Below are 45,122 nucleotides of genomic sequence, written 5' to 3'. Positions count from 1 at the left end.
TCGCGGGTGAATAGTTACGATGATTGTGGCTAGAAAAATGGTGATGATGAGTCAGTGTGTCATTAGCTATTTTCATTATATTGTTTGATTATCAAATTATTTGATTTAAATTTAGTTTGATCATCAAACAATGTCAATCTTAGATTGCAGCAATAACAGCTTCCTTGTTATCGTCAGGATTCAAATCGTGAGGATGCACGACATAGCGACATAATGATTCCAAAGCAGATGCCTTGAGTGATCATGGCGGTCCCACCATAGCTAAAGAAAGGCAAGGGGCTACCCATCACCGGTAATATCCCGCTCACCATGCCCGTGTTAATAAAAGCATATAGAAAGAAGCTTAATGCCAACGAGCCCGTCACCAGGCGGCTATATGCATGGTGGCAATGACAGGAAAGCCAGAGCGTACGCAGCGTGATGAATAAATAGAGCGATAGCAGCAGTACACTACCAATGAACCCCCACTCTTCTGCGTAGGCGGAAAAGATGAAGTCGGTATGACTTTCAGGAATAAAACCCAGCGAGCTTTGCGTTGCATTGGTCCAACCCTTACCCGTGATACCACCTGAGCCAATCGCAATATGTGACTGAATAATCTGATACCCAGAGCCCAATGGATCACTTTCGGGGTTAAGAAACTGTAGGATGCGCTTCTTTTGATAGCTCTCGATAACAAACCACCAAAGTACGGGGATCATTGTCGCGACCAAACCAATAAAACCACCGATGATCTTCCAGCTCATTCCCGCGAAATAGAGTACGAATAGCATGTAAATCACACCAAATATCGCCCCATCCAAGTCTGGTTGAACAAAGATAAGCCCTGCGGGGATGGCGGTCAGTATCATGGCATACACAATCTTCATCCCTGTTGGTCTCTCGCCATCTTGCTGGATAAACCATGCCACCATCATAGGAATGGCTAATTTCACCAGTTCAGAAGGTTGAAAACGGAACCCAGCAATGCTCAACCAACGTTGGGAACCGTTAGTACTATCACCGGCAAACACGACTGCTACCAGAAGTGTTACCGTCAAGAAATACAGATATGGTGAGAAACGGCGGTAATGTTTGGCAGGAATCGACGACATAATCGCAAGACAAGACAGTGAAATAACACATCGAATCAGGTGGTTGGTGATAACGGCTTCGTTATAGCCACTGGCGCTCCATATCGTTAAGGTACTGAGTAACATCAAAGACAGAATCGCTAACACAATAGACAGGTCTATTTGTGGAATAAGGTACTTTTTCAAAATATAGCTCGGTAAAGTGACGCACAATATCGCCACTTGGATTGATAAAATGGTGAAAGGAACAACGAAGAAACCGCTCTCAATTAGTGTTTTTTAGCGGTTTGCCTAAATCCGCGAATAGCTTTACGCAGTCGCCATGTCATAAAGGTAAAAATCGCCGCAAACAGCGTTACAAAGGGAGCAGCCATTAAGACCATAGTGGTCACTCTGCTAATGGGCTCAGGTAACGAAGGTAAGAGAAATCCTACACCCGCCAACAAGCCAATCCACAGCGTGGCACTAAGCCATGAGAAATAGTGAAAGCGAGGGGCATCATGAACACGAATCCCCATGACCATTGGGACTAAAGAACGCACACCCGGAACAAAGCGAGCACAGAACAAAGCGACAAGCCCATGGCGACAAAGTAAATTGTCCACCAAACGCATATTGCTCTCAGGAACTTTCGCTAACCAACCACGAACAATAGGAAGCTTGTTAAGCCACTTACCTTGTAGATAGGCGAGCCAACTACCACCAGCCGCAGCAACGATGAGTAGTGGAAACGCGATAAATGGACTAAGAACACCGACTGCCGACAACGTCCCAACTAAAACGACGACACTGTCGCAAGGTAAGGGGGCAGCTGGAAGAAAGCTACTTTCTAACCCGATAAAAAATGTCACCAACACATAAATTAAAATGGCGCTCTCTGGTGCAAGTAGCGCATTAAAGTCCTGATTCCAAATAGCAATCAAGACATCCTGAGTAGCTTCAAACATAACGACTCCAAAAACCAACAGTTAACTAAGGAAATAACAGCAGGAATGAGGCGTACTTAACGAGAATGGATAAACCGATATTGAAGGTTACTGTCCTGCCATCCGGCTAGGCGTCGACTGTCTGAAAACAAGTAACTTCGTGGCGTGTAACGAGCTCCCCAGCAAGTAGTTATCAGGCATGCAAACGCGGCAACGACAAGCAGCCACGGCAGGACTTCTTTTGAGGCTGGCTGTGCTTTGGGAATAGGTACTCGAAACGTTGAACTGCGCAGTAACTGGTTATCATTAGCAAGGTCAGGAGTACGATCAGGAGTAATGACCGTCGCTTGATATTGAGGCAAATCCACTTCCATAGCATTCACGATCCCGCCCAACAGCAGTATCGATAACAAGGTCGCAATCAGTGGAAAAAGCTCAATGAGTCGCTTCAAAGAAAAAGCCCAGTAGTGGAATCTGCTTATATGTACTGCTATCCATGCTAAAAAGCAATCTTTGTTATCACTAGACGACAATACACCCAGTTAACTCTCTATTTTCGATAGCTTATTTTTCATCAGATCCAATTGCGTGAAATCTTCGTAGCTGATATTTATCCACTCATTGAAATATGGCATTTCCTGCATATTGCTCTATAACTACGAGTAATGGTTTTGCACATACTCAATGGCTGGGCAGTCACACTGTCTCGATCTGGTTTCTAAGGAATCAATATGAAAAAAATCCCTCTTGCTATCATTACCTCACTCATTCTTTCAACCTCTGCTTTCGCTGCTCAAAGCACGATTAATCAAGAAGCTATGGAAACGACAACGGGTGGGTTTCAAGGACCGTCAGCGGAAGACTCTTTAAACACGGTTCAGGAAATCATGGATGCGGGCTGGTTAACCGACGGTAACAAGGTCACCATCGTGGGCTATTTGGTAAAATCAATGGGTCATGAAGTGTATATGTTTAAAGATGATACTGGTGAAATGCCGGTAGAAATCGACGCCGACCAATGGGCAGGACAAACTATCACGCCAAAAGACAAAGTAAAAATCTATGGCGAGATTGAAAAAGGTGACAGTGATGTTGCTGTAGAGGCGGAATCAATTCGAATTATCAAGTAGTCCCGTCTAATACAATGAATCTTTACGTACTCAGCGCCGATTTACATCGGCGCTATTTATTTTCCTTTTAAATAAAACACTTGCTCGACAGCGCACTCCTTATCATCTCCCCTTCTTATCTCAGTACATCTCTGTTCTAATCCACTTATCTCAACGATAAAAGAGAACCGAACCATGTTTGAATACAGTCAAAAACTCATTTCTGCACTCGATACACTTTTTAAAGCCAATCAATCTCAGATTACTCAATCTTCTCAGCTTTTCGCTGATGCTATTGTCGGCGATAACATGATTCACATCCTTGGCACCGGACATTCGCATATGGTGGGGTTGGAAGGCTTTATCCGAGCAGGAGGGCTTGGTAATGTGAATGCCATCTTAGATTCAACCGTACTGACTTCAGATGGTGCCTTGCGAGGTTCAAAGCTCGAAAAGCTAGAAGGTCTTGCGCAGATCTTATGGGAAGAGCAGAACATTTCGAGTGGTGACGTCATTATGGTGGTATCAAACTCGGGAAGAAATGCGCTACCGGTCGAATTTGCTCAGTTAGCTAAGCAAAAAGGTCACCCTGTGATCGCTATTACTTCCGTCACCCAATCGTCTCAATACCCGAGCCGCCATAGCTCTGGATTAAAGCTGATGGACATCGCTGATATCGTGTTAGATAACCAAGTTCCAAGTGGCGATGGTCTATGCGAAATCAACCAACGCGTTACCGGCGCCTTTTCAAGCATCTCCGGTATGGCGCTGGTCAATACTATTACCACCGAGGCGCAAAAGCTTGCACTCGAGAAGGGAGTAGAGCCGCTGATATTCTCAAGTCAGAATGTCGACGGATTTAACAATGATGATGTCTATGCGCACTTTAAAGGTCGCCTCAAGTCCATGTAATACGGCGTCACATAGCCTATTTTGTCGAGAAGAAACCAACTCACTAATACATTCAAGCTACTGATGAAAAACAATAAATTACAAGACTTGACGATATAGTTATGTAAAATGACCGCACCTATATAAAAAGTTAGCACCAAGACTAACTCGCCTTAGGTATATCAGAATAACAATATAAAAAGGTATCAGTATGAATCGAGTTATTCATGTGCCCGCTCACTTTTGTGAAGTCGGCAAGCATGAAGCTGTCGACTATAGTGACACGCCTGTTTGGACCAAAACGGGTTACTCTAAGTCTGTCATTGACAGCGTTCGCCTCACAGAAGATCTTCAAAAAGCCGTAGAGACTCTTAACCACGACGGCTATGAAGTGATTTCGATTACACCCATTACCAGTGGTGACTATGATTTTAAAGCGCTCCTGGAGCCGGGAGGACGTGGTGATAGCGGATATGGCGGCTACGGTTATGGCTATGGCTTTAGCTATACCCAAGGGCTTATCGTCACCGCCAAACGTATTTCAAGTAATCAAGCACCGACACCCAAACCATACTAGTCATCTCTACTAGGTGAAAGCAGCCTCTGGTTATCGTAGGCTGTTTTGCTCACTCGCCACCAAGCACGTCGCATTGAGAGTTTTCACTTCAACTCTGTACTAGCAAATACCCACTCAGTGAGAAAGTAGATTTTTAAAGCACGCTAGTTATCAGATACTTAGCCTCGTATATTCCATGCTATGAGTAACACTTGGTGAAGAAAGCGCTTCTTATCTCAGTACTGCTGTTATTTGGCTGTGCTAACCACACGAATCCTCCTGGATCTTCCACATCATCGAACACCCAAAAGCAAGTCATCAATCAACTTTTAAACTACGTGGCAGGTCAAGCCAAAGAAAAGTGGGGAGAGGACGAGTTTGTTCAGGCAGGTAAGCATCGCTACGTGAAATACCTAGACGGCTACCGAACACGAGCGCATATCGATTTTGACCGCGGGAAAATTTACGTATCCACGCTGTCTCAAAGTCACCCAAAACAACATCTGCAAAAAGCCATTGTACAAACGCTACTGATGCCGGCCGATCCAGAACATGCTGAGCTGTTTTCCGACAAAGAAGTAGTTCTAAAGGGAAAGCCTTTTCTACTTGGTCAAGTACTCGACCATGATGGTAAGCCGATTGAATGGCAGTGGCGAGCCAATCGTTACGCCAAACATTTGATCGCTACCCAACTGCGCACCAAGCCAATCAAAAATGGCAACGCTTACTATGTCGAGATCTCGATGACGGACGATCACTTGCAGCAGCGTGAGTATCAATACGCGGAGCTGATCCAAAGCGCGGCAAAACGTTATGGCTTATCTGAAGACCTCATTTACTCGATCATAAAAACCGAAAGTAGCTTTAACCCATACGCGGTGAGTCATGCAGGTGCTTACGGTCTCATGCAGGTTATTCCTAAAACCGCAGGGGCGGATGTGTTCAATTTGGTCAAAAACAAACCCGGCATACCCTCCAAAGAGTACCTTTTTGATCCTGCTAATAATATAGATACGGGTGCTGCCTATTTTTACATCCTAAAGAATCGTTACTTACGCGATGTAAAGCACCCTACCTCTCTGCATTTCAGCATGATTTCGGCCTATAACGGTGGAACTGGTGGGGTACTAGCGACATTTGATAAAGATAGGAAACGAGCGATGAACAAATTAAACCAGATGGAACCAAAGCAAGTTTATACCGCTCTCACCACACAACATCCGAAAGATGAAGCGCGGCGCTATTTGCAAAAAGTTTTGTATTTTCAGAAGGACTTTAATGAGAATGTGTTAACCAAATAACGCACTTTCTTACAACATTACCCAGCCTGCTCAACAAACGATCAAAAGATTAACAAATCTATATTATTCATATAGTTAAAAATGAAAAATTAAAGAAAAAGGACACTGATACTTACAATATTTGTGTCCGAATTTTCTAGCAGTCCGCGACCAGACTGATATGATCATCGCAAACCAATGAACCTCCAATTTTCGACATCCTATTTGTTGGTTAATAAGGCCTATCAGACTCAGCATCTAATAGGCCTTTTAGTTTTTGAGAGCTAGAATCGTAAGGGTTAATGAGTCACCCAAAGCGCCTGTTTCGCTAGCTCTCTAACGATAATCCGATTAACCGCCAATGAGTGCAGGAATACCTGGTAGTTGACCAACGACCGCCAGCGAGCCTACACAAACTACAAATGCCAATCCCGGAATCAGATACTTATCTTTAGCGGATAGTTCTTTTGCTCTCTCTCTATCACCGATAAAGCCCATGTTATCTAGCAGCATGGTAGTGGCCCATCCAAATACAGGATTAACAAACGCACAAGAGAAATGCTCTATGTTTTCGACCATATCTGGCAATTGCGCTTCATGAATCAGATTATTGAATATTCAGATCTGCGTAAGATCAACGACCAGATAGTATTACAAGACCTCACACCTATAGAACAACAGCACTTACAAAGCGTTCTTAACCGCATCGCTATCTTCCATCAAAAAGTACAACAAGATTTCCTATAACTCCCCTTGGTTAGTCTAGTTTTTTCGCTTCATCTGAATAACCTACTAGACTAACCCTTATGAATAGAAATCAGCTTATTATTCCTATACTACTTACGCTGAGTGTCATCTCCGCTGGGAGCTACTGGGTTTATACGTTTGTAAATCATGCTCAGCAAGAGAAGATGGTTCATGCTCAAGAAATCGCCTTTGATAAAGCTCGAGCTATAGAGCTTGAGTTAGCGCAAGCTTTATCTGTAACTAGAGTGCTTGCCTTATTGATATCTCAAGACCAAGGTAACGTCGAGGATTTCGAGTTCTACGCCCAAGGATTGATAGCTCAACATCCACTCGTTGATAATATTCAGCTTGCCCCGGACGGCATTGTCCAACATATCTACCCACTTAAGGGGCATGAAGCCGCCATTGGTCATAACTTACTACGGGATCCTGCAAGAAAAGTGGACGCACTACGTGCAATCTCAACCCGAAAATTAACCTTATCTGGTCCATTTCAACTCAAACAAGGTGGGGTAGCCGTAATTGGCAGGTTACCTATCTTTTCACCCCAACAAAAAGCATTCTGGGGCTTTGCATCAGCCTTAATCTACTTTGATACTATTTTGCTCAATGCGGGCCTGCCTTCAGCTGCTGATTCATACTATTCGTTCGATTTGTCCGCTATTGATACCACAACAAGTCAAGTGAAAAGTATTGCTGGGATTAAACTCCCATCTTCTGACCCACAAGATGTGACCACAACCTCCACCATTACCCTCCCAAACCAACAATGGCAATTAACCATTACATTACCAACATCAAGATGGGAAAAGTTTTTCCCGATGGTGAGCTATCTTGTGATTATTTCTATCGGGATATGCTCCGGGTGGATAACCTGGAAATATTTACAACTTCCAGTTCAATTACAACAAGCGGTAAAGAAAAAAACCAAACAGTTGGAAAATCTGTCATTTACCGACAGCGTGACTGGCATTGGTAATCGTCGCTTCTTTATGAAGAAGTTAGTCGCGGCACAAGCTCACACGCAATCGACCTTAACTAAAGCGGTACTATTTATCGATCTCAATGACTTTAAGATCGTTAACGACAGATATGGACATCTATTTGGCGATAAGGTCCTTAAGCTGGTTTCTCAAAGACTCAAAGCCAATACCGCCCACTCTGATATTACCGCTCGAGTGGGTGGAGACGAATTTGGTCAGCTACTGTTTGATATAAAAAGTCGTCAACACCTACAAGACTATATTGAAGGTGTCATTACCTCGCTGAAAGAGCCTATGAACATCTCTGGTATCCAAGTGACTATCTCAGCATCGGTTGGCGTCGCGCTTACCCCTGAACATGGTCGTCGCGCTACTGAGTTACTTAAGGCGGCGGATATCGCTATGTACCATGCCAAACAGGAAAAATCTGGGTATCAGTGCTGCTTTTATGACCCCAACATGGCGCTAAAATTCCGCCAAATCCCCGACTTCAAGCGCGATTTTACTGAGGCACTTTTGCACGAACAATTACGCCTCTATTACCAGCCCATATACTGCTTACGCAGCCAACATATTGTGCACTATGAAGCTCTAGTTCGATGGCAGCACCCACAAAAAGGCTTGCTTCCACCCAGTGAATTTTTAGAACTCGCTGAACAGGTTAATTTGCTTGTTCAGCTCGAACAATGGGTGCTAAACAAAGCATGCGCTGATATTGCAGAACACCGTGATCTGCATGCTCAGGAAGTGTGTGTCGCTATCAACATGAGCCCGGGTTTTGTGACAGACTCTGATTTATTACAGCAAATTGATGATTTACTAGCGCTCTATGAACTTCCGACAAAAGCGATCAAACTAGAACTCACTGAGACCAGCGTACTGACAAATCATGACATAGCAATGAAGACCCTCTCTGCATTAGGAGCAAAAGGTATTGAAGTGGCTTTGGATGATTTTGGAACCGGCTATAGCTCATTTTCATTGCTACATGAACTTCCTATTCATACTTTAAAGCTCGATAAGAGCTTTATCGACAAACTACTCATCGATAGTAAAGATTATTGCGTGGTTGCCAGTATTATCGAACTCGCACATAAGCTAAACCTTAATGTCATCGCCGAAGGTATTGAGACAAAAGAACAACAAGACAAGCTGAATTCGTTAGGATGCGATTACGGACAAGGGTATTATTTTTCTCTTCCTTTTCCTGCATTTAATACTGAATTACACCCCTCAAACTGCGAGCAACATGATTTGTGCGACAAACCTTGCATTCCGTCCCCTTCTCCTAAACAGCTAACCACGCCCATTCCTATATACACTGCCTTCAACAAAGCACAACGTAAGTAAACACTAGACGATAGGAAGACCTGTTAACGGGTTACCGCGAGCCCTTACAATGAAAAAACTTCTGAACTCCGCTGATCAATATGCTAGGATGGCCGACTTTTTATGACGCAGCTCACATTTTGCTCAGCAAAAATCGCGTCCAAATCCACATTGCTCGCTTAACCGCAGCATATAGTGAATAGTGATTATTTAATGCTAAATTCTAATACTGTTGAATCTACTTCAGCAGCTTCAAACTCAGCGTACAATGCTATCCATCCACCTGAACGACTGAGACAGCTCGCAGCCAAACTGGAAATGAACAATCCTGTGTTTTGGATTAGCGGCTCTTTTCTAACTCTATTTGTTCTACTTGCCCTCACCCATCCTGTTACTCTTTCCTCTGTTGTCGATTCTGGTTTTCAGCTGGCAACTCGCTATTTTGGCGCATTTTGGCAAATTTTGTTGTTAGCCAACTTCGTTATTGGTCTCGCACTCTGTTTTGGTCGTACCGGTGATGTTCGCTTAGGAGATCTCAATACTCCTGATGTAACGAATTTCAAATGGCTATCGATAGTATTGTGTACACTGCTCGCAGGTGGCGGCGTGTTCTGGGCTGCTGCTGAGCCAATCGCACACTTTGTTTCACCTCCACCTTTATTTGGCTCTCAAGATGCCAAAACCAATGCCATCAACGCACTTTCTCAGTCTTTTGTTCATTGGGGTTTCTTAGCTTGGGCTGTTTTAGGTTGTTTATCTTCTATTGTGTTAATGCATCTGCATTACGACAAAGGCTTACCTCTAAAACCAAGAACCTTGCTATATCCGCTACTTGGGGAAAAAGCTATTAAAGGCGGAATCGGCAACACGGTAGATGCACTGAGTATTATCGCTGTTGCCGCTGGCACAATTGGCCCTATTGGTTTTCTGGGGCTGCAAATCAGCTATGCCATGCAAGAGCTATTTGGTACTACGGACACCTTCATAACCCAAGCTATAGTAGTGGTCGTTGCGATGGTATTTTATACCCTCTCGGCATTAAGCGGAGTCAATCGCGGTATCCAGTTGGTGAGTCGCTATAACATTATTCTTACCGTGGCTCTTATCGTGTTTATTCTATTTGCAGGTCCCACTGGCTTTATTATCGATAGCTATGTTCAAGGTTTAGGTCAAATGATTGACCAATTTGTTCCAATGGCGCTATATCGAGGAAACCCTGAGTGGTTAGGTTGGTGGACCGTGTTCTTCTGGGGTTGGTTTATTGGCTATGCTCCGATGATGGCGATTTTTATTGCCCGCATTTCCCGTGGCCGCACTATCCGCCAACTAGTACTTGCCATTAGTATCGCCGCACCACTAGTAACTTGCTTTTGGTTCACCATCGTCGGTGGTTCTGGACTTGCCTTCGAATTGGAAAATCCTGGTGTGATTCAGGCAGGCTTTGAGGGATTCAATATGCCAGGGGCACTTTTAGCGATTACACAACAGTTGCCATTCCCGACGCTGATCTCCATTTTATTTTTGATTCTCACCACGACTTTTATTGTCACCACGGGTGACTCGATGACTTACACCATCACCATGGTGATTAGTGGAGACAAAGAACCGAACGCGACGATTCGAGCTTTCTGGGGAATCATTATGGGTGCCGTTGCCATTGTTCTGATTTCGCTGGGCAGTGGTGGGATCTCTGCATTACAGTCATTTATTGTTATCACCGCAGTGCCTGCCTCCTTCATTATTGCGCCGAGTCTTTGGTATGCACCAAAAATTGCAAATCAGATGGCAAAGCAGCAACGACTTTGACGCTATAACAAAGTCACCAGCGAGTTAAAACTATTTTACGGCAAGCACTTTACGCTTGCCGTTTTCATTCCACTTATCTGTGTTCTACGTTCCCTATTCATTACAAATATCCGCCTCCACTTTTGATACATTTCATCATCAGATACATCAGAGTTATGTCAACTTGTTTCACCTTATGACATCACGCTCAGCAGCTTTCCATTACTATCTGTTAATTAAAGAAAAATTTATCTTCTGTCATTATTAACCAGCACTTAAACGTCTTTTAAACCAAACACATTTATCTGTTCCCTCCACCGCTTTAGGCTGCGCCCCCTCCGTTACCAAAGGTTTGTTTAGGTTCCTGTCTAACCCCCTAGAACCTGAACATCTTTGGTAACAACCAACTTATTATTACTGCTTAAGGCTTGTTATGAACACCAAAACTAAAATTGCATTTTTTCTCGCTTCTGCGCTGACACTCAGTGGCTGTGTCGGCAGTAACGCTGTGACCGAAAAGCTGATGGGCTTCAACGTTAAAGTCGTGGATAACCGTTACGCACGTGCAGGCGTTAACTTCCTGCTATCTCCTGTCTATGGTTTTACGCTAGTGGCTGACTTGTTCGTTGTGAACTCAATCGAATTCTGGTCTGGTACCAACCCAATTAACGGTAAGCCTCATGTGTTTGATACAAAAACAGAGACCTATTTAGAAGTGAATGACAAGGTTGATTCTAGCCTGCACGATGCACCGATTGATCCACTGACAATGAGCACGCCTAACTCAGGCACCATTCGTTACCTCGATGAAAACACGATTGAAATGGAAGTGACCTTGGCGGATGGTCAGCAATCGAAAGTGATAGGTGTAAAAGAAGGCGACAAGATCAGTTACTACATTGATGACCAACTAGTGTCTCAAACAACACTTGATGCGCTAGAGCATGAGTTCTCAGAATCGTAGGAAATAATCTCTATCTTTCCTATAGTTAACTAAGTAACCACGGAAGGTTACCTACTTTAACTCATGACAAACTATATGACTCAATACAGTGACAAGATTGACTTAAACCTTTTTCGAACTTTTGCTACCGTGTACAAACATGACTCGATTAGTCGTGCAGCAGAAGAGCTCAACGTCACTCCAGCATCAGTAAGCCAATCAATTAAAAAGCTTTCTATTGAGCTCAACACCTCGTTATTTATGCGTCGAGGCCGCGGTATAACTCCAACCCTACAAGCGCACCATTTAATAGAACGCATTGCTCCTCTGCTCCATGAATTCGATGTAATTACCAATGATTGCCTTTATGGTGTTCACCAATCAACACCACGAAAAGTGGTGGTACAAGCACCTGAGCCCATCATATTTGAGCACATAAAAAGTACCGAGCTTGCCAATCACACTGAAACTCGTTTTCGTCTCGAATGGTTGGATATCCTTTATAGTAATAGCGATAGCTACGAGACTTTAAAATTCAAACATGCCGATGCCATCATAGATATTTTCCAGCTCGCTGAACCGAACATTTGCAACGACCTGTTATTTGAAGATGAAATTGTGGTGATCGCTTCGAAAAACCATCCACGAGTAGGCTCCACTATCTCACCAGAGCAGTTTGCCGAGGAGTCGCACATCATATTGAATTACCAATTTGGAGAGTCTTCACTGTTTGAAATACTATATAATTCACCGCCACCCAAAAGACGTATCTTAAGCACGCAAACCTCTTTAACCTCCATGCTGTCGCTTACTTCAGAAAGTGAAGCACTGTGCCTCTGTACCAGACGATTCGCTGAGCAGCATGCCAATCGGTTACCCATCAAGATCTTGCCATTTCCGGGTCCGGTTGAACCCGTCAAATTCTGGCTTATCTACCCAGCCCAAAGCCGAGATACACACGCGATAAAATGGCTTCACTCCACACTGGTTGATTGGATACAACAGCAATGAGTCCGAGCCATCAAACCATGAATTAACGCTGACTGAATTGTGCTTGTAAAAAGGGTAACAACAATAGACCGATGACAGCCGAACAGACCGATATCACCACAAAGAACCCAGTCCAATGGAACTGCTCTAATACCATCGCAAGTGGGTAGCCAGCAAGAGCTGCGCCCATATAGGCAAACAGTCCAACAAATCCTGTAGCCGCACCTGCTGAGTCTTTATGTGAACACTCAGCCGCCGCCATACCAATGAGCATCTGCGGTCCAAATACAAAGAAACCAATGGTAAAGAAACCAGCAGACTGAAACACAAAGTTGGTTAATGGCATTAACCAGAGCGCGGCAACAGACAGAAAAATCCCCATCGCGAAAATCAGGTTCATTGGCCCACGGTTGCCGCCAAATAGCTTATCTGAGCCCCAGCCAGCTACTAAAGACCCCACAAAGCCGCCGACTTCAAACAAAGATACTGATGCATTGGCGTTGATTAAACTGTAATGATGCTGCTCAGTCAGATACAAGTTACCCCAGTCATTAATCGCCGTGCGCACGATGTAAACCAATATGTAGCTAAAAGCGAGCAACCAGATGTATTTATTGTTGAGAACATACGACCAAAGAATCTGCTTCGGCTTCAGCCCTACTCCGTCGTTTTCTTGAGCCAGTTCTAACTTATCATTGCGCCATTGGCCTACGGTAGGCAATCCCATTGACGTTGGTTTATCACGCAGTCGCCAACAGAGAAATAAACCTATCAGCACGCTTATTACGCCCGGAATAATAAACCCCTCACGCCAACTATAATGAAAGGTTAGAAAGCCCACTAGCAAGGGAATCATCGCACCACCGACATTATGTGCCGTATTCCAAAGCGACCAGAAAAATCCTCTTTCGGTTCTGGAGTACCAGGTGGTCAAAAGCTTGGAACAGGACGGCCAGCCCCAACCTTGGAACCAAGCATTAAGAATCCATAAACTCGCGAGAACAAACAGCGAACTCGACAAACCAAAGACAATGTTTACCACTCCACTGGCAATAAGCCCGATACCCATAAAGTAACGAGGGTTGGAACGGTCTGAAATAATACCTGAGACAAATTTTGATAGCCCATACATCAAATAGAACATGGTGCCCATCATGCCGATGTCTCCCTTGTCTAAACCAAGGTCGGCAATAAGTGCAGGCGCGGTGTAATTGAAGGTTTTTCGGGTGAGATAAAAACCGGCATAGCCGAGATACATTCCCAGCATGATGTGAAAACGCCAGTACCGATAGCGAGTATCGACACTCGCGCTCTCTTGATGTTTCATCTGTTGTTCTGCTACTTTGACTGTCATGAACTACCCCGCTACACCAATGGAAGTCGTGCATCAATTTCGGTGCCACGTTGTGTTTCATCTCCGTCAACAACGCTGCGAATCTCAAACTGGCCACCTAACGCTTGAACACGCTCTTTCATGCCTTTAAGGCCAAACCCTTTTTGGCTATCTTGAAGCGGAAAGCCAATACCATCATCAGCAATCTTTAGCGTGATTGTCGCATCAATGACGAGCTCTATTCGCACCTGTTTGGCTTGAGCGTATTTGAGAATGTTATTCAGCGCTTCTTGGCATAAACGGAACAAAGTCACCTCCATCATATCCGAGAGCACTCGCTGGCTAACATTGTCGACTGTAAATTCAACTTCAATACCAAGCTGTTCAAACTCCATCTCACGCACCATTTGCTGAATGGCGGAGATCACGTCTAAATCATCCAAGGTTTTTGGTCTTAATCGAGTAAGCAGCCCTTTTGTGGTGTCATAGACATTCAGAGACAAGGATTCAATGGTATCAGCGCAACCAATGCTCAAATCAGGATTGTTGACGCGCTTAATAATGCTCGCTTGGGTTCGAATAGCAGTGATATTCTGACCAATTTCATCATGCAGTTCGCGAGCAATGTCCTTACGCACCGACTCTTCCGCTTGCACCAACTGTTTCGCTAAGTGCTTGTTGCGAGTAAGTTCAGAGCGAAGCTGATGGTTTAAATCGCGCTGTCTCTGCACCGCCATTCCCAGCAATATTCCCGTTAATGATTGAGCACTTATTGATAACAGTAGGTCCGTGACTTCCAGCTGTGACACCCCACTACGCGCCGCTATTAATGCACAACTATTAAGAAGCGTACCTAGCAGAGCACCCTGCCATCCATAACGAAACGCAAGCAAGATGATGGGTATTGCCAAACAAAACGGAGCAAAGCGCCTAAGCTCGTCAGGCAGCCCGACTTGCAGAGAAATGCTCACCGCAAACAGTGCAATGAACAGCAAAATAGGCTTATAGTGAAATTCGATTGGTTGATGGATGAGGTTAGATGTCAAAGGTCGCCACGTACTTTGAAATAGGTAATTCCAAATGAGGTAACAGCTCGGCACCAGCATAAGCCCCGCCGTAATACTCACCAAACCGACGAAACTCAGAGAGTCACTATGACTGCCGACAGCAAGCATATTAATCAGTGCGCAGGCAACAATCGCTGCGGCTTGAATAAGTAATCGTCGCCACTGAGCACCTTGATAATAACGCTCAGCAACCAAGGCAACAGGAATACTTAGCGCACTAGCAACCAAAATGGCCGACCACTGAGGCTGCGCAAGCAAAATAGCCAGAGAGATGGTTAAGCACCACTCAGCGGCATAAACGGCACCCCAGTATTTTTTAGCGGCATGCAGAGTAATCCCAAGCCTAAGGGCGAACGGGAAAAACAGAATTGCCAACTCAGCGTCGTTAACGAAGTAATAGGAAATCACCCATAAACAAAACCAACTGCACAGGGTTATCAGCCATGCACTGGCGCTGGCAACGAGGTAAGTTCGCATTACAACGTCGCTTCTGCCCTAAACAACTTGGCAAGTTCCACATTGTTTTTGACAGCAAGTTTATCCAGTGCATTAGCACGATGGACATGAACGGTTTTGTGACTTAATCCAAGTTCGGCCGCTACCGCCTTCACATCGAGTCCCGTTGCCAAGAGCTCTGAAACTTCATATTCACGTTTAGTGAGTCGAGATAAGGCTTGTTGGAACGGTCTTGGAGAAGCCAGTTTCATGGCAATATCCGGGGTAAGATAGCAACCACCGTTGGCACTGGTTCGCACCGCTTGAATCAGTTCATCAGGACTGCAACGTTTGGTCAAATAACCAAGTGCACCTAATTCCAATGCCTTTTCCACCATAGCAGGAGAGTCATGTACACTGAGCATCACACAGGCAATGCCCTTGGGCATCGACTCTAGTAACGCGAGACCACTTTCGTCCGGCATCGAGATATCCAGAATACATACCTGCACACCACTGCCCGGCAGCCCTCTTTTAGCTTCTTCAACCGAGCTAAACTCACCGACTACATTAATGTCTTCCTCTAGATTGAGTAATTGAGCAAACCCAGAACGTACGATGATGTGGTCATCCACTAAAACAACATTGATCATGATGAAGTACCGGCTAGAGAGAGGCGAAAAATGGGGTAACTTAACGCCGACGCATCGATTAAGCAAATAGCGTTTGGTTCTAAAAAAAGCGCTATCTATGATTCCAATGGCTCAGGCAAACCAAATGCGAAATCGTAGACAGCGCTTTTCAGGGGTATATTAAGCCGTAACTTGTTGTAACTGCTTCTTAGCTTTACGAATTTTCTTCTCTTCTGCGATAGCTACGAAGACAAGTAGACCGATACAAATCGCTGCAGATGTATCCAGCGCTGCAAAGGTACCTTTCCATCCTGTTAGGCCAAAGATAGGCGTACCATCGGCAATCATACCTAAACCTAACTTCGCGAAGCTGTCACCAATGAGGTAAGCAAACGTACCTTTCACGCCGTCGGCAACGCTGATGGCTTTCTTAGGAACGAAACCTACTGCCGCTACACCAATAAGTAGTTGAGGACCAAAGACTAGGAAACCTAAGACAAATAGCGATGCAAGATACATAAATTCACTTGTCGCATGTTGATAGAATTCCAAGCTTACGATGATTAGCGCTAATGACACACACGCAACCAGAGCGCGACGACCATTCGCCAAATCAGACAGATAACCCCAAAGTAAGGTACCCACTAACGCACCGACTTCGAATAAAGTGAAGCCAGAGATTGCCGTTTCTTTGGATAGACCAAGTTCTTGGTAGGCATAAACTGTTGACCATTGGTCGATACCGATACGCACGATATACAAGAAGATATTGGCAAAACACAGTAGCCAAATCACTTTGTTTTTAAGTACATACTCAACAAAGATTTCACGCTTGGTCATTTGGTTTTCTTCAGCCGCTTCGTCTTCTTCACTCACTGCTTCATCAAATAACTCTTCTACTTTACCTAGACCGTAAGCTTCTGGAGAGTCACTACCGTAACGAAGACCAAAGAAACCAACCACCAAAGCAATCAGAGATGGGAACACAAACATACCAATAACGTGGCCATCAAACAGGTAGTTAGCACCGAATAGCGCAACACCCGCCGCACCTGCACCACCTACGTTGTGCGACATGTTCCAAAGGCCAAGGTATGAACCACGCTTGTTACGTGGCGTCCACTTGGTAATGGTTGAATAACTAGAAGGTCCACCGGTACTTTGGAAGAAACCACTTAGTGCATAAAATGCAATCATTAGGAATAGACTAACGCTGCCGCCACCCATACTGAAACTGAAGCCAAGCATCGCAAGACCTGAAAGGATCAGCATAAACGGAAGGAACTGTTTGGTGTTCTTGCCATCGGCATAGTAGGACACCACGGTTTTACCAATACCGTAAGTGATGGAGAAACCAAGACCAATCAAACCAAGTTCAGTCATGGAAAGCCCATAGTTCGAAATCATATCGTTTTGCGCGATATTGAAGTTCTTACGAATCAGGTACATGGTCATGTAACCGATAAAGACTACTAAATAGGACTGTAAGAAGGGTTTAAACCACATTTTGCGTCTTTGCTCGACGGGAAGATCCAACGTCGGCTTACGCACTTGCTCTAGAAATTTCAACATGATGAATCCTTAGACTCTCAACATAAGGGGCAGCACTACCCAAAGAGCGACCCATCGCCGGTCTTGGTGTGGTGCAAAAAGTAAATTCGTTTGAGGATCAGCGCTAATAGCGCTGAAAATCTATGAGCAAGAGTGTAAGAATTGGCCGGGATAATGGCTTGAGAGGCGGTCTTAAGAGTACTAGGAAAAATTCCTAGTACTCGCTAGTTATCAAAGAATACGTGAATCACATCACAGATGTAGGGTTATACTAAGGCGTGTTTAATACAAGTAAGTGCTCTTTGCAACGTAGTCTCTGGACAACCAAGGTTAAGGCGGACAAAGCCCGAACCTTCTTTACCAAAGGCTGTGCCCATACTTGGCACCACGCCAGAGTTGATAAAGCGCTGCTCCAGATCGTTGTCAGTAAGGCCAAGTGCTCGGCAATCCAACCATGCTAGATAGCCCGCTTGAGGAGGTAAAAACTTCACCCCTGTACCTGAAAGCTCCAATTCTACAAAGCGTTGAAGTCGCTCGATATTTCGTTCTAGATACTGCTTTAATTGCTCCAACCATTCGGCACAATGCTGATAGGCAACGGTCGCGGCGACCAAAGACAAGCTATTAAACACATCCATGCCATGAGCATCTAATCGTCTAACAAAGCGTGCTCTCAGTTCTTCATTAGGAATAATGAAATTAGAGATACGCAGTGACGAAAGGCCAAAGGTCTTGCTCGCTGCCGTTGCCACTATCAAACGTTGATTTAGGCTTTGCGGCAGTTTCAGCGCCGAATAGTGTTGTTGGCCGGAAAGCGTAAGATCGCACCAAATTTCATCACTTAACAACCACACTTGATAGCGCTCGCAAAGCTCTGCAAGCTTTAGCACATCTTGCTGTGACCACACACGTCCCGTTGGGTTGTGAGGATTACAAAAGATCATCGCCTTTGCACCTTGAGCAAAGCACTGCTCGAGGTGTTCAAAGTCAATTCTGTACTCGCCATTCTCAAGCGTTAATGGATTTTCCTTCACTACTCGGTCGTTGAACTCAATGATTTTGCGAAAGGACCCGTAGCCCGGAGACTGCATGACAATCTGGTCACCAATATTGGTAAGCATTTGCAGTGCGATCGATAACCCAGGCAACACACCATGGACCGTTGTGACCCACTCCTTATCGATATGGGTGTCATGCTGAGTAGCAAACCAGTCAATGATGGCTTGATAATAGTCAGCATCTCGCTCTGCATAGCCAAAGACACCATGCTCAGTGCGCTGCGTTAGCGCATCTAATACCACTTGTGGCGCTTTGAAATCATAGTCTGAGACCCACATAGGGAGTAAATCCGATTGATGCAATCCTAGCTTCTGACCCATAAAATCCCATTTAAGCGAGCCAGTGTTACGACGTTCTAACATTTGGTCGAAGCAATTCATTCAGCAGTTACCTTATTTTGTTGGGGTAGCAACAGTTTGTAATTCTGTATTATCTGTTGATTCTGGCTTTGCTTTCGCAATACCAAAACCAGTAAAACCGTAAATCAGCGCGAAGATTACGCCGGTATAGCACTGAATCGCCCAAGGTAGATAATCAAGCGTTGCTACGCCTAGCGTGCCCGCCATGTAAATACCGGCAGCGGTCCAAGGCACTAGCGGTTCAATAATTGTGCCTGCATCTTCGATAGTACGAGAGAGGTTCTTGGTATCTAGACCCATTTTTCGGTAGGCGTTTTGGAACAGTTCTCCCGGAATCAATAGTGCTAATTTGCCGTCTGATGTCGTGAACACAACCGTAATCGTCGCGATAACCGTTGAAGCAATCAGTTGACCCGTTGAGTGAATCAGATGCAGGAAGCGACCAAGTACCACGTTCAATGCGCCAGTTAAGCTTAAAATACCTGCGAAAGAGAAGGCACAGAATACCAACAAGATAGTGCTCATCATTGAGAACAGACCACCACGGTTAAGCAGCTTCGCTACATCCGGAATGATGCCTGATACTTCGTGACCATTCGCTTCAAACATTGATAGATTAAAGCCATCAACATACGCTTGGAAACCTTGTTGTAGTGAGAAGCCTTGAAGCAGCATGCCAAGAGCTATAGCAATCGCCGACGCTGCAAGCATGAGCGGTAATACTGGCTTTTTAGTAAGAGCACCCCAAAGGATCATCACTGGTGGAATAATAAGAACAATGTTGAGGTTATAAAGGCTTTCAAGGCCCGCTAAGATCTCAACGACTTTCTCTGGTTCGCTCACTCCTGCCACATCGGCACTTTGACCAGCAAAGAAAAACACGGTTGCGGCAATCACAAAGCCTGGCAAGGTAGTGTAGAGCATATGTTGGATGTGTTCGTACAAGGTTGTGCCTGATACCACTGGAGCAAAGTTGGTTGAATCAGACAGTGGAGAGATTTTATCGCCGAAATAAGCGCCAGAAACTACTGCACCCGCAGCGGCTGCAAGCGACACATCTAGGCCAGCCGCAACACCCATTAGTGCAACACCAACAGTACCTGCTGAACCCCAGGATGTACCTGTACATACCGATACTACGCTAGTCACGAAAAAGGCAGCGATAAGGATGTATTCGGGACTGATCACTTTAAGTCCCCAATACACCATATAAGGGATCGTGCCGCTCACCATCCAACTGGCGATAAGGCCGCCAACAGAAACAAGAATTAGGATGACTGGCATCGCCTTGGCAAGCTTCTCAACAATAGCGCCAATAATGTCATCCCAGTTGTAGCCCATCTTCCAAGCGATGAAACCAGTAAATGCCGCAGAAATCAGCAGCAAGACTTCAATTCGTAGTCCTAGCGCTCCGTAGCCGATTGCCAAAAGCAAAAACATCACCGCGATAGGGGCGAGCGCTAAACCAAATGAGGGCAGAGGCTTTGAATTTGTCATAATGTATATCCTCAAAAACTGTGTAGGGTTTGTTCGCAGAGATAATATCCTTAGCCTCATTCCAAAATTGAGAGCTAGATGACTGTTTCATGTAAGCGCTTACATGAGATTATCTGATGTGAACATTCTCACGTTTTTTCATTGATAATTACCTTTTTAACGACTTGACGGTCTGTCTTTCGACTAAATTGGCTTCAAAACGATGGTTATGGGGAGGAGTATAGGCTGATTTTTTGAGGTTCAGTGCTAGCTTCGCGGCATGCACCGACATCTCGTCGATAGGGTTGTGCATTGTGGTTAAACGAGGATAGAGATAGCGTGCCAACAACACATCATCAAAACCCACAATAGACATATCGTCAGGTACTACCACGCCTTGTTCGTAGAGACTTGCCATCAACCCCGCCGCCATGACATCATTAAACGTCACCACAGCAGTAACTTCTGGGCACCGCGCCATCAACGCCTTTCCTGCCGCTTCACCACCAGACTCACTGAAATTCTCGTTAATAATCCAGCTAGGCGGTACTTCAATGTTGGCGGATGACATGGCGTCTTTATAGCCTTGAAGGCGATCGGTTCTATCTTCTATCGGCAGATCGCTGGTGACGTAGGCTATCTTGCGATGACCTAAAGCAATCAAATGCTCCACCGAGACCTTTGCTCCAGCTCGATTATCCACCCATACCGAGCGATTCGAGATCTGTGGAATAGTGCGATTGAGTAGAACCATAGCGGGAGCTTGGGCAGCGTAGCGGAGCAAAGTGGCATCATCAAGCATTTTGGCATGCACAACCATAGCTTCGCAGCCTTGGCTAATAAGAAAGTCCAAGCCTTCTTTTTCACGTTCCGTATTGTGACCGCCACTCACCACTACCAGTTGATGGCCATTAAGACGTACCACCTCTTCGACATTTTTGGCGATTAGTGCAAAGAAGGGATCAGCCAAGTTACCTGTGAGTAGACCTAGTGTGTTATTGCTTCGTTTCGCTAACGCAGCGGCTCGAGGGTCACGACGATAGTTAAGCGTTTTAATCGCTTTCTCCACCCGCTCCAACGTTACTGGTTCTACGTAGTGAGAGCGGTTAATTACCCTCGATACTGTCGCTGTCGAAACCCCTGCTAACTCTGCTACGTCTTTCATGGTTGCCATGACTGCTTTCCTTAACGCTCTCTATTGCGAACTCGATGCTAACGTTTCTTGCTCTTGAATTGACTCGCACGGGTCTTTTTATTGGTGCGTCGATTGGCTTGCTTGTCTCGTTTAGGGCGCTTGCTTTCTCCTGTCGAGGGTTTATCCGTCACCGGAAAGTCAGCCAGCTCTTCCAACACTAAACTTCGTGATGTGAGTTGACGAATCGCCTCAAGATATTCGGTTTCACCATGGCAAACTAGCGACAATGCCTGTCCCGTTTTTCCTGCTCTGGCGGTGCGCCCAACTCGATGCACGTATACAGATGGGTCACTTGGCAACTCATAATTAATCACGACGGGAAGATCATCTACATGGATGCCTCGAGCTAAAATATCAGTAGCAATCAGTACTTGAATCTCACCTTGTTTGAAGGCCTGTAAGGTACGTTCACGCTCCGTTTGCTCTTTATTACCATGTAAGGCGCCACTAGTAATACCTGCTTTATTCAACTTCTTACAAAGCGCATCTGCATTGTCTCGTGCACCAATAAACACCAACACCTGAGGCCATTGATGCTCAGTAATTTGCTTAATCAGCACATTGGCTTTACTGCCTTTATTTACCAAATACAATGTCTCTGCAATCTGCTCCACCACACTATTGGTTTTATTGGCTACAACTCTGATTGGATTGTTAAGCAAAGTCGTGACTTTTGCTTCCAACTGTTCTGGTAGCGTTGCTGAGAACATTAAGGTTTGTTTTCTGTTGCTCAATCCATTGAGTATACTCTGAATGTCTGGCCAAAAACCCATGTCGAGTAAACGGTCAACTTCATCAAGCACAACAGTTTCAATACGTTGAGTGTCCACCAGCTGTTTATTCATGATATCGAGCAAACGTCCAGGTGTTGCCACTACAATCTCTGGAGCAGCATTAAGCTGACCCACCTGCGGCTCTACATCCTCGCCGCCGCAAACCACAGCGACTGAATAACCTAATAGAGCGACGATAGGATCGATGGTCTCTGTTACCTGTTTCGCCAATTCACGCGTAGGCACTAGTATCAAGGCTTGCTTTATCTCGTTGTTAAGCAACTGCTCTATCAGCCCAAGGCCAAAGGCTAAGGTCTTACCGCTGCCAGTTTGTGCAAGAGCCAAGACATCGTGCTGTGCGGTAATAGCAGGAATAGCGAGGGTTTGAATATGAGTAGCATGAGAGAATTCACTAGGAATGGCATCAATTAATGCCGAGCTTAACGTTAACTCAGAAAAAGACATGATAGGTTTACACGATCGCAGAAATATGTGCGGATGATAGGAGGAAAGCGTGTGGAACTCCAGTTTCTGTATCAATAAAAGTGTTGATCGTTGAAGTGTTAAGTTGGTAAGCGGCTGGCAAAAACGAGCCTGCTCGAATCAATGAGCAGGCTCTGATAACAGTTAAGACGCCATTGCGTACTGTTCTAGTTCTGCGTGGGATGCCGTAGTAATGAACTCGCCATCTAGGTAGAAATCAACAGAATCTTTACCGCTCACTCCTACAAGTGTGCGTGCTTTGCCAGAATCATCAATGAAGTCCATCTGTGTTGTATTGTCATCTAGCTTAGATAACTTAACAGGTGCAGTAGAGAGCTTCTTTCCTACCTTGTGGTTTACTTTGATGTACGCTTCAGCAGGAGTGTCCGCTACCGCCTTTTTCTTAGTTAGTGGGTTGGTACCAGTCCAGAACTCAATAGAGTTAATCACGAATAGATCCGCTGCCGCTGTAATGGCATAAACCGGTGACATCAAAGTGTATAGGCCGGCACGAGCATAACGGTTGTCCACACCTTTTAGGTTAACTTCATACATCACCATACTCGTTGTTGCCATCTGGCCAATACAGCCAGTTAGCATAGTAGACATTAGTGCAGCAGCAATCGTGGTTTTAATTAGTTTCATTTGTTTCGCGATCCTCTCGCATCATCACGATAGATAAATGATGAGCAAGTTGATTAAAGTGGATTATTACAGGAGAGGCGCCAGGCGAGCGGCTCATCCCATTCACACCATTAATAAAATGGCGCGCGATTATAGCCAGACTTTAGAGCATCGCAAGTACTTAAAAACTAGAGATTTATTGATAAAAAACAGAGGAGTTAGAAAGAGAAGGACCCAAATAGCCAAAACAATGTCAAAAAGGATGAATTTACATTAATATTCAAATAATTAAAAAACCAAAAGGCTCAGTTAAAACCTAGAAAAAAGGGAAGGTTTTTTGTTTTAAAATCATAGGAAACGAGGGTTGCAGTCCAATTCTTACAACCCTCTTAATGAAGACTTACAACATGACTAGGCTTGCGGTACCAAGGAACGCAAAGAAGCCGACCACATCGGTAACCGTCGTTAATATGACTGAACCCGCTAAAGCAGGATCAAGCTTGAGCTTATCCAGAACCAGAGGAATCAAGACACCGAACAGCGCTGCTGTGATGATATTGACGACGATAGCCAACGCTATGGTCGCACCAAGGATCGAAGACTGGAACCACAGTCCAGCCATCGCTCCTATGATGATCGCCCACAGTAGACCGTTAATTGCACCAATGCCCAACTCATTCTTGATAAGAGCAAATCGGTTACCGGAGGTAATCTGGTTGAGAGCCATAGAACGCACGATCAAAGTTAGTGTCTGGCTTCCTGCGATCCCCCCCATAGAACCGACAATAGGCATAAGGATCGCAAGGGCAACAACCTGCGAAATGACGTTTTCAAACAAGCCAATTGTCACTGAAGCTAAAATAGCGGTAAGCAAGTTAATCCCCAACCAAACCCCACGCTTTTGCGAACTTTTCAATACTGGTGCGAACAGGTCATCGCCTTCATCCATACCCGTACCGGCCATTAAACGCGTCTCGTAGATTTCTCGTTGCGTGCTAAGAGCAAACTTCCAGTCAATCTCCCCTACCAACAATTTACGTTCATCAAGAATAGGCAATGCACTGAAGGAGGAACGCTCCATTGCTTCCACCGATTCGGCCAATGTTAGCTTTGCACTAAGCGTGGTGACGTGCTCCAAAACCAACTGTTTGATTCGCGTTTTGGGATCACTTTTTAATACATCGCTATAATCCACCATCCCACGAAAACGTTTTTGCTTATCAATTAGATAGATATGCTCTGGCTGCTCATAATTGTATTTATCAATCAACAGCTTGGCTCTGTCTACTGAGATACTAAAAGGAATCGTAATGACTTTCCTATCTGCCCAGCGGCCAATCTGATCTTCTTCATATTCATTGGCTTGGTCATAAAGCTCTAGCTCATCCTTTTCAAGTAAAGAGATAGCTTCGGCAATGATGTCATCAGGCAGTGAGTCCGCCCACTCGATAAGCGAAAGGTTATCCAACTTCGCCAGCGTAAGCTTAAGCTCAGTTTCCGATAACGCATCCAGAATAGAAACACGCACTTCCGCACGAGTCTCTGTGAGCACTTCGATATGCATTTCCAGTGGCAACTCACGCCACAAACGAACCCTTTGCTCTATAGGAAAGGCTTCCAATATCAATCCCACCGACGACGACTCCATCCCCTGCTCTATAAGTTCATTAAGCACACTTGGTTGCTCATGCTCCTCAGCCTGAGAGATTTGTTCGATTTGTATGGATAGATCTTGGAATTCGCTCACTCGTGGCTCCACATGGTGCTATACGTTGTTAGTCTCGTAAATTTGTTCGATAAATTAGCGCGTTAGAGTTAAAAAACTCTGTGATAAATGTGCTGAATAGAAAGAGGAAATCTTAGCTTGTCACAGATGAATAATCTAGCGTGGTCTTGATGATTTCAGAGGCATTATTGAACAATTAGACCTAAGAAGAGTAAAGGCATGTCGCTATCTATGAAATAACCACACGCCTTTGAAAGGATTACACTTGAGGCGTTAACTGATGACTGATTGATTGGCAAATAGCGACTAACTCGTTCTTTGTCGTTTCAATACTATCTACAGCATGATGAACTGCATCAGAGTCTAAAGTGACATATGGAACAGTCAACACAGCCAACATCTCACTGCCCGTAAAGATCGGCACACTGATATTAGTAATACCCGAAATTTGTGGACTGGGACCAATAAAGTAACCTTGATTCTTGGTCTGATTGAGTAAAGCGTTCGCTTGTTCTATTTCGTAATCAGTTGCACCACTCTGCTTGAGTATTTTCTCTCTTGTGAGTTCATCACTAAAGCTCAACAGTACGATTCCAGAGCCGGATGAACATACGTCTAACTTAGCGCCAATCTTGAGGCTAAAGCCCATCTTATATGGACTCTCTTCCCTTCCGATCACCACCAGATGCTGATTGTCATACCATGAAACGTGGCATGATTGATTGACTTTTTCACTCACCATTTTCATTAATGGCTTGGCGATATTTAGCAGTTGAGACTGAGGTGGGTACTGATTAGCAACGGTAAACATCTGCATAGAAAACATATATTTACCGCTATCTTCATTAAAGGTCACATAACCACGACGAGCCAACACAGAAAGTACTCGGAAAATCTCTCCCACACTACGACCGACCATCTCTGCGATCTGTTTCTTTGACATGGGTTCAGCTGAACTTGCTAGCAACTCCAGTATATCCAACCCTTTCTCTAAGGCTGGGGCGTTATACTCCTGCCGAACAACTTTTTCCAAGTACCTGCTCCTTATTTCACTAAGCCCATCATTTGTGGGATCGTCATCGAAATTGCCGGGATATAAGTCACTGCCATTAGTACCAAAAATATCACCGCAAAGAATGGTAGCAGCGTTTTGATCACATGGTCAATTTTGATATCGCTAACCTTACAACCAGTAAATAGTATTGGTCCAACTGGTGGTGTTATGGTGCCAAGTGACAAGTTAAACACCAACAAAATACCAAACTGGACTGGATCCATACCCAAATTCATACAAATCGGTAGAAAGATGGGTGTGAAAATTAATACCGCTGGCGTGGGATCCATAAAGGTCCCTACAAATAATAAAATCACATTGATGATTAGAAGGATCACAATCGGGTTATTGGTTAACGACAACAAAGCATCGGCTATAGCTCCAGGAATTTGCGTAAACGCCATTACCCACGACATGATTGACGAAGCGGCTATCATAAAGATGACAATCGCAGTTAACTTGGCAGTCGACAACAAAATACTTGGGAGCTGTTCAACTTTCAGAGCTTTGTATATAAACCCAAGCGCCAAAGAGTAAACGACCGCAATAGCTGAAGCTTCTGTCGGTGTAAAGATGCCTGCGAGAATACCTCCTATCACTACCACCACTAATGACAAACTAGGTATTGCATCAATAAATAGTTTGGCGCGCTCAGAAAGGCTCATCACATGTTTCGACATATATCCACGGCGATAGGCCATAAACCCTGCCACTAGCATAACGCCACCACCCCAGAGTAAGCCGGGCAAATAACCGCCCATAAAGAGTGCTGAAATAGATACCGAACCAGCGACTGTCGCATAAACAATTAACGTGTTACTTGGTGGAATCAACATTCCAGTTGGAGCAGATGCAATATTTACCGCTGTTCTAAATGGCGAGTCGTACCCTTCCTTCTCTTGAATAGGGTTCATAATTCCACCAATCGCAGCTGCCGAAGCAACGCCAGAGCCACTGATTGAACCAAACAACATATTGGAGACCACATTAGTTTGGGCTAATGCTCCAGGAAAATAACCCGTTACTATGCGCGAGCAATTAATGAGTCGTATGGCTATGCCACCGTTATTCATAATATTGCCCGCTAAAATGAAAAACGGTATCGCTAGCAATGCAAAACTATCCAAACCCGTGAACATTCGTTGGGCGGCTGTCGTCGTAGCGCCTGCTAAAGGCAGAATACTGACCATGGCAACAAATGAAGGCAATCCAATACTAATACCTATCGGCGCACCTAAAACGAGTAGAATGATAGCGCCGCCGAACATAATAAGGGCAGCGAGGGTAGCAGCATCCATATGTCTATCCTTTTACACTAAGTTGCTGAAACTGATGTATTAGTTTCAGTTGGTTGATAACGAAATAAACAAGAATAAGCACTCCGGCAATAGGTAATGCCGAGTAAATAACACCCATTGGCACTTCTAAGGTCGAATCTAACTGCCACATTTGACGAACGGACGCTTTGAATCCGCCTTGCCACATAACCACGAAAGCAAATATAGCAATTGTCCATTCAGTGAAAATATCAACCAGTATGCCTATTTTCGGCGAGAACTTATCTCGTACATAGGTAATAGCCATATGTTCTCTCAAGCCAAACACATAAGCCCCACCAATCAACACCAACCAGACAAACATGTATCGTGACAGCACTTCACTTACCGCACTTGGACTATTGAAGACATAACGAGTAACGACCTGATAGGTAACAAGAACTGTCAAGAATGCCATAATAGCGATACAAGCTCGTTCCACTACCCAGTCGATGATTTTCTTGAACTTATCTGTCCAGACTAACAACTTTTCCACTAGACTTTTCCTTGCAAAAAAGGAGTTAGGCTTGGCGCCTAACTCCTTCTTAATTAGCTCAGTTCACTGATCGCCTTAGTTAATTCTTTCTGTGCGTCAGTTTTAATCAATTTTTGCTGTAGAGGTTTGCAGCTTTCCTGGAATTGTCTCACGTCGACATCAATAAAGGTCGCACCATTCTCCTCCGCTAACGCACGAGCTTTACCAATTTGAGCATTCCATTTAGCAAACTCGTCAACAGTCGACTCTTTAGCTAAACGACGAATCGTCGCTTGGTCTTCCTTCGACATTGAATTGATGAAGTCGTCGCTAATAACAACTAAGTCAGGCACCATCAAGTGAGAAGTTTTGCTAAAGTAAGGAGCCACTTCATAGTGCTTCATATCGGCATAAGTAATTTCATTATTCTCACCGCCGTCAAGGACACCTTGTTGAACCGCGGTATACACTTCACCTTGACTCATCGGTACACCAGTGCCGCCCATGCACCCTAGCATCTCTACCATAGTATTCGACTGCATCACGCGGATTTTCTGACCTTTCATATCCTCGACGGACTTAACGTTATGCCCCTTGGTATAAACGTTACGAGAACCAGCGGTATAAGCCGTCAATACTTCAAAACCAAACTTTTTGGTAGAGGCAAATAGCTTGTCTAGAGCTCCGGAAGTAAACACTTTTTCTTGATGCTCAATACCGGTATAAGCGAAAGGCATGCCGATTGCAGTGAAGGTATTGTCATAGTTTTCTACCAACGGGTTTGCTACGACTGCCATTTGCACTGCGCCAGCTTGAACCAACTCCAACGACGCACGTTGATCGCCGAGCAGTGCATTGGGATAAATAGTAACTTTGTAACGACCATCCGTTTCCGCTTCTAACTGTTTACCAAACCCTTCCAAAGCCAAATATTGAGGGTGCTTGTCAGATTGGTTAAATGCCGCTTTGATTTCCGTTGCTGCAAATGTCATTGATGATACTGTGACTGCTGCGCCCGCTACGGTAGTAAGAAGTACATTTTTCAGAGTTTTGTTCATGTTAATTTCCTATTAGTATCAACTAAGCCAATGTATCCATTGGAATAAAGTCCATATCGTCGAATGTTTGATTTTCACCTAACATTCCCCAAACAAAGCTATAGTTTTGCGTACCACACCCCGAATGAATCGACCAACTTGGTGACAGTACGAGTTGTTTATCTCTAACTAGAATGTGACGAGTTTCAGTAGGTTCACCCATCATATGAAACACGGCTTGTTCCGGCTTGATATTGAAATACACATACGCTTCCATTCGACGTTCGTGAGTATGTGCAGGCATCGTGTTCCAAACGCTACCCGGTGCTAAATGAGTGATTCCTAAACATAGCTGACAGGTTTCTATCACATCCGGGTGTAGGTATTGGTTAATGACGCGCTGGTTTGCCGTCTCTATTGAACCAAGTTCTACCACGCGAGCCTCACTCTGAGGAATTACCCTTGTGGGTAGCGATTTGTGCGCTGGTGCACTTAATCCGTAAACTGTCGCGTCACCTTCTACTTTCTCTATCTCAATTGTCTTTGAGCCTAGGCCGACATAAAGCACATCCATAGCATTTAAATTGAACGTTTTTGTATCTACGGTTACTTTTACGGCCCCTTCTAAGCAAGCTAACCCAAGCTCTCTTCGTTCAAGAAAAAACTCGGTACCGAACGACTTACTATCTATCCACTCCTCTAAAATCAATGATTTATCTTGAGGACAAATCCCTAAAGCAACCGCTCGGTCAATATGGCTATACGCCACCGATACCCGAGATGGTATGAATAGCTCGTCGATCAAGAACTCATCACGCAGTTGTGCAGTAGAGTACTTTTTCACGTCTCTGGGGTTCGCTGAATACTTCGTTAACATAACTTTCCTTAACCGTAATTTATGCTTTTAATAGTAACAGTCGTTCCTATATGATCAATATCATTCACATACGAACACACATAGACGTGATCACTGATCCTTAAAATTGGAAAATTAACGGTTAAATCTTGAACTAGATCTGGTTTTGAAACTGCGTTTTAAAAACAAAAGGAGAGGCATTTGATGCGAGTAAATTAACTTTGAATGTTAAGCAGAGATGAACGCTATGGGCGTGGCTGGCGAGAGCACAGCCACGTTACATTGATCATAAGAAGTGGAGATCGTAAATAGTTGAACTTACCAGTGACGCTGTCTTGGCTCGAATTGTGGCGATGTTTTCTTTTTCAAAGCCTGCTGTACACGAACGAAATTTCTCCCCAGCATAATGCGTATCTGGCTATAAGTTTCATACGCCAAAAGTTTCCATGCTGGTGCGGTCCAATAACGAGTGTACATATGCTTCATAGCGGCAGTCACATCCGGGGATTTTTGGGCGATTTGAGTGCAAAGTGCCAATGCCTCTTTCATAGGGTCATCGCTAACTTCAGTCACTAGTCCCATAGATAATGCTGTTTTAGCGTCAAGTTCTGTTGCACATATCGAGATTCGCATCGCTTTGTCCTTCGGCATGATTTCTCTAAGTGCAATGGACCCGGCCATATCTGAGATTAATCCCATCCGCGACTCCATGATTGACAGGTTGGCATTAGGCGCACAGAATCTAAAATCGGCTCCCAGCGCGATTTGCATACCCGCTCCCCAGCAATATCCTTCGATTACAGCAATAACAGGAACGGATAGCTTTCGCCAATTACTGCTCACTTGTTGTGCACGATTTGATTGGCCAGGAAGCCACTTAAACAAGAGTCTTGCAGCAAAGCTCTTGTTTTTCATCATAGATTTGAAATCGAGTCCTGAGCTAAAGTTGCCTTCACTTCCCGTCAGGATAACTGCCCTCAGCGTTCGGTCGTTACGAAGCGCTTTGCTCACATGAATCAACTCATTAAACATAATCATGTCGACGCCATTAAGCTTATCCGCCCTGTTTAAGCTGACAATCACGACATGCTCGTCCCTAGTTACTTTAATGCGTTGATAATCCATCCTTGTATCCTCTGTCTAATCGTCTATCGCATCCGATATGCGAGCTCTAATAGTTATCTCAAAGTGTAGTCGGCAAACCATTACAATTAGAATCAATACTCTAAAATGAGAGATCATCACGAAAAAAACTAGATACTTGGATCCATGTTGTTTATCGAGTAATTGTGAGCGAGGTTCATTCTTAACAATACTAATTGATAGAATTATGAGATTGCTCTAATTAGTCGTCGAGTATTCTTGTGAACTGCGACTACGATGTTTGAATGTCTTAGGCGTAACGGATAAATAGGAAACACCGTCCATGATTAAGGATAATCAACCACGTTCTGAACACCAATCTAAACCTAACAAGCTCTCTGAAAATAGCCGTGACCCTTTATGGCTTACTGTCAGCTACGCCGTCTTTACCTACCTACTTCTTAGCTACGTACTACCTCATTATGTAGGAACAGAAACTGCTGTCGGCACGGCGCTTGTTGGGCTTCTTGCCGAATATGCACTGTATGTTTCTTCACTTTGGCTATTACCAGAGCTGATCGCTCTATTAAGATCTTTCAAATCAGAGTCCGACATAGAAACCGTACAGAAAACCATTTAACTCAAACGTTATATCACTCGCAAAAAACTATTTTAATGATTAAGTATTAACCAAATAAGAATAAGTTCGCGCGTTTACAATAGGTTACGACTGGCACGTTAATAGCCCCAAAAAACTGTGAGCAAGATCAACTTGATCCTGTAAATTCATAGTGTTACTGTGGCTTTGATGACGAAAATATGACCACAAGGAGTGTGCTTTGCCGAATATTCAAGTGAGTCGTTGGCGTGTTGAATCCTGTCCAGAATCATTGGAACAGAAAATCATCTCTGCCGTCGCCTACCAAGAAATGAAGGGAACTATTTCTGATTTTGAGTTGTGTCAGATATTCGGAGAAACCGTTTGGAAGAGCGGAGAGAATTACCATACACATGCTGTTTCTGTGTTAATCAATGAAGCAGAAAGGTGCTGTCGAGTCATTCCAAGACTACCGGTTGGGTAGTCTGCATTGATAACCTAATGTATTGATATTAAAAAGGGTCTACCAACTGGTAGACCCTTTTTGTATTCTTGTTACTTATTATTAGCTCTGCGAATAGATAGCTTCCAATTTTTCATCTTTGCGTTTCCATACATCGTTGAGCCAATTGTGGAAGCGACGTTTGAAGACTTTGTCGTTGAAGTAATCACCGTTGAGGTTTTCGTCCATCTGATATACATCGATTTTAACGACAACTTTCGTCAACTTACCCTTCAACAAATCATTAAATGGGTCTTCTCGATTTTCTGGGTACGCCAGTGTGATATCAACGACCCCATCCAACAAATGGTTCATGGCGTTAAGTGTGAACGCTACACCACCTGTTTTTGGCTTCAATAGGTGTCGATAAGGTGTTTTAACCGTCGCCAACTTTTCTTCGCTATATCGCGTCCCTTCAACAAAGCTGATCATCGTTGTTGGCACGTGCTCAAACTTTTTACAAGCCTTGCGAATCGCATTAAAGTCATCATTGCGTCGTTCGGGGTGCTTAACCAGATAGGCCTGCGAGTGTCGCTTCATAAATGGCATATCCAAGCCCCAACAAGCAAGACCAACAAAAGGCACATACAGTAAGCTTTGTTTTAGTAAAAATTTGCACATTGGCATTCTGTTTTTCATCACGGATGTGATGATAACAATGTCAGCCCAGCTCAAATGGTTAGACAACAACATATACCATTGGTCTGGCGTCAGATCGTCACCACCTTCAACGTCCCATTCAATGTTGTTGTTCAGGTTTAGCAGCCATAAGTTAATCGTCGCCCAAAGCCACATCTGTTTGTTAGATAGGCTGGTCATCAATGTCTGAACGAATTTCAGTGGCAGTAGTAATTTGATGATCGAGAATGTGCAAACTACGAATGCAGTCACAGCCGTATTTGCCATTACTAGAAAAGAATTGATGAAGAGACGTAGATTGCTGAACATACCAATTGTTACAAAACTAAAAGAGGCCGCAATCATAGCAACTTTTGACTAAACGTATAGTAAAGCTTTGTCATTCAAACGTGCCTTTCGAAAGGCACGTTTATTTTATTGTTTAATTACAATATGTTATTAAACCCAACCCGTTAGTCGTCCGACCAGGTAAAGTGAAATACCGGCCATCACACCCGCTACAATGTCGTCAATCATGATACCTAAGCCACCATGAACACGCTTATCGAGCCAACCGATTGGCCATGGTTTTACCATATCGAAGAAACGGAATAGCACAAAGCCTGTCAGTAACCATTTCCAATCGTCAATCGGCAATTTGAGTGCCGGGACTATCGCCATGGTGATCCAAAATCCAGCGAACTCGTCCCATACGATGGAGCCATGATCGTGCACCCCCATATCATCAGAGGTCACTTGGCAGATTTTGATACCGATAATACAAGACAGTAAAACCGCGATAAGGTACATGCTCAAAGGCAATTGTGCTAACAGTAGATATAACGGAATCGCTGCCAGTGTCCCCATAGTACCGGGTACAACAGGCGATAGACCACTGCCAAAGCCAGTCGCAAGCAAATGCCAAGGGTTTTTCAAAGAGATTAAGTCAAGGGGGTTACTCATTGGCTCACCTTAAAGTGGTCGAATCCACCCAACTGCCAGTCAAGTGGTTGGTCGTTAGAATGTAGATCAAGATAGCCGGTGCCCGTTATTTGTCCAATACAGGTAAATGGCGTATTTGATAACGCGATCTCTAGTTGCCCTCTGTTGGCTTCCGGCACCGTAAAGCAGAGTTCATACTCTTCACCGCTAGTTAATGCGTACTGCTTTGCGATGTCATCAGACTCAACGAATTGCTTGAGTTCAGACGAAACAGGCAGCAAGTCGACATCAATACGGGCGCCAACGTCTGAGCGCTTTAAAATATGCCCTAAGTCAGAAATAAGGCCATCAGAGATATCAATCGCGGCAGAAGCGATATCGCGAAGGGTAATGCCTGCAAGCACTCTCGGCGTCGCCTCAAAGTGGCGCTTTTCTAATTCGCGGTTGAGCTCGGTATTCGCGCTGATGTTTTTTTCCAGAATCACATCAAGGCCAGCTTTGGCATCACCGAGGTGGCCTGTCACATATACCCAGTCTCCAGAACTTGCCCCACTTCGAGTCAAAGCTTTGCCTTGTGGCAGTGTGCCTTGCACAGTAAGAGTAATCGCCAGCGGTCCTTTTGTGGTGTCGCCGCCGATGAGCTGGATACCGTAGTAGTCTGCTAACGAGAAAAACGCACTGCAAAAACGCTCAAGCCAGCGTTCGTTCACTTCTGGTAATGAGATCCCCATGGAGACCCAAGCAGGTGATGCACCCATTGCAGCTAAATCACTGATATTCGAGGCAAGTGCCTTATGTGCAATCCAAGCCGGATCGGCGTCAGCGAGAAAGTGAGTACCGGATACTAAGGTATCAGTGCTAATGGCGATGTGACTGTCAGCTGGAGGGGCGACAATGGCACAATCATCACCTTGTGCTAAAACCACGTCTTTGCGTTGCTGCTGTTTATGCGCGAAGTACTTGTCGATTAAACTAAATTCACCGGACATCTTGTAGGCTTTGTGCTGGAAAGGTGAGAAGAGTATATAAAAAAGGCCAGCAATTTGCTGACCTTTTTACGAATAGACAAACGTTAATCGTTACTTTTTGCGAACGTGAGGTGCTGCTTTATCTAGAACACCATTAACGAACTTGTGGCTGTCTTCTGCTGCGAATACTTTCGCAAGCTCAATAGCTTCGTTGATAACCACTTTGTAAGGTACGTCTTCGCGGCTCGTCATTTCGTACATAGCTAGACGAAGAAGCGCAAGCTCCATCATGTCTAGATCTTGCATTGGACGAGAAACGAACGGACGTAACTTGCTGTCTAGTTCCGTGTGATTCAACGCGACACCCGTGAGCAAATCACGGAAATATACAACGTCAGTCTCTGGCGCAGTCAACGCAGGCTCAGCAGCATGATGTTCTTCTTCATCATACTTACCACCTGATAAGAACTGTTCTTCAACAGTGGCAACATTTTCTTTAGTAATTTGCCAAGAATAAATTGCTTGCAGAGCAAATTGACGTGCATTACGACGTGCGGCTGGTTTCACACTGGCCCCCATTAGGAATCGATTTCAGAAAGAACGTTGATCATTTCAAGCGCGCTTAGTGCAGCCTCTGCACCTTTATTACCAGCCTTGGTTCCGGCACGCTCAATTGCTTGATCGATAGTATCAACAGTCAATACACCAAATGCTACTGGTAGGCTATATTCCAGAGACACTTGCGCAAGACCTTTATTACACTCACTACAAACATAGTCGAAATGTGGTGTACCGCCACGAATTACTGTACCCAAAGACACGATTGCATCAAACTTACCTGTTTTAGCAACTCGCTGAGCAACCAATGGTAGCTCTACCGCACCAGGACAGCGAACAACAGTGATGTTGTCTTCACTCACTTGGCCGTGACGTTTTAAAGTATCGATAGCACCAGATAATAGGCTTTCATTGATAAAACTATTGAAACGAGAAATTACAATAGCAATCTTTGCGTTCGGTGCTGGGAAGCCACCCTCGATAACTTTCATATGCTTTCCTTATAAACTATGTTCATCGCGCGAGAATCGCCGGATTCTAGCACAACTCAATTATTAATATCCACCGCTAACTTTAGTCAAACACTGCTTTCACAATACTTGAAATCGGTTGCGGCGCGACGAAAAAGAAAAAGCCTTTGCGTTTCATAAGCAAAGGCTTGGATAAATTACTCAGTAATGTATTCAGTGACACTTAGACCAAAGCCACCCAGTGCGTGATACTTTTTATCCGCCGAAGACAGAAGCTTCATTTCATGTACACCAAGATCCGCGAGAATCTGCGACCCTACGCCTACTCGGCGTGATGTGCCTTGTTTTTTAGCCATGGTCGGTGCTGAGCCATTGTCTTGTTGCTCGAATACCTTGATCTTGTGAACAATAGCCTCAGTGCTTTCTTCATTACCAAGAATCACCAGTACACCACCTTCTTTTCCAATGCGCTTCATCGCTTTGTCCAAAGTCCAGCTGCGATCGGAGTTTCTATTTGAGCGTAAAATATCAGTGAAGGTGTCTTGCAAATGTACGCGAACTAATGGAGTGCTAGCCGTCAAATCACCAGCACACATCGCGTAGTGGATTTGATTGTCGATAGTGTCACGGTAGGTCACTAGCTCAAAGTCACCAAATTCAGTCGGCAAATGACACGCAGCAACGCGCTCAATTGTGGTCTCGTTATTGTTACGATACTCGATAAGGTCGGCAATCGTTCCGAGCTTAATGTTGTGTTTTTCGGCGAAAATCTCTAAGTCGGGACGACGCGACATAGTGCCATCGTCATTAAGAATCTCGACAATCACAGAAGCAGGCTCAAAACCCGCGAGTTTTGCCAGATCGCAGCCAGCTTCAGTATGACCAGCGCGAGTTAACACACCACCATCTTGAGCCGCCAGTGGGAAAATGTGTCCTGGTTGCACTAAGTCTGCAGCCTTTGCGTCTTTTGCAACTGCGGCCTGAACTGTACGTGCGCGATCTGCCGCAGAGATACCAGTGGTTACGCCTTCCGCAGCTTCAATAGACACAGTAAAGTTAGTGGTGTACTGCGCGTTGTTGTCTTGAACCATAGGTGGTAAGCCTAGTGCTTCACAACGGCTCTTTGTCATGGTTAAGCAGATCAATCCACGTCCATGAGTCGCCATAAAGTTAATGGCTTCTGGTGTGATATGTTCAGCGGCCATAATAAGGTCACCTTCATTCTCACGGTCTTCATCGTCCATTAGGATAACCATTTTCCCAAGGCGAATGTCTTCAATGATTTCTTGCGGCGTACTAATTGGCATTTCACATTCCTGTATTGGTTCGTTGGGCATCAAGCTTTGCGTCAGATTTTAAGCGAAGCCGTTTTGTTGTAGGAAGTCCATGGTAATTCGAGACTCAGATTCGTCACTGGCTTTCGATTGCAGCAATCGTTCCATATAACGAGCTAGGACATCCACTTCTAAATTAATTTTTCGGCCAACATGAAAGTTGTCGATGGTCGTTTCTTCAGATGTATGAGGCACAATCGTCAGTTTAAAGGCATCTTTGCGAACGTCGTTGACCGTCAGACTGATCCCATCTACGGTAATAGAACCTTTTTCCGCTACATACTTGCCTAGCTCAGATGGCATCTGCACCCAAAACTCTATGGCGCGACCAACTTGTTGTCGGTCCACAATTTCTCCAACACCATCCACATGCCCAGACACGATGTGCCCGCCAAATCGTGTCGTTGGTAGCATCGCTTTTTCTAGATTTACTTTGTCGCCAACGCTGTAGTGAGCAAAGCCTGTTTTCTTTAGCGTCTCAACGGATAAGTCCGCATGGTAACTGTTGTCTGTGAAGCTTGTGACCGTAAGACAGACACCATTCGTCGCGATACTGTCTCCTAGTTTTACGTCACTCATGTCCAGTTTGCCCACTTCAACATGAATACTGATATCTTCTCCTTTTGGAGTGATACCCTTCAGTGTGCCAACCGCTTCAATAATTCCTGTAAACATTGTTCTACTTCTGCTTTAGTTGTGGTGTGGCGACAATACGAATGTCGCTTCCCACCATACGAATATCTTTTATATCGATCTCGATGACGTCTTGCATCTCAGTCAATCCAAGTGCCCCAATAAGCCCTCGCCCATCGGCCCCCATAAGCTTAGGTGCTAAATACACAATAAGCTCATCAACGAGCTGTTGTTGAATCATCGAGCCTGCTAGCGTTGCCCCAGCTTCTATCCATACATGATTAATTTGTTGGTCTTTAGCCAAGCCTTGCAGTGTTTCAGCTAAATCCAGTTGATTAGCTGAGTTCATTGTCACGTTAAGATCGCCACCAGCCTGAGCCACTCGAATAATATCACCCTCAGATTGGTACAATTTCAGCTCTCTCGATAGTGCATTTTGTCTATCCAAAATCACGCGAGTAGGTTGGCGTAATTCATCAGGCTTAATTACATCAGTGACATGACTTGGCAGCTCATCCCAACGCACATTTAAAGAGGCGTTATCTTCTACGACTGTTTGACTCGTCGATAGAATCGCGCCTGACTGGGCACGATACGCTTGAACGTCTCGACGTGCTTCGGGGCCAGTAATCCATTGGCTTTTGCCATTGGCTAATGCCGTTTGTCCATCAAGGCTGGCTGCCATTTTAAGTTGGACAAATGGCATGCCCGTTTCCATTTTCTTCAGGAAACCAGGATTAAGTGCTCGAGCATCTTGTTCCAGAAGACCAACGGATACCTCAATACCGGCTTCACGAAGCATATTGAAGCCTCGACCAGCTACTTGCGGATTAGGATCAGACATGGCACAAATGACTTTAGACACCCCTGCTTTTATCAGCCCTTCAGCACATGGCGGTGTTCGTCCATAGTGTGAACATGGCTCCAATGTTACATAAGCGGTCGCGCCCTTGGCTCGCTCTGCTGCCATTCTTAAGGCATGAACTTCCGCATGTGGCTCACCAGCTTTCTTATGATAGCCTTCTCCCACCACCTCGTTATTTAAGGTAATGACGCAGCCTACATTTGGATTAGGCGCAGTGGTAAAGCGCCCTCTTTTCGCGAGCTCTAAGGCACGGCTCATCATTTGATAATCAATAGCGCTAAAGTGGCTCATAACTTTCCATATCTATGGCTAAATGCATCTGGGTCGATCAGTCTTCGAGACGAGCGATTTCTTCTCCAAACTCTCGAATATCTTCAAAGCTTCGATAAACGGAGGCAAAGCGAATATAAGCGACCTTATCCAACTCTTTTAATTGAGTCATAACAAGGTTACCAATCATCTCACTTGGTACTTCACGCTCTCCAGTCGCACGAAGTTGTGACTCAATATGACTGATAGCAAGTTCAATAGCGTCTGCACTTACCGGACGCTTTTCTAAAGCACGCTGAATACCGCCAACCATTTTATCTTTATTAAACGGTTCACGATTGCCGTTAGACTTGATGACTTTAGGCATCACCAGTTCGGCCGTTTCAAAGGTGGTGAAACGTTCACTACATGCCAAACATTGACGACGACGACGCACTTGGTGGCCATCCGCTACCAACCTAGAGTCGATAACTTTTGTATCATTTTCAGTGCAAAAGGGACAATGCATAACTCCTCCTGTGGTTGATTTCCCAGTTTAGCGAAAATTCACCTATTAAGAAATCCACTATTTGACCAGTTAAGCCCGTTATCTATGGTATTGCTGAATGGCTTCACACTCTTGCCAATCAAAAGCATCAATAAGACTTTGCCAGACCGCATCAAAGTTTGCAGAAATGGTTATTTCCAGCTCTGTAATAGGATGAACAAACTTCAGTTCAGAAGCGTGTAGCAATAGGCGGTGCGAATCGTAGTGTTCGCGAAACAAACGATTGTGCTTGCCATCACCATGACTAGTATCACCAATAATCGGGTGACTCAGATGGTGCATGTGTCGGCGGAGTTGATGTTTACGACCAGTCTTAGGTTTCATCTCGACCAGGCAATAGCGACTGGTTGGGAATCGCCCTGTTGAATAAGGCACTTCAACCGATGCCAATGGCTGATAAGCGGTTACTGCAGGCTGCGCTTCCTTGTCTTGAGAAGCAAATTTATCGGCGATCTTGTCAAGCTCCACTTTAAGAGGGTAATCGAGAACATCACCCTCAGTGATCCAGCCTCGAACGATGGCATGATAGGTCTTCTCAATGTTGTGCTCAGCAAACATCGGCATAGCCTGTGAAGCGACTTCACTAGACAGAGCAAATAATAACACGCCAGACGTTGGTCGATCTAAGCGATGCAATGGGAATACATGTTGGCCAATTTGGTCTCGTAATGTCTGCATGACAAAACGTGTTTCGTTTTTATCAAGCCACGAACGATGCACGAGCATACCCGCAGGTTTATTTACCGCGACTAAATATTGGTCTTGATAAACGATCTCTAGTGGTTCCACGGCAGGTAGAGTCATGGTTTCGGTCATTTGGCATTATCATCCAGTTTTTTTAATACAAGGATTATTTCTTGATACTCAGGGCGCAGCTTCCATACCTCTTCAAAGTAAGGAGTGATCTCAAAGCCCTTCGGTAATGGCTGTCCCATCTTTATCATAGATTCAATACGCTGAATAAAAACCCATTGTAGCCACTCATGGGGTTCCAAAGTATCGACAGAGAAAGGTTGTTGGCTGCTCATCGCACTAGCTGTTGGCTCTTGGGTTTGCCACAGTGCATGTTTTTTAAGCAACTCTTTTAGCTCTACGAGCAATAGCTTCATGGTAAATAGGCCGTTCGTTAGATTGCGGTCTCATCATTCGATGAAATTGGCAACCAATGACTTGAAAATTCGCGATAGAATACCATCTATTGTTCTATACCCAAACCGTACTAGGAATTACTCCATGGATACCATTCATACTTTGTCGGACCTTCTGGTAAACAGTGGCTGCGAATATCACATTTATGATATTTCTCGACGAGTTCAGCGCATCGACAATGATCAATTTGCCAACGTTGAGCAAGCAAGCCAACCGTACCCTTATCCGATTCAAAGACAGGCACAGTTTGCGATTGCCTACTGGAACGCGGAGAAACAACCTTGGATATGGTTTCTGAAGTTTAACCTCGATGAGCGTGGCCTACTTAGTCAGGCTGATGTGGGCCAGTTTCTTAAGTTTGTGATGGAAGCGATGGGGAGTCGGCTGAGTAAAGAAATGAGTGAAGAGCAACAACAAAAGCTCGCTAATAATCCATTTACGTTCAAACCAAAAGACGACAAGCTTGCCGTGTTTCATAGCGTACTTCGTGCTGAGTTAGCACTACCAACCAGCCAATACTACACGCATGCACAAGAATATTTTGCCGGTAAGCTGGGATGGGATAATTGGCAAACTGTCGGTCTACAAGGTATTACTGACATTGCCGCTCGTCTCAGTACTGATGATAACAGTCGACTAGTAAGAACCAGTTTACGACATATTGCTAACGAGCCGAGATATGCTCTGCTTGGGGCCTTGGAGCATATTGCCCTTCCAGCAAAACTTTCTGATACCTTATTTGAATTGGCACAAAAAGAGGCGGAGACAGAGTACGCCGATCTGTTCCTACTATCCGCGTATGTCCGTGCCTTATCTGGAGGAAAACCGGAACAACTTGAGTCGCTGATTACTACCATTTTGGCCAGTGCGACACTCAGTCATCAAGAAATTCTCATCGCAATCGCGGGTCGCTCTTGGTTACCGTTAACGACACCAGCGCTGGCAGAGCAATTTCTGATTAGGCTGGCACAAACAGGAAACCAGACTCTATTCAACCAGCTGTTCGCCGATCTGGTTATGATGCCAAGTTTACGTTTGGTTCTGCTGCCACTGTTGCACTCTAGTCCGTCCCCTGAACTAGCACAGGCTTTAGTTGCGCTTCAGCAAAGTGCCACGCAGGGCCGGATGCACTAAGGAGACCTAACGGTGATCGACAATTTACTGATGATCTTAGCATTGAGCTTATTTTGCTTTTTGTTTTGGCAACAAAGACGACAAGGTGAAATTGCTAAAGCTGCGGTAAGTAGGCGTTGCAAGGAATTGGATCTGCAGATGCTTAGCGTGTCGTTCGGCGCACACAAGCTAAGAGATGCCAACGGTAGATGGGGTTGGCATACTATTTATGAATTTGAGTTTTCAGCCCTGGGCGATGACTACTATCAAGGAAAGCTGTTGATGAAAGGCTTTCATGTTCTGAATTTTCATCTGCCACCGCACCGAATGTAGATTGAAAGATCAAATACGGGCCGTGTTCATCTTTTGCATGGCCTATTTGCTCAAAGTCGAGCTTCTTAAGTAGTCTGATGGAAGGTTCATGGTCAGTATCGACATTCGCCGTCAATTTACTCAATCCCAAGGTGGCAACCACGTCAGGAATAAACGCGCGCAACACTTCCGTTGCAATACCTTTATTCCAATACTGTTTATCAAAGATATAGCCCAGTTCCCCTTCACTACTCGCATGCCTGTCGACAAATATATGACCTAGATAGTCCCGGGTTCGAATGTCCAAGACTGCCATGGCATAAATATCAGGGTCGCTTAAGATCGATTGAAAAATAGTGCGTGCTTTTGCCAGCGTGTGAGGGCCATTCATGTGCTTTCTATTCTTAGCACAGACGTTAAGCATGAGAAAATCCGACTCGAGATGGTCGGTATAGGGGATTAATACTGTCCGTAGCGTAGCGATCGTCATAACGTTATTACATTCCTTTGATTTCGCGTGCAGACTATAACAAGTGATTCCATGAGATTTATTGATCTCAGATATAAGAAAAGCCCCAACACTTGCGTATTGGGGCTATAGTCTTACTCGCAGCAGTCCGGCTACTAAAAATGCTCCATGCATCATCCGTAATAGTGGCTGAATCCTTCAGCTATATCCATTCGTCGCCGTCCTAGCGGTGTCCATCTCATCCAATGACGCTAACCATCCCAGTCAGCTCGCTTCACTTGTTCCTTGAGCGGTGTCCTTGACCATCTTCCTGATGGGGTTCCTTCACTCTTCCTGAGTGTATCCTTTTCCTTTTAAATCATCTTCCTGATGATTGTTCGCATCCCGCGCTATCCTAACTTCCTTGCTGGTTACGGTTCCCTTGGTAACCAAATCTTCTTCCTGAAGATGACCTTCCAATGTCTTTCCTGTTCCGTGTCAGCATCCTTCCGACAAGTTCTAATTTACGCGATTGCCGTTTTTGAGCAATGCAGAAAATTCAATTTTTTCCGCACCAAAATGTTTCATAACAGTTAAAAATCAATAAATACAAATACTTAATTTTATTTTCTTCCAAATTTCTCGCGCTTTTATCTCTTTCTCTCACAACTGCTGTGAGAGATCTCGCACAAGCCTCTTCCGTTTTAGCGCGCTTATTAATGAAGCCATCAATGCCAAAGTGTGACGAGAATCGGCTTTTGCTTTTCTGTACCCCGACCAAAATCACAGGTACTATTTAGTTATCCCTTATTGAATGGAAAAAAACATGCTAACGAAAGATGTCTCCGCAGAAATTGAAGCGGCTTTAAACTCATTGCATGCTGAGGGCAAGGAACCAACGGTCGCTTTGGTAAAGGCGCGTTTGAAGACCAAAGTGCCTATGCCTGCACTAATCACCGTAATTAAGTCCTGGAAGAGTAGCCAACACATTCCTAAAGTAGAAGTGGCTGCTGAGCCTGAGATTCAGCCATTGGAACTCAGAGTGAAGGAATTAGAACTACAAGTCGCGCTACTGACGGAAAGACTGACCAAGCTGGAGCAGAACAATGGTTAAGATTTGGGTGGATGCCGATGCGTGTCCAAAGGTAATTCGCGAAACCATTTGTCGAGCAGCAGAGCGAACCGGATTAACCTGCACATTCGTGGCGAATCACGCGGTGCCTGTACCAAAACGAGAGAACATTCACTCACTCACTGTGCCTTCAGGGTTTGATATCGCTGACAATGAAATTGTAAGGCGTGTTAGCGAGGGCGATTTAGTCATCACATCAGATATCCCGCTTGCAGATGAAGTCATCACCAAGAACGCCCTAGCGCTGAGTCCACGTGGCGAGATGTACACTAAAGATACAATTAAAGCACGACTCAACATTCGTGACTTTATGGATACCATGCGCTCGAGTGGCGTTCAAACTGGCGGGCCCGCACCGTTAGGACAAACTGAACGACGCGAATTTGCCAATAACTTAGATCGCTTTTTGGCAAAAGCGAAGCGATAGCGCACTTCAAACAAGTCGTCGGTGCGAACAGAAGCACACAAACAAAAAAGTCAGAGCTTATAGCTCTGACTTTTTCAATTCATCATGCTTGTGGTTAATTACGCACGTGGCAAGTAATCAGCCTTTCCAACCCACTTGTAGCTGGTTAGTTCTTCTAAGCCCATTGGACCGCGAGCGTGAAGCTTCTGAGTAGACACGGCAACTTCAGCTCCTAAGCCAAACTGCGCTCCATCAGTAAAACGCGTAGATGCGTTAACATAAACCGCTGCCGAACCTGCTGAGTTGATGAACTTTTCGGAGTTCACTAAGCTGTTAGTCATAATAGCGTCGGAGTGACTAGCATTATGTACTCGCATATGGTGAATCGCTTCTTCCACATCCGCGACCACTTTCACACCTAGTGTAAAACTCAACCACTCAGTATCAAAATCGCCCTCGCCTGCACTTCTTAAATCTGCCGCGCCAGCTAGAATAGCCTCCGCCTTTGGCTCAGCGACTAGGCTCACTTTACCTTTGAGACGCTCGGCAAGCATCGGTAAGAACTCCGCCGCTACCTTCTCATGCACTAGTAGGGTGTCCAATGCATTACACGCAGATGGACGCTGAACTTTAGAGTTTTCAACCACATCTAAAGAACGTACTAGGTCAGCAGACTCATCAACGAAAATATGACTGATACCAAAGCCGCCAATGATCACCGGGATGTTACTGTTCTCTTTACACATTTTGTGTAAACCCGCGCCACCACGAGGAATGATCATATCGACATAATCATCCAGTTTAAGCAGTTGTGACACAAGCTCGCGATCTGGCTTCTCAATATACTGAACCGAAGCAGCTGGCAAGCCCGCTTTATCTAACGCCAATTGAATGGCTTTCACCAGTTCCATATTGGAGTAAAACGTCTCTTTACCGCCACGCAGAATGCTTGCGTTACCTGTTTTTAGGCAGAGCGCCGCAATATCGATGGTTACGTTTGGACGCGCTTCATAGATAACGCCTACTACACCAAGTGGCACGCGACGACGAGAGAGACTCATGCCGTTCTCAAGGATTTTGCTGTCAATTTCACTGCCAACAGGATCTGACA

47 protein-coding genes and 1 pseudogene (1 of these 48 cut by a window edge) are annotated in these 45,122 nt (G+C 44.8%); 15 read left to right on the top strand and 33 right to left on the bottom strand.

Annotated elements, in window-relative coordinates; translation table 11 throughout:
• Positions 1-173 precede the first annotated feature (173 nt).
• From rodA to HW45_RS28455, 3 genes are all read right to left on the bottom strand, one after another.
• Positions 174-1,259: a rod shape-determining protein RodA gene (gene rodA / locus HW45_RS20495; RefSeq protein WP_038229316.1), complete on the bottom strand. Its 1,086-nt coding sequence runs from the start codon at positions 1,257-1,259 to the stop codon at positions 174-176.
• Between the two features lie 83 nt (positions 1,260-1,342).
• Entirely contained in the window at positions 1,343-2,020 is a 678-nt protein-coding gene (locus HW45_RS20490; protein ID WP_006069914.1) for a DedA family protein, read from the bottom strand.
• Positions 2,021-2,076: 56 nt separating this feature from the next.
• The gene (locus HW45_RS28455) at positions 2,077-2,451 is read right to left on the bottom strand and encodes a hypothetical protein (protein ID WP_051868256.1); all 375 of its coding nucleotides are present in this window, start codon (positions 2,449-2,451) and stop codon (positions 2,077-2,079) included.
• A gap of 279 nt (positions 2,452-2,730) precedes the next feature.
• Between HW45_RS28455 and HW45_RS20480 the strand changes: the two genes are divergently transcribed.
• From HW45_RS20480 to mltC, 4 genes are all read left to right on the top strand, one after another.
• The gene (locus HW45_RS20480; protein WP_006069912.1) at positions 2,731-3,129 is read left to right on the top strand and encodes a YgiW/YdeI family stress tolerance OB fold protein; all 399 of its coding nucleotides are present in this window, start codon (positions 2,731-2,733) and stop codon (positions 3,127-3,129) included.
• A gap of 174 nt (positions 3,130-3,303) precedes the next feature.
• Complete coding sequence (locus HW45_RS20475) at positions 3,304-4,020, top strand: sugar isomerase domain-containing protein (RefSeq protein ID WP_038229314.1); 717 nt, start codon at positions 3,304-3,306, stop codon at positions 4,018-4,020.
• Between the two features lie 190 nt (positions 4,021-4,210).
• Complete coding sequence (locus tag HW45_RS20470) at positions 4,211-4,576, top strand: hypothetical protein (protein ID WP_051868255.1); 366 nt, start codon at positions 4,211-4,213, stop codon at positions 4,574-4,576.
• Positions 4,577-4,770: 194 nt separating this feature from the next.
• The gene (mltC, locus tag HW45_RS20465) at positions 4,771-5,856 is read left to right on the top strand and encodes a membrane-bound lytic murein transglycosylase MltC (protein ID WP_081875869.1); all 1,086 of its coding nucleotides are present in this window, start codon (positions 4,771-4,773) and stop codon (positions 5,854-5,856) included.
• A gap of 330 nt (positions 5,857-6,186) precedes the next feature.
• Here the strand turns inward: mltC and HW45_RS29030 are convergent.
• A pseudogene (locus HW45_RS29030) lies at positions 6,187-6,393 on the bottom strand (DUF3360 family protein); the annotation flags it as partial.
• 39 nt (positions 6,394-6,432) lie between these two features.
• Here HW45_RS29030 and HW45_RS20460 point away from each other — a divergent pair.
• From HW45_RS20460 to HW45_RS20440, 5 genes are all read left to right on the top strand, one after another.
• Positions 6,433-6,582: a putative nucleotidyltransferase substrate binding domain-containing protein gene (locus tag HW45_RS20460; protein ID WP_235225515.1), complete on the top strand. Its 150-nt coding sequence runs from the start codon at positions 6,433-6,435 to the stop codon at positions 6,580-6,582.
• Positions 6,583-6,641: 59 nt separating this feature from the next.
• Positions 6,642-8,915, top strand: coding sequence for a putative bifunctional diguanylate cyclase/phosphodiesterase (locus tag HW45_RS20455; protein ID WP_038229309.1), 2,274 nt, complete (start codon positions 6,642-6,644; stop codon positions 8,913-8,915).
• A 192-nt stretch (positions 8,916-9,107) separates the two neighbouring features.
• A complete protein-coding gene (locus HW45_RS20450) occupies positions 9,108-10,700 on the top strand; it encodes a BCCT family transporter (RefSeq protein ID WP_038229307.1) in 1,593 nt (530 codons plus the stop codon).
• 412 nt (positions 10,701-11,112) lie between these two features.
• Entirely contained in the window at positions 11,113-11,643 is a 531-nt protein-coding gene (locus HW45_RS20445; protein ID WP_006069898.1) for a DUF3332 family protein, read from the top strand.
• A gap of 63 nt (positions 11,644-11,706) precedes the next feature.
• Positions 11,707-12,633 carry a LysR family transcriptional regulator gene (locus HW45_RS20440; RefSeq protein ID WP_038229305.1) on the top strand — a complete coding sequence of 309 codons (927 nt, stop codon included), beginning with the start codon at positions 11,707-11,709 and terminating at the stop codon, positions 12,631-12,633.
• Positions 12,634-12,655: 22 nt separating this feature from the next.
• On the opposite strand, the gene HW45_RS20435 is transcribed toward HW45_RS20440, so the two are convergent.
• The 16 genes from HW45_RS20435 to HW45_RS20360 all read right to left on the bottom strand — a co-directional run bounded on the left by HW45_RS20435 (position 12,656) and on the right by HW45_RS20360 (position 31,188).
• A complete protein-coding gene (locus tag HW45_RS20435; protein WP_051868253.1) occupies positions 12,656-13,966 on the bottom strand; it encodes an MFS transporter in 1,311 nt (436 codons plus the stop codon).
• Positions 13,967-13,977: 11 nt separating this feature from the next.
• Positions 13,978-15,489, bottom strand: a complete 1,512-nt coding sequence (uhpB, locus tag HW45_RS20430) for a signal transduction histidine-protein kinase/phosphatase UhpB (protein ID WP_031494266.1) — start codon at positions 15,487-15,489, stop codon at positions 13,978-13,980.
• Complete coding sequence (gene uhpA / locus HW45_RS20425) at positions 15,489-16,100, bottom strand: transcriptional regulator UhpA (protein WP_006069894.1); 612 nt, start codon at positions 16,098-16,100, stop codon at positions 15,489-15,491. The genes uhpB and uhpA overlap by 1 nt, the downstream gene beginning before the upstream one ends.
• Positions 16,101-16,259: 159 nt before the next feature.
• The gene (uhpT, locus tag HW45_RS20420; RefSeq protein ID WP_038229303.1) at positions 16,260-17,651 is read right to left on the bottom strand and encodes a hexose-6-phosphate:phosphate antiporter; all 1,392 of its coding nucleotides are present in this window, start codon (positions 17,649-17,651) and stop codon (positions 16,260-16,262) included.
• Between the two features lie 245 nt (positions 17,652-17,896).
• A complete protein-coding gene (locus HW45_RS20415; RefSeq protein WP_038229302.1) occupies positions 17,897-19,069 on the bottom strand; it encodes a MalY/PatB family protein in 1,173 nt (390 codons plus the stop codon).
• Positions 19,070-19,081: 12 nt separating this feature from the next.
• A complete protein-coding gene (nhaC, locus tag HW45_RS20410; protein ID WP_006069891.1) occupies positions 19,082-20,545 on the bottom strand; it encodes a Na+/H+ antiporter NhaC in 1,464 nt (487 codons plus the stop codon).
• A gap of 148 nt (positions 20,546-20,693) precedes the next feature.
• The gene (locus HW45_RS20405; RefSeq protein WP_038229300.1) at positions 20,694-21,698 is read right to left on the bottom strand and encodes a LacI family DNA-binding transcriptional regulator; all 1,005 of its coding nucleotides are present in this window, start codon (positions 21,696-21,698) and stop codon (positions 20,694-20,696) included.
• Positions 21,699-21,736: 38 nt separating this feature from the next.
• The gene (locus HW45_RS20400) at positions 21,737-22,957 is read right to left on the bottom strand and encodes a DEAD/DEAH box helicase (protein WP_038229298.1); all 1,221 of its coding nucleotides are present in this window, start codon (positions 22,955-22,957) and stop codon (positions 21,737-21,739) included.
• A 162-nt stretch (positions 22,958-23,119) separates the two neighbouring features.
• Positions 23,120-23,620, bottom strand: a complete 501-nt coding sequence (locus HW45_RS20395) for a DUF3332 domain-containing protein (protein WP_038229296.1) — start codon at positions 23,618-23,620, stop codon at positions 23,120-23,122.
• A 379-nt stretch (positions 23,621-23,999) separates the two neighbouring features.
• On the bottom strand, positions 24,000-25,346 hold the full coding sequence (locus HW45_RS20390) for a magnesium transporter (RefSeq protein ID WP_038229294.1): 1,347 nt from the start codon (positions 25,344-25,346) through the stop codon (positions 24,000-24,002).
• Positions 25,347-25,584: 238 nt separating this feature from the next.
• Positions 25,585-26,358 (bottom strand): IclR family transcriptional regulator, encoded by a 774-nt coding sequence (locus HW45_RS20385; protein WP_038229292.1) that lies wholly within the window; start codon positions 26,356-26,358, stop codon positions 25,585-25,587.
• Between the two features lie 11 nt (positions 26,359-26,369).
• Entirely contained in the window at positions 26,370-27,677 is a 1,308-nt protein-coding gene (locus HW45_RS20380) for a TRAP transporter large permease (RefSeq protein ID WP_038229290.1), read from the bottom strand.
• A gap of 4 nt (positions 27,678-27,681) precedes the next feature.
• On the bottom strand, positions 27,682-28,191 hold the full coding sequence (locus tag HW45_RS20375; RefSeq protein WP_081875867.1) for a TRAP transporter small permease: 510 nt from the start codon (positions 28,189-28,191) through the stop codon (positions 27,682-27,684).
• A gap of 53 nt (positions 28,192-28,244) precedes the next feature.
• Complete coding sequence (locus HW45_RS20370; protein ID WP_200874592.1) at positions 28,245-29,228, bottom strand: TRAP transporter substrate-binding protein; 984 nt, start codon at positions 29,226-29,228, stop codon at positions 28,245-28,247.
• 22 nt (positions 29,229-29,250) lie between these two features.
• On the bottom strand, positions 29,251-30,084 hold the full coding sequence (gene kduI, locus HW45_RS20365; protein WP_038229286.1) for a 5-dehydro-4-deoxy-D-glucuronate isomerase: 834 nt from the start codon (positions 30,082-30,084) through the stop codon (positions 29,251-29,253).
• A 297-nt stretch (positions 30,085-30,381) separates the two neighbouring features.
• A complete protein-coding gene (locus HW45_RS20360; RefSeq protein WP_038229284.1) occupies positions 30,382-31,188 on the bottom strand; it encodes a crotonase/enoyl-CoA hydratase family protein in 807 nt (268 codons plus the stop codon).
• 301 nt (positions 31,189-31,489) lie between these two features.
• On the opposite strand from HW45_RS20360, the gene HW45_RS20355 reads away from it, so the two are divergent.
• Both HW45_RS20355 and HW45_RS20350 read left to right on the top strand, forming a co-directional pair.
• Complete coding sequence (locus HW45_RS20355; protein ID WP_038229282.1) at positions 31,490-31,786, top strand: hypothetical protein; 297 nt, start codon at positions 31,490-31,492, stop codon at positions 31,784-31,786.
• A 199-nt stretch (positions 31,787-31,985) separates the two neighbouring features.
• On the top strand, positions 31,986-32,228 hold the full coding sequence (locus HW45_RS20350; protein ID WP_038167169.1) for a hypothetical protein: 243 nt from the start codon (positions 31,986-31,988) through the stop codon (positions 32,226-32,228).
• An 81-nt stretch (positions 32,229-32,309) separates the two neighbouring features.
• Here the strand turns inward: HW45_RS20350 and HW45_RS20345 are convergent, their stop codons facing one another.
• The 11 genes from HW45_RS20345 to HW45_RS20295 all read right to left on the bottom strand — a co-directional run bounded on the left by HW45_RS20345 (position 32,310) and on the right by HW45_RS20295 (position 40,560).
• Positions 32,310-33,194, bottom strand: coding sequence for an acyltransferase (locus tag HW45_RS20345; RefSeq protein ID WP_038221894.1), 885 nt, complete (start codon positions 33,192-33,194; stop codon positions 32,310-32,312).
• A gap of 129 nt (positions 33,195-33,323) precedes the next feature.
• Positions 33,324-33,827 (bottom strand): phosphatidylglycerophosphatase A, encoded by a 504-nt coding sequence (gene pgpA, locus HW45_RS20340; RefSeq protein WP_038229280.1) that lies wholly within the window; start codon positions 33,825-33,827, stop codon positions 33,324-33,326.
• On the bottom strand, positions 33,824-34,795 hold the full coding sequence (gene thiL, locus HW45_RS20335; RefSeq protein WP_038229278.1) for a thiamine-phosphate kinase: 972 nt from the start codon (positions 34,793-34,795) through the stop codon (positions 33,824-33,826). The genes pgpA and thiL overlap by 4 nt, the downstream gene beginning before the upstream one ends.
• A gap of 90 nt (positions 34,796-34,885) precedes the next feature.
• A complete protein-coding gene (gene nusB / locus HW45_RS20330) occupies positions 34,886-35,353 on the bottom strand; it encodes a transcription antitermination factor NusB (protein WP_006069876.1) in 468 nt (155 codons plus the stop codon).
• Positions 35,353-35,823 carry a 6,7-dimethyl-8-ribityllumazine synthase gene (gene ribH / locus HW45_RS20325; protein WP_004415274.1) on the bottom strand — a complete coding sequence of 157 codons (471 nt, stop codon included), beginning with the start codon at positions 35,821-35,823 and terminating at the stop codon, positions 35,353-35,355. The genes nusB and ribH overlap by 1 nt, the downstream gene beginning before the upstream one ends.
• Positions 35,824-35,999: 176 nt before the next feature.
• A complete protein-coding gene (ribBA, locus tag HW45_RS20320; RefSeq protein ID WP_031493350.1) occupies positions 36,000-37,109 on the bottom strand; it encodes a bifunctional 3,4-dihydroxy-2-butanone-4-phosphate synthase/GTP cyclohydrolase II in 1,110 nt (369 codons plus the stop codon).
• A 48-nt stretch (positions 37,110-37,157) separates the two neighbouring features.
• A complete protein-coding gene (locus HW45_RS20315) occupies positions 37,158-37,811 on the bottom strand; it encodes a riboflavin synthase (RefSeq protein ID WP_038229276.1) in 654 nt (217 codons plus the stop codon).
• Positions 37,812-37,815: 4 nt separating this feature from the next.
• Positions 37,816-38,925: a bifunctional diaminohydroxyphosphoribosylaminopyrimidine deaminase/5-amino-6-(5-phosphoribosylamino)uracil reductase RibD gene (gene ribD, locus HW45_RS20310; protein WP_038229275.1), complete on the bottom strand. Its 1,110-nt coding sequence runs from the start codon at positions 38,923-38,925 to the stop codon at positions 37,816-37,818.
• Between the two features lie 37 nt (positions 38,926-38,962).
• Entirely contained in the window at positions 38,963-39,412 is a 450-nt protein-coding gene (nrdR, locus tag HW45_RS20305) for a transcriptional regulator NrdR (protein ID WP_006069872.1), read from the bottom strand.
• 78 nt (positions 39,413-39,490) lie between these two features.
• Entirely contained in the window at positions 39,491-40,267 is a 777-nt protein-coding gene (gene truC, locus HW45_RS20300; protein WP_051868249.1) for a tRNA pseudouridine(65) synthase TruC, read from the bottom strand.
• Positions 40,264-40,560: a YqcC family protein gene (locus tag HW45_RS20295; protein WP_038229273.1), complete on the bottom strand. Its 297-nt coding sequence runs from the start codon at positions 40,558-40,560 to the stop codon at positions 40,264-40,266. Before HW45_RS20295 ends, truC begins: the two co-directional genes overlap by 4 nt.
• 124 nt (positions 40,561-40,684) lie before the next feature.
• Between HW45_RS20295 and HW45_RS20290 the strand changes: the two genes are divergently transcribed.
• Positions 40,685-41,734, top strand: coding sequence for a DUF3549 family protein (locus HW45_RS20290; protein WP_038229272.1), 1,050 nt, complete (start codon positions 40,685-40,687; stop codon positions 41,732-41,734).
• Between the two features lie 12 nt (positions 41,735-41,746).
• On the top strand, positions 41,747-42,046 hold the full coding sequence (locus HW45_RS29025; RefSeq protein ID WP_081875866.1) for a DUF3301 domain-containing protein: 300 nt from the start codon (positions 41,747-41,749) through the stop codon (positions 42,044-42,046).
• On the opposite strand, the gene HW45_RS20285 is transcribed toward HW45_RS29025, so the two are convergent.
• Positions 41,937-42,449 (bottom strand): GNAT family N-acetyltransferase, encoded by a 513-nt coding sequence (locus HW45_RS20285; protein WP_235225513.1) that lies wholly within the window; start codon positions 42,447-42,449, stop codon positions 41,937-41,939. The two genes, HW45_RS29025 and HW45_RS20285, sit on opposite strands and share 110 nt — an antisense overlap.
• Before the next feature lie 850 nt (positions 42,450-43,299).
• On the opposite strand from HW45_RS20285, the gene HW45_RS20280 reads away from it, so the two are divergent.
• Both HW45_RS20280 and HW45_RS20275 read left to right on the top strand, forming a co-directional pair.
• The gene (locus tag HW45_RS20280; RefSeq protein ID WP_038229270.1) at positions 43,300-43,587 is read left to right on the top strand and encodes a hypothetical protein; all 288 of its coding nucleotides are present in this window, start codon (positions 43,300-43,302) and stop codon (positions 43,585-43,587) included.
• Positions 43,580-44,032, top strand: coding sequence for a YaiI/YqxD family protein (locus tag HW45_RS20275; RefSeq protein ID WP_038229268.1), 453 nt, complete (start codon positions 43,580-43,582; stop codon positions 44,030-44,032). The genes HW45_RS20280 and HW45_RS20275 overlap by 8 nt, the downstream gene beginning before the upstream one ends.
• A gap of 98 nt (positions 44,033-44,130) precedes the next feature.
• Here the strand turns inward: HW45_RS20275 and HW45_RS20270 are convergent, their stop codons facing one another.
• A protein-coding gene (locus HW45_RS20270) for a glutamate-5-semialdehyde dehydrogenase (protein WP_038229265.1) crosses the window boundary here: on the bottom strand, positions 44,131-45,122 show its 3' portion. The gene runs 259 nt beyond the window's last position; the window shows 992 of its 1,251 coding nt (coding positions 260-1,251); the start codon falls outside the window, past its right edge; it ends in the stop codon at positions 44,131-44,133.

The sequence above is a fragment of the Vibrio sp. ER1A genome (assembly GCF_000733315.1).
GTDB classification, from domain to species: domain Bacteria; phylum Pseudomonadota; class Gammaproteobacteria; order Enterobacterales; family Vibrionaceae; genus Vibrio; species Vibrio mediterranei.
The sequence above is the reverse complement of the archived record's forward strand: the minus strand, read 5'-3'. Positions and strand labels throughout refer to the sequence as shown.

What these genes read in the sequence shown, in the direction of transcription:
- uhpT (WP_038229303.1), bottom strand. Translation starts at nt 17,651, where the DNA reads ATGTTGAAATTTCTAGAGCAAGTGCGTAAGCCGACGTTGGATCTTCCC.
- truC (WP_051868249.1), bottom strand. Translation starts at nt 40,267, where the DNA reads ATGACCGAAACCATGACTCTACCTGCCGTGGAACCACTAGAGATCGTT.
- ribBA (WP_031493350.1), bottom strand. Translation starts at nt 37,109, where the DNA reads ATGCCAATTAGTACGCCGCAAGAAATCATTGAAGACATTCGCCTTGGG.
- uhpA (WP_006069894.1), bottom strand. Translation starts at nt 16,100, where the DNA reads ATGATCAATGTTGTTTTAGTGGATGACCACATCATCGTACGTTCTGGG.
- HW45_RS20370 (WP_200874592.1), bottom strand. Translation starts at nt 29,228, where the DNA reads ATGAACAAAACTCTGAAAAATGTACTTCTTACTACCGTAGCGGGCGCA.
- nrdR (WP_006069872.1), bottom strand. Translation starts at nt 39,412, where the DNA reads ATGCATTGTCCCTTTTGCACTGAAAATGATACAAAAGTTATCGACTCT.
- HW45_RS20405 (WP_038229300.1), bottom strand. Translation starts at nt 21,698, where the DNA reads ATGGCAACCATGAAAGACGTAGCAGAGTTAGCAGGGGTTTCGACAGCG.
- nhaC (WP_006069891.1), bottom strand. Translation starts at nt 20,545, where the DNA reads ATGACAAATTCAAAGCCTCTGCCCTCATTTGGTTTAGCGCTCGCCCCT.
- HW45_RS20480 (WP_006069912.1), top strand. Translation starts at nt 2,731, where the DNA reads ATGAAAAAAATCCCTCTTGCTATCATTACCTCACTCATTCTTTCAACC.
- ribD (WP_038229275.1), bottom strand. Translation starts at nt 38,925, where the DNA reads ATGAGCCACTTTAGCGCTATTGATTATCAAATGATGAGCCGTGCCTTA.
- uhpB (WP_031494266.1), bottom strand. Translation starts at nt 15,489, where the DNA reads ATGCGAACTTACCTCGTTGCCAGCGCCAGTGCATGGCTGATAACCCTG.
- HW45_RS20290 (WP_038229272.1), top strand. Translation starts at nt 40,685, where the DNA reads ATGGATACCATTCATACTTTGTCGGACCTTCTGGTAAACAGTGGCTGC.
- HW45_RS20415 (WP_038229302.1), bottom strand. Translation starts at nt 19,069, where the DNA reads ATGAATTGCTTCGACCAAATGTTAGAACGTCGTAACACTGGCTCGCTT.
- HW45_RS20280 (WP_038229270.1), top strand. Translation starts at nt 43,300, where the DNA reads ATGCTAACGAAAGATGTCTCCGCAGAAATTGAAGCGGCTTTAAACTCA.
- HW45_RS20355 (WP_038229282.1), top strand. Translation starts at nt 31,490, where the DNA reads ATGATTAAGGATAATCAACCACGTTCTGAACACCAATCTAAACCTAAC.
- HW45_RS20380 (WP_038229290.1), bottom strand. Translation starts at nt 27,677, where the DNA reads ATGGATGCTGCTACCCTCGCTGCCCTTATTATGTTCGGCGGCGCTATC.
- thiL (WP_038229278.1), bottom strand. Translation starts at nt 34,795, where the DNA reads ATGTCCGGTGAATTTAGTTTAATCGACAAGTACTTCGCGCATAAACAG.
- HW45_RS20460 (WP_235225515.1), top strand. Translation starts at nt 6,433, where the DNA reads ATGAATCAGATTATTGAATATTCAGATCTGCGTAAGATCAACGACCAG.
- HW45_RS20455 (WP_038229309.1), top strand. Translation starts at nt 6,642, where the DNA reads ATGAATAGAAATCAGCTTATTATTCCTATACTACTTACGCTGAGTGTC.
- HW45_RS20440 (WP_038229305.1), top strand. Translation starts at nt 11,707, where the DNA reads ATGACAAACTATATGACTCAATACAGTGACAAGATTGACTTAAACCTT.
- HW45_RS20315 (WP_038229276.1), bottom strand. Translation starts at nt 37,811, where the DNA reads ATGTTTACAGGAATTATTGAAGCGGTTGGCACACTGAAGGGTATCACT.
- HW45_RS20285 (WP_235225513.1), bottom strand. Translation starts at nt 42,449, where the DNA reads ATGCTTAACGTCTGTGCTAAGAATAGAAAGCACATGAATGGCCCTCAC.
- HW45_RS20395 (WP_038229296.1), bottom strand. Translation starts at nt 23,620, where the DNA reads ATGAAACTAATTAAAACCACGATTGCTGCTGCACTAATGTCTACTATG.
- HW45_RS20275 (WP_038229268.1), top strand. Translation starts at nt 43,580, where the DNA reads ATGGTTAAGATTTGGGTGGATGCCGATGCGTGTCCAAAGGTAATTCGC.
- HW45_RS20295 (WP_038229273.1), bottom strand. Translation starts at nt 40,560, where the DNA reads ATGAAGCTATTGCTCGTAGAGCTAAAAGAGTTGCTTAAAAAACATGCA.
- ribH (WP_004415274.1), bottom strand. Translation starts at nt 35,823, where the DNA reads ATGAAAGTTATCGAGGGTGGCTTCCCAGCACCGAACGCAAAGATTGCT.
- kduI (WP_038229286.1), bottom strand. Translation starts at nt 30,084, where the DNA reads ATGTTAACGAAGTATTCAGCGAACCCCAGAGACGTGAAAAAGTACTCT.
- nusB (WP_006069876.1), bottom strand. Translation starts at nt 35,353, where the DNA reads ATGGGGGCCAGTGTGAAACCAGCCGCACGTCGTAATGCACGTCAATTT.
- HW45_RS20360 (WP_038229284.1), bottom strand. Translation starts at nt 31,188, where the DNA reads ATGGATTATCAACGCATTAAAGTAACTAGGGACGAGCATGTCGTGATT.
- HW45_RS20435 (WP_051868253.1), bottom strand. Translation starts at nt 13,966, where the DNA reads ATGACAGTCAAAGTAGCAGAACAACAGATGAAACATCAAGAGAGCGCG.
- HW45_RS20470 (WP_051868255.1), top strand. Translation starts at nt 4,211, where the DNA reads ATGAATCGAGTTATTCATGTGCCCGCTCACTTTTGTGAAGTCGGCAAG.
- HW45_RS20475 (WP_038229314.1), top strand. Translation starts at nt 3,304, where the DNA reads ATGTTTGAATACAGTCAAAAACTCATTTCTGCACTCGATACACTTTTT.
- HW45_RS20450 (WP_038229307.1), top strand. Translation starts at nt 9,108, where the DNA reads ATGCTAAATTCTAATACTGTTGAATCTACTTCAGCAGCTTCAAACTCA.
- HW45_RS20345 (WP_038221894.1), bottom strand. Translation starts at nt 33,194, where the DNA reads ATGTTCAGCAATCTACGTCTCTTCATCAATTCTTTTCTAGTAATGGCA.
- HW45_RS20490 (WP_006069914.1), bottom strand. Translation starts at nt 2,020, where the DNA reads ATGTTTGAAGCTACTCAGGATGTCTTGATTGCTATTTGGAATCAGGAC.
- HW45_RS20400 (WP_038229298.1), bottom strand. Translation starts at nt 22,957, where the DNA reads ATGTCTTTTTCTGAGTTAACGTTAAGCTCGGCATTAATTGATGCCATT.
- pgpA (WP_038229280.1), bottom strand. Translation starts at nt 33,827, where the DNA reads ATGAGTAACCCCCTTGACTTAATCTCTTTGAAAAACCCTTGGCATTTG.
- HW45_RS20445 (WP_006069898.1), top strand. Translation starts at nt 11,113, where the DNA reads ATGAACACCAAAACTAAAATTGCATTTTTTCTCGCTTCTGCGCTGACA.